We start from the raw sequence: 57671 nt of genomic DNA on the forward strand, positions 1-57671 counted from the left end.
CCGTGGCGACGGTTTATCAATGGGTGTTGTTCTGGGTGATGGCGAATGGTTGGTCGCCTGTCATCACTTGGGACTCTGCGCCGGTCTGGTTTGTAGTCTGGATGTTTTTTATCCCGATGTGGTCCGGGCTGCATTTCTATTGGGTGCACAGGCTGGAACATCAACCGGTGCTATACCGGCATGTTCACGCGGTACACCACCGGAATGTAAATATCGGGCCATGGTCAGGTATCTCCAACCACTGGTTCGAAAACTTGCTCTACTTCACCACCTATTTCGTGCATCTGCTTGTGGCGTCCAACCCTCTGCACTTGCTGTTTCACGTCTATTTTCAACAGATCAGTCCGGTTATGTCTCATGCCGGTTTCGAGAAGATTGTTGCCAATGGCACCGAGGCAGCTCGCTCCGGCGACTTCTTCCATCAACTGCATCACAGGTATTTCGAATGTAACTACGGTACGTCCGAGATCCCGTTCGACAAGTGGTTTGGCACCTATCACGATGGCACGGCCGCAGCCACCGAGCGAACCCGCAAGTTTAAAAAGCAGATGTATACCCGGTAGCAAATCAACGTTTCTTGCAGAAGGCTGTGTCCGTTGAACTTCGGGGAAGACCACTAATTCAAAAGTAACATTCACCAGAAAGCCCAGAGTTTGCAATTGCGCCTCGGGAACCGTTGGACTAGGGAGATCGGGTGATGACGGGACCACTCATTTCTGAAGGACATCAGGCTCTGGCGTGCACGGCCGCGCTAAGCTCGGCAGGATGTTTGCCACACCCGAAATCCCCGGTTGCGACCCGCTCTCGTAAGTCACTTTGCCTGTAATTTCCTGTGATGGACATATCCGTGAAAGCAACTGAAACGCGTGCGCGGCTTCTTGGCAAGCTGAACGACAAAAGCGCCGTTGTCGGCGTGATTGGGCTTGGCTATGTCGGCCTGCCGATTTGTCTGGCTACGGTTCAAAGTGGACTTGCAACAATCGGGTTTGATATCGACCCCGACAAGTGTGCGGCGATTGCAGAGGGTAACAGTTACCTCAAACATATCGGTGATGCCGCGGTTGCCGAGGCGGTAAGAACAGGACGTTTTGGGGCGACCACAGATTTTGACCGCCTCGCGGAACCGGATTTTATCGTGATCTGCGTGCCTACACCGCTGACCCGCCACCGAGAGCCCGACCTGTCCTATCTCGAAGCAACGGCCAGAGAAATTGCCACACGCCTGCGTCCGGGCCAGATGGTCATTCTCGAATCCACGACGTATCCCGGAACCACCCGCGAAGTTCTGGCACTGATCCTCGAGGGCTCCGGGCTGACAATGGGTGAAGACCTATTTCTCGCGTTCTCGCCCGAGCGCGAAGACCCGGGCAACAGGGATTATTCAACCACGACCATTCCTAAGGTCGTGGGTGCAGACAGCGCCGCCGCCCGGGACGTGGCCGAAGCGTTCTACAAAGCAATCGTCGACGAGGTCGTGATGGTCTCGGATACGCGCACCGCCGAGATGGTCAAGCTCACCGAAAACATCTTTCGAAGCGTCAACATCGCGCTGGTCAACGAGTTGAAGCAGATCGCCGAGCCGATGGGCATCGATATCTGGGAGGTTATCGATGCCGCTGCAACCAAGCCTTTTGGATTTATGCCATTCTATCCCGGCCCGGGTCTTGGTGGGCACTGTATCCCGATTGATCCCTTTTACCTGTCATGGAAAGCACGCGAGCATGACATCACCGCGCGCTTCATCGAGTTGGCGGGTGAGATTAACACGGCGATGCCCTACCGTGTGGTGGAGAGCCTGGCTCGCGCATTGGACGAACGGTTGGGCAAACCGTTAGGTGGGTCAAAGATTCTGTTGTCGGGAATTGCCTATAAGAAGAATGTCGACGATATGCGCGAAAGCCCTGCGCTGAAAATAATAGAGATCCTTGAAGCGCGTGGCGCCGAGGTTGCCTTCTTCGACCCGCATGTTCCGTTGATCCCGGCGACAAGGGAACATCAAGCCCTGGCCGGTAGGGAAAGCCTGCACTGGCGGAAGGATCTGGCCGCGGACTTTGACGCAACCCTGATCGTGACTGACCATGATGAGGTCGACTATGCCGGCCTGCTGGAACATGCGCCGCTGGTCGTGGATACCCGCAACGCCTGCCGCAAACACGGAGCTGGCGGGGATAATCTCGTTCTTGCTTGATTTGGCGATCGGAGCTTTCCCGAACGCCTGTGCTGAATTCGTCGATTTGCCCATCGATCAGAGTGGATGCTTTGAGGCATCCAGAACGAGGAGATATAGCCGACCCAAATTATTCGATCGAAGTTGTTTTGCGTTCGATGACAGCTCACCCCATCCGGAGCTTTGAAATTACCTGCTTTCAAATATTCCGAAAGACACCTACCCGTTGGCTGGCAGGCGCGGGGGCGAGGAATCTCGGCTACGAAACAGAAAACCAATTCTCTGCAGGAGGAAAATTTCTGAATGTCTGACTCACGCCTTTCCACTCTTCCTACGCCGTGTCTTCTCGTTGATGAAGCGAAGATGGAGCGCAATATCGACCGCCTTGCCAATCATGCTGCCGAACTTGGCGTTTCTCTGCGACCTCACCTCAAAACGACGAAATCGGTTGACGCTGCACGGTATGTCCTGAACCCCCGAAATCCCGCCGCCACTGTGTCTACACTGGCCGAAGCCGAGGTATTTGCCCGCAATGGCATCAAGGACATCGTTTATGGCGTCGGTATCGGATTGAACAAGCTTGAGCGCGTGCTTGATTTGCATCGCGCCGGATGCCGGTTGACGGTTCTTCTGGATTCCGAGGCGCAGGCCGAAGCGGTCGCGAAAGCGTCGCGTGAGGCGGGCATCGCTATTCCGGCAATGATCGAAATCGATAGCGATGGTCATCGCAGCGGGTTGACCCCGCAAGACCCTATCCTGATATCAGTCGGCCGTATTCTGCATGAAGGTGGTGCAGAACTGGCCGGGGTTTTGTGCCATGCCGGTGAAAGTTACTTTGCCGTCGGACGTGAAGCGCAACGCAAGTTTGCCGAGACCGAACGCGACGCCGTGGTCGACGCCGCAGCAGCGCTGCGGCAGGCAGGGCTGCCGTGCCCGACGGTCAGTGTCGGTTCAACACCAACAGCCCATGCAGCCGCAGATTTGACCGGCGTGTCAGAGATGCGGGCGGGCGTATACGTCTTCTTTGATTTGGTAATGTCGGGGATCGAGGTCTGTTCGGTTGATGATATCGCTTTATCCGTCCTCACAACTGTGATCGGGCATCAAGAAAAACAGGGCTGGTTGATCTGCGACGCTGGCTGGATGGCAATGTCGCGCGACCGTGGCACCGCCAACCAGCAGGTCGATCAGGGGTACGGTCTCGTTTGTGACGAAAACGGTGTGTTGATCCCCGATCTTATGGTGGCGCAAGCCAATCAGGAACATGGCGTGATCGCGGTACGTAGTGGCTCTGACGCGACAATGCCGGAACTGCCGTTGGGAACCCGACTTCGCATTCTCCCCAACCACGCCTGCGCCACGGCCGCACAACACCAGCGGTATCACGTGATCCCCAAGGAACCGGGTGCGGAACTGGTGACTTGGGAACGTTTTGGGGGATGGTAGGCCTCTAAGCGCGACGGCCAACTAGGTTTTCATCAAGATTGACTTGGTTGGCTTTCGCAGGATCACCGGAATGGAAACTGGGATTGTTCCTGGCGTTTTCCGGACTTGAGCAACGCGCCTGTCTGACTAGGCCCGATGCCCCCAACCGTTTCGGTTGTTGGCATCGGGGATCGAGGGCGCTGGTTGGTGTCTTGCCCAAGCAGCGCCCCAAGCCGTCGGTGAACCAATCCTGCGTTCTCCGCCACGCCTCATCCTAGTCCGGAAAGTCTCCCCAAAACCGCGGCGGAAAGCAGGCCGTTGCCTGAGAGGTAGCCGCTGTCAGCACTGCCGGACACGCCACAGGCAGCCCCGCCACCCGCCAAAAGATTTGCGATCGGAGTGGCATTTCGGGTCACAACACGGGCCTTTTCGTCGACACACAAGCCACCCTGGGTGTGAAACAACGCTCCGGTCACGCGGACACCAATATATGGTGGCGCAAGCGGGGGCGTTTCGAATAGGCGGCCAAAGCGGTCTGCCCCTCGCTGCGGAATGCATTCCAACTCCCGGCGAAGGTTCTCGGCCGGCAGGTCAAATTTTCTGGCCAATTTTTCCAGTGTACTGGCTGATTTGACCGCGCCTTGTGCTTCGGCTTGTTTGAAGTCTTCGAACTGTCGCGCTATTCCGGCAATTCGCTCGTCAAACACCGCAATCGCTTCGCCACCTGGTTGGGACAGAACGGCTCGGGCCGCCTCGGAGTATCCCTGTGCTTCGTTCCAGAAGCGTTCTCCCGAGCGGTTCACTTGAACGCCGCCTTCGGTGATCGTGGCCCATGTGATCAGGATGCCGTGCGGGTGCGCGACGTTGCCATGCCCCTGATAGGCGCCCAAGTGATCCAATCGGGCGTTGATTGCATCTGCCCAAAGCACCGCTTCGCCTCGGTTTCCGTCATGGCCGAACCAAACAGCTGATTTGATTTCGGGCATGTGTTCGGCGACCAGGGTACGATTGCCACCAAACCCGTTGCACGCAAGGATCAGACGCTCGCATCCGATCAACTCTGCTCTGCCGCCGGGCAGGCGCGCGGCAATGCCATGCACTTTGTTTTCGGCAAAATACAATGTCTCGGCGCGGCGTTCGCAGATGATATCGATTCCCGCCTGTTCCGCGGTGCTGCGCAGTGCGTCAATCAGCTCGGCGCCCGACCGGGTGGGCAATCCGTGCATGCGACGTCGGGAATGGCCGGGGTAATCAAAATCGTTGATGACCGAAAACGGCAGGCCGTGGTTTTCACATAGCCAGTCAATGACTGGGCCTGCATTCTGCGCCATCAACTTCACCAAAGCTGGGTCGTTTTGACCATGCGCCTTTGCTTGGATGTCGGCCGCAAACAGATCCGGGCTGTCTTTGATCCCGGCGGCTTTCTGTAGTTGCGTGTCCGCCGCAGGAATGAGCCCCGCTGAAAGGGCAGTTGATCCCGATGGCACGGCATCGGCTTCGATGACGAGCACCTCTTGCCCGGCTTCCTTGGCCGATAGTGCGGCGATCAGGCCGCACGCACCTGCTCCAATAATAAGCGCTTCGACCTCAAGATCGAAACGTTCCGGAGGAGCCTTAACGGTCGGAGCCATCGTAGCGCGCGCCTCTCTCTAGCATCTCGCCGGTTCCGATCACCTCGTTGAGCCCGTCGAAATCGAACATGCGGTCGGAAAAAGGGGCGTTCGAGCCATACTTGGAAAGACTGTCGTAATAGTCCCTTGCCGTCCGGGCCAGTGCGCGGACAATCCCGCCGGGGAAGATCACTATGGAAAAACCCTGTGTCTCGAGATCGTCTGCCCCTGTGATCGGCGTCGCACCACCTTCAACCATGTTGGCCAAAAGCGGCACGCGTGCAGAAAACTGCTTTGCGATTCCTTCAAGCTGCGTTCGGCTTTGCGGGGCTTCGATGAACAGGACGTCTGCGCCGGCATCCAGATAGGCCTCGGCACGGTCTGTCGCGGCGGCAAAACCCTCAACTGCGATGGCGTCCGTTCGAGCGATGATCAGCGTGTCCTGACTGGCACGGGCATCTGCCATGGCGGCAATTTTGCCAGTCATTTCCGAGGCAGAAATCAACGATTTGTCCGCAAGGTGACCGCACCGCTTGGGATAGGTCTGATCCTCAACCTGCAGGGCGGACGCACCGGCGCGTTCATAAAGCCGCATCGTGCGTTGGGCATTCAGCGCGTTACCAAATCCCGTGTCGGCATCGATAATCACAGGCAGGGAGGTGCGATCTGCGATAAGCGTCATCGTATCGGCCATCTCTGAGGCGGTGGTCAGCCCGATATCAGGTCGGCCCAATCGCGTGTAGGCGACAGCCGCTCCGCTGAGGTAAAGCGCTTCAAAACCGGCTGCTTCGGCAAGTGAGGCTGTCAGCCCATCAAACACACCCGGCGCAACGACGATCTCTTGCCTTTTCAATCGGGATTTCAAGGTCATGTTGCATTCCCAATCCAGTTAAGAACTTCGGCGCAGCTCATCTGTTGGGTTACAGTTCCCAACGACATCAGCGTTGCCTCATGCACGTCGTCACTGAACGCGGCGCATCCATCTGTCAGCATGATCGTGTCGATATTTCGCAGATGAGCGTCACGCAAAGTCGAGGCCACTCCGCCGTTGGTCACGATGCCGCCAACGATAAGACGATCAATGCCAACTGCGTGCATAAGATATTCCAGTCGGGTCTGGTAAAAGGCGGAATAGGCTACTTTTTCAATGACAAAATCAGCCGGTTGCAACGCGTCGACCAGCGTATGACCAAAGCTTCCGGGAGCAAAGTCGCCTTTACCAAGAAACGGGCGCAACTGCTTCAGATGCGGTGCGATCAGCGGTTCTCCGTTCTTGTCCGGAACAAGGGTGAACTGCGCAGAGAAATAACAGCCGCCTTTGGCCTGAACTGCGCGTGCCAGCGGCGCAATGCGATCGGGCAATGCGGAGATCTGCGCAGAGCTTTGGCCGGCGCGGCCGTAGGCTCCGTTAGGATGGATGAAGTCATTTTGGAGATCTATCGTCAGGAGGCCGGTGCGCGACAAATCCCATTTGGTCAGATCGCTCATTTAGTTTCCTCCAACGGTTCGATGATCGTGTTTCCAAACCGGTCAACGCGTCCTTGCAGGTTGGGTTCAATCAGCACGGTTGTGTCAGGCTGTGTCAGGATAGCAGGTCCCTTGATTACTGTTCCGACCGGCAGCGTCAGGCGATCATAAATGGATGTATCTTGCCATCGGTCGCCGAAGTGCACTTTGCGCTGTGCGACCGGCTCGGAGTTCCCACCATCTGACGGGGCCAAGGCGCTCAGATCAAATTTCGGCCGCTTGCCTGTCACCGCGCTGCGCAAGTTCAGAATTCGCCTTACACCGCCATCAAGCAATCTGCCGAATGTTGCGCCGTAGGCGGAGTCAAATGCGTCCTCGATCTCAGTCTGCGTCGGGGCTGTGACCTTGCCGTTTTCGGCCTTGATCTTGAGCGGCACGGAAACTGTGTGAGTTTGTCCAACATAGGCCATGTCGAGTTCGTAGCTGAGTTCGCGGGCTTCGAATTTTGTCCGGGCTGCGTCGAGCAAGGCCATGCCACGATCAGCGTGATCCTGCATAAAGGCACCTAATATTTCCGCGTCCAGCGTATCAACCAGCGAGTTGATCGTTTGCACGAAGTCTTGCCGCATGTCTGCGATGACGCATCCCATTGCCGAAGTTACCCCGGGATACCTCGGGACCACCGCTCGGGCGATACCCACCTCGGCCAACATCGCACCGGCATGCAATGCGCCGCCTCCTCCGAAAGGCATGAAGGCAAAGCGCTTGGGATCAAAACCGCGTTCAATGCTAACCAGGCGGATGGCACCTGCCATGCGACTGTTGGCCACGCGCAGGATCGCCTCGGCGGCCTCGACCGTAGACAGGCCCAGTGGTGAACCAACATGGTTATCGATTGCTCTCGAGGCAGCCTCAATGTCCAACCGTTCCAGCTTGCCGCCGATCGGGTTGTCGGGGTCAATACGACCAAGCACCACATTGGCATCTGTCACCGTAGGGCGGGTATTGCCCAGCCCATAGGCAACCGGGCCGGGGTTGCTGCCTGCGCTCTCGGGGCCAATGTTCAATAGGCCACCCTTATCGACCCAGGCGATCGAGCCGCCGCCCGCTCCGATAGTCGTTATTTCGATCATCGGATTGCGCACGACCATCCCGAAATCAATCGAGGTCTGTGGCGAAAGCATCGATTGCCCCTCGGCGATGAGAGAGACATCAAAGCTGGTTCCGCCCATGTCGCCGGTGATTATGTTCTCGAAACCCGCAGACTGGGCAATGTAACCCGCAGCAATCACGCCAGCCGCGGGGCCTGACAGTGCCGTGCGGACAGGAAGCCGGCAGGCGGTTTCGACAGCCATAACTCCGCCATTCGATTGAACGATCATGAACTCGCCGTCAAAGCCACCGTCCTTGAGTGCGTTCTCGAGGCGGCCAAGATAGCCAGAAACTTCTGGCTGCAGATAGGCGTTTAGGGCCGTTGTTGAAAAGCGTTCGAATTCGCGGATTTCCGGCAGGATCTCAGACGAGGCCGATACATGTTCATTGTGCCAGACTTCGCGCAGCGCAGCGACTGCGGCGTCTTCGTTGGTCGTGTTTGCATATGAATTTGCAAACAGGACGGCGACACCATCGCAACCCTGCGCTTGCAGCTGCCGTGCTGCCGCCCGGACTGCGTCCAGATCAACGGCGGTGCGAACCGTTCCGTCTGCGAGCGTGCGTTCCGGAACTTCAAGGCGGTCGCGGCGATCCACGACTGGTTCAAAATCACCGCGCAGGCCCCATGTCCGGGGTCGATCGCGGCGACGCATCTCAAGCACGTCGCGCAGGCCTTGGGTGCAGATTACTCCTGTTTTGGCCCCTTTGCGCTCCAAGAGTGCGTTTGTCCCCGCCGTTGTGCCATGTACGACAACCGAGATTTCGGACAGATCCTGAACCTCTCTACCGATACCGTCGAGAAACCCCGCCGACTGGTCCGGCCGCGTGGTGGGCACCTTTGCAACCGCGGCGGTTCCGTCTGTCTCATCCAAAACAAAAACATCCGTAAATGTTCCGCCAACGTCGACACCAATCATCCGACCGCTCATGGGTTTACCTCCCGCCATGCCGGTCCGTAGGTGCGGTCGGCTTCGGTTTCGCTGACAAGTCCCCGCGCCACATCTCTGGCGATTGCGTCCGTATCACGATTTTCGGATGCGCCGTAGCCACCGCCGCCGGGTGTCTCGAGCCGGACGGCCTGACCTTCACGCAACCTGATCCCGCGCATTTTCGAAGCAAGAGGCGGAGTATGCCAGCTATCATCTTGTTCATACGTGAACTTGTTGAGAGCGGCTTCGTCACCGCCCGCGATCCCCTTTGGTGCAAAACGACCACGCTCGCCGAAGAGAAACGCTTCGGCGCCATTTTCCTCCAGAACTTCGATCTCATAAACTGCCCCGAACCCACCGCGATGGGCGCCGGGTCCGGCGCTGTCCGGGCGCAAGGCCCACTTGCGGAACATGACTGGGTAAGCCGCCTCCAGAATCTCCATCGGTGGGATCGTGGCCGTCGAAATAGGTGCATTGCCGTGGTTTAATCCATCGGTATCGGACGACCCGCCATGTCCCCCGCCGTAAAAGCTGAACATGACCCATGGTTGCCCGTTCTTGCGCTTGCCAGCGATCGAAAGCGCATTGATGGTGCCATAAGCGTTCGCGACCACACGTTCCGGCGCGGCTTGCGCAAAGGCAGAAAATACGACGTCGATCATCCGAAGAATTGTCTCTGTATAGCCACCGGTTGGGGCAGGAAACTGGGCCGACAGCAGGCTGCCCTCGGGCACGATCACATCGATCGGGCGCATTACACCAGCATTGGCAGGCAGCAGCGGAAAGACATGTTTGATGGCCACATAGGCAGTTGCCACGGTGGTCGGCAACGCGATGTTCACGGGGCCGGCGCATTGTGGCGACGAGTCGGTAAAGTCCAACGTCATCCGGTCGCCCTGAATCTCCAGCGCGATTTTGATTTTCAGAGGTTCGTCGGTGATCCCGTCATTATCCAGAAAGTCTTCGGCTTCCCAACACCCATCCGGAAGGTCGGTCAGTTCGGAACGCATCAAGGCTTCGGCACGGTGTCCCAACGATTCAAGCGCCGCTGCAATTGTATCGGAACCATACTCGTCCAGCAGCTCATCCATTCGTTTTACACCGAGATCCAAGGCGCCGAGTTGCCCGTTCAGATCGCCCTGGGCAGATTGAGGTAAGCGGGTGTTTCGCAGAAGAATGTCGATGATGTCCTGATTGATGTTGCCTTTGCGGGCCAGTTTTACCGGTGGCAGGTTGAAGGCTTCCTGAAAAACATCCGTCGCCGCGGGGTTGTAGTTGCCGGGAACAGCGCCCCCCACGTCATGCCAGTGCCCGACTGAGGCAAGATAGCAAAACAGTTTTCCGTTGCGAAAATAGGGGCGGACCAGCCGCATATCGGATAGGTGAGTGCCGCCGATATGGGCATCGTTGAAGATGTAGATGTCGCCGTCTGCCAGATCGCCATCCCTTGCCGCTTTTTCGATAACGGCTTTGACTGCGAACGACATGACCCCAACGAAAATGGGCAAACCAGATTTACCCTGCACCAGAGTATCTCCCGAGGCAGCATGATAGAGCCCGTGGCTGGCGTCGTGCGCCTCGGCGATGATCGGGTTGAAGGCGGCGCGAAAGAGCGTGGCGTCCATCTCGTCGGCGATCTGCTCCATTCTGCCGGCAAGGACCGAGAGGGTAATAGGGTCAATCTTGCTCATGGTTTTGTCCTGACTTCTGCCATGTCGTTCCAGACGTCTTGCCTTGCGATTTTGTCGTCGATGATTTCAAAGCGGTCGACAAAGCGAATTCCCTCAAACGGGCTGTCGTCGAGGTATCTGCCCTGAAGTGTGCCGCGGCAGTAAACGATTGCCGCGTCGTCTTGCCCCTGCATGGCGTCAAACCCTGCATAGGTTTTGGTGACGAATTTGTATCGCGGTTTGGACCATTCGATCAGCTCTTCCAGATGGTGCATTGGCGCCGTTCCGGGAAAAGTCATCACGAATTCATCCGACAGGAATGAACGTGCTGTTTCGATTTCGCGGGCCTCCATCGCGGCAAGGTAGTCCTGCACGATTCCGACCGGATCGGCACGCGCAGGTGCCGGGGTGCGTTTGAGTCCACCGCGGTAGTAGTTTTCCGCCGGGATTTCGTGAATTGTCATAGTTACAAGGTCGGGAGAGGCAGGAACCACGAATCGCACTGCATTGGTCAATTCTCGACCAAGTCTTTGTTTTTCCTCAGGACTATAGCCCTCAAGGATATGGAGATCAACAATCGGCATTCGCGCTCCTCCTCAAAATCTGTATTATTGGTAATACATATATTGTATCATGCCACATAAAAAAATTAGCATAAATTCGATACTATTTCTTGCTTTTGAATGTGACACACCTAACCTGCACTGCACAACGATGAGGGAATCAGGCTTGCGGACCGAGGCCGTTCAGAAATTACCAGAAGGCGCCAAGGCTCGGCGTGTCTATCTGTCTCTGCATGATCAGATTGCGGGCGGTGAGCTCAGCGATGGCGAGACCTTGCCGGGAGAGCAAAAGCTTGCACAGACCTTCGGCGTCTCGAGGGTTACCGTTCGACGTGCATTGGATGCTCTCACGCAGAATGGACTGATCGAACGACGTGCCGGAAGCGGAACTAAGGTTCGATCGCGGCCTGATGGCGGCCAACGGGCGGCCATGGATTTCAACACGTTGATGCCTCAGCTTGTCGAAATGGGGCGGCAGACGACGGCCCGCCTTTTGTCTTTTTCTTACGGCGAAGCCCCGGATTTTGTTGCAGCCGCAATGAAACTTGAGAGTGCGCGAAAGGTCCAGATCGCTACCCGGGTGCGATTGGCCGACGACGTCCCGTTTTCACATCTGACAACATATGTGCCGGCGGAAATTGCCCAGAACTATTCAGAGAACGACCTTGCAACCACACCGTTGTTCAAGCTTCTTGAGCGCAGCGGTGTTCAGATCAAAGAGGCGCATCAATCGGTTAGCGCCACTCTGGCAGGTCCAGACGTCGCCGAAGCACTTGATGTTGATGTCGGGTCGGCCCTGCTGTCGCTGCGGCGGGTTGTTCGGGACGTCGATGGGAACGGTGTCGAATACCTGTCGGGGCTCTATCGTCCGGATATGTTCAGGCTCGAAATGCCACTTACCCGCGTGAGCCAAGGCAGCACTCGTCATTGGGAGCCGGCTATCGGGCAGGGCGAGAAGGGCAACTGATGAGTGCTGCGCTGACATTGCTTGATAAGCTTTGGTCTGCGCATGAGATTTTGCGGCGTGACGACGGTGTGTCGCTCCTGTGGGTAGACCGACACCTGGTTCACGAGGGATCGCACCATGCCTTTGCCAAGATAAAGGAACGGGGCCTCGCGGTTGCGGAACCTGATCTGACTTTTGCAGTTGTCGACCATTATGCGCCGACCCGGGGGCGATCAAAGATCGCTGATCCGCAGGTCGCTCGGATGATCGAAACGTTGCGAACCAATGCCTGGTCACACGACCTTAAGCTTTTTGATCTCGATGACCCCAGCCAGGGGATCGTTCACGTCATTGGGCCCGAGCAGGGTCTCACATTACCCGGCTTGCTGATCAATTGCGGGGACAGCCATACCTCGACACATGGGGCGTTCGGCGCGTTGGCCTTTGGGATAGGCGCGACCGAAGTCGCCCATGTTCTGGCAACGCAAACCGTTTGGCAGCGTAAACCAAGAGCCATGCGCATAACGGTTGACGGTACCTTGGGGGCGGGGGTGAGTGCCAAGGATGTTGCCTTGGCCTGGATCGCCAGATTGGGCACAGATGGCGCCCAAGGTCATGCTGTCGAATACGCGGGCAGCACGATCCGGAGCCTGTCGATGGAAGGCCGGATGACACTATGCAACCTTTCGATCGAAGGCGGCGCCCGCTTTGGCATGATCGCTCCGGATCAGGCAACTTTTGAATATCTCGAGAACCGGCCTTTCGCCCCGTCGGGCGAAGCATGGCGCAAGGCGTGTGCCGACTGGGCTGCACTGACTAGCGACGCGGACGCGTTTTTTGATCGAGAAGTCTCGTTGGATGCTGCCGAGATCGCACCGACCGTGACATGGGGCACAAGCCCAGAGCAGGCCTTGCCAATCAGCGCCTCCGTTCCTGACCCGGACAAAGTGCCCCACGCCAAGGCGGATGCCGCGCGAGAGGCTCTGAAATACATGGGATTAAAGCCTGGGCAAAGTCTGGAAGGAACGCCTGTTGACCAAGTATTTATCGGTTCCTGCACCAACGGGCGGATTGAAGACCTGCGAGAGGCTGCCGCCGTGCTTCGCGGGCGCAAGGCAAAGGTTCCCGGGCTGATTTCACCAGGCTCGGCGTTGGTCAAGGCCCAGGCAGAAGCCGAGGGTCTTGATCGTGTCTTTACCAAAGCCGGGCTGGAATGGGTGGCTGCGGGCTGTTCAATGTGCGTCGGTATGAATGGCGACCTTGTGGACAATGGGAAACGCTGCGCTTCGTCAACAAACCGGAACTTCAAAGGCCGTCAGGGCCGTGGCGCGCGGACCCATCTGATGAGCCCGGCAATGGTGGCAGCGGCAGCGGTGACTGGCACGTTGACAGATGTGCGTCATCTGATGAGCTCGAGGGCAGCGTAATGACGGGGTGGCAGATACATGAAGGCCTGGCATTGAGTTTGCCACAGGCAAACATCGACACGGATCAGCTTATTCCAGCGCGTTTCATGTCCGTCCCACGCGCTGATGGATATGGCCCGTATCTTTTGCATGATATGCGCCGCGACGCCGCCGGAAGTCTTCGACCAGAATTCCCGTTGAACCGCCACCCAGACGCCAGCGTTCTTGTCACACGGCGGGGATTTGGAAGCGGGTCATCGCGTGAGGCAGCGGTCTATGCACTTGCGGATGCGGGCATTCGCGCAGTCATCTCTCCGGGCTTTGGGGATATTTTCGCCGCCAACGCCGTCAATAATGGGCTTCTGCCTGCTCAGGTGAACGAAAAAACCTGCGCTGAACTCGAGACCATACTGGTTGATGGCCCGCAAACCATTCGGATCGACATCTCGTCCCGGAGGGTCACCCTTGGCACTTTTTCGGCCGGGTTTGAGCTGGACGACAGCTGGGCGGAAAAACTTGTGAACGGATGGGATGACATTGATCTGACAATGAACCGGGCGGCAGACATAACCGCCTTTAAACAAACACGCAGTCAAACCGCACCTTGGGCATGGCCCGTCGCGGCGGATTGAAACGCGTCGCGTTGCGCGGCGCCCCATGGTCCGCAATCGGGCCAGACGAATAGGGAATACGACCCCTAGAACAGTGGAGGACGACAAATGAAGATGAAACTACTGAGTAGCCTTTTTGCAGGGGCAACAATGGTTGCGGGAACGCTTCAGGCGGAAGAGACAATTTCCGCAGTGCATGCATTTCCCGAAACACTGATTTACACCAAGAGCTTCCTGAGCTTCGTGGACAAGGTCAACGAAGCCGGCAAGGGTGTGGTTCAGATCGATGTGCGTGGCGGCCCCGAAGCGATCGGAATGTTCCAGCAGCCTGATGCGGTTCGCGACGGTATCGTAGACATGGTCTATACCCCCGGATCCTTCTATGGCGGCGCCTTGCCGGAAAAAGACGCGATGGTGGCCTCGAACCTGACCGCTGTTGAAACGCGTGCAAATGGCGGCATCGCGCTCATCGACCAGATCCATCAGGAAAAGATGGGTCTGAAGTACCTTGGCTGGTTCGACAGCGGCGTATGCTACAACTTGTGGACCCGTAACGAGCCTACATTTGATGCCGACGGGAATCTTGAGGTAGAAGGTCTGAAGCTGCGCGGCAACAATGTCTATAATGCGTTTTTCACCAACTACCTTGGCGCTCAGGTGATCGACTTGCCGACAGGCGAAGTTTATTCGGCTCTGCAACGTGGTGTGGTTGACGCTACCGGCTGGACTCAGATTGGCCTGATCGACCTGAAATGGAACGAGTTTCTCAATTTCCGGATCGAGCCCTGTTTCTTCTCGACCGACCTTGGCGTGATCGTGAACAACGACAAGTGGAACTCGCTTTCGCCAGAAGCTCAGAAGATTCTTCAGGACGTAGCAATCCAGCATGAAAAGGACAGCGTTGAAGCGTTGCGGGCCAAGCGTGACGAAGACTTTGCTGCATTGGACGCAGCTGGGATGAAAGTCGTCTCGCTCGAAGGTGAAGCGAAGGCAAAGTACCTCGCTGCTGCTCGCGAAAAAACTTGGGAGCGCATGAGCGAAGTGATGGCAGAACAGCCCGGTGGAACCGGCAACTACGACCGATTGATCGAGCTGTTCTACGATCTCGACGCGGCCAAGTAAGCTCTGACGCCGGCCCGTCCGCTTTGTGGGGCGGGTCAGCGTTACATCTGTCGGAGGTCCGGGATGCTGACCAAACTGTATCAGACACTGTTATACGGAATGGCTGTGATTTCGGGCCTCACGCTTGTGTGGATCATGATCTCTGTCGTGGTCTCGGTCTTGATGCGCAACTTGGGGCTTCAACCCTTTGCGTGGCTTTTCACATCGGCTGAATACGGCCTCTTGTACATGACCATGCTGGGCGCACCCTGGTTGGTTCGCGAAAAGGGGCATGTGCATATCGAGTTACTTACGGCTGCGTTGCCTCAGCAGCCGCGCGAGGTATTGAGCCGCTTGGTCGCGGCCACCTGTGTGTTGGTGTGCGCAATCCTGACGTGGAAGGGTGTCGATCTGGTCATGACCAACTTTGAGCGCGGCGACTACGACACGCGCGCCTATTATTATCCGCGCTGGCTTCTGACTATCGCCTTTCCCTTGTCGTTCGGTCTGATGGCCATCGAATTCTCTCGTTTTGTCTTTGGCGAAGAGCTGATGCATAGCGGCGAAGCAGGGATACACGAATAATGGAGTGGTTCGAGGCGCTTGCCCTGCTTCTTGGTACAATCGTTTTCCTCATGGCGATCGGGATGCCGATTGCTCTGGCCTTTCTGGCAGCCAACATCATTGGCGCCTGGGTTTTCATGGGGGGCGACCGCGGGGTGATGCAGCTATTGAATAACGGGCTTGGGTCGCTGACAAAATACGCGCTGATGCCGATCCCGTTGTTCCTGCTGATGGGAGAGATCTTTTTCCACACCGGGCTTGGCGGACGTATGTTCAACGCGATCGACAAGCTATTGGGGCGGCTACCCGGCCGGCTGAGTTATGTCACCGTTCTGGGTGGCACAGGATTTTCAACCCTCTCGGGGTCTTCGATGGGTTCAACCGCGCTCTTAGGGTCACTTATGGTCCCGGAGATGAGCCGAAGGGGCTACAAATCTCATATGAGCATCGGCCCTATTCTGGGGACGGGCGGCCTTGCGATCATTATCCCGCCATCGGCCCTCGCTGTTCTTCTGGCCACGCTCGCGCAGATCGATGTGGCGGGTCTTTTGATTGCCGGGGTGATTCCCGGCCTGATACTTGCTTGTTTCTACATCGGCACGATTTGGTTGCAAACGCGGATCGATCCCGACGCGGCCCCTGCCTATGATGTAGAACCCATGTCGCTTGCGTCGAAACTCAAGCTTGTGCTGACCGAGGTGGTCCCGATGGTTGGTGTCATGGTGGTTATCATTGCACTGATGATCCGGGGATTTGTAACCCCGTCCGAGGCTGCCGCCTTTGGTGCTCTTGGGGTCATAATCCTTGCGGCACTCTTTCGGTGTCTCAGTTGGGAGGCCTTGAAAAAGTCGGTGACTGGCGCATTGCGGGTCACGCTGATGGCCTATCTGATCGTTTTTGGATCTGCCACGTTTAGCCAGCTTTTGGCCTTTTCCGGTGCGTCGCGCGGCCTTGTAAATTGGGCGACGGGTTTTGAACTTGCGCCGCTGGCGATGCTGCTGGTGATGTTTGGGGTGCTGCTTCTATTGGGCATGTTCATGGAGCAGATTTCGATCATGCTTTTGACAGTGCCGATCTTCTTTCCGCTGGCACAAACGCTCGGCTTTGACCCTATATGGTTTGCGCTCATCATGCTGCTTTCCCTGGAAATCAGCTTTACCACTCCACCGTTCGGACTGCTGTTGTTTGTCATGAAAGGCGTAGCCCCGCCCGGAACGACCATGCGGGAAATCTATACGTCGGCCTTTCCGTTTATTTTCTGCTCCCTCCTGCTGGTTGGATTGCTGATCGCTTTCCCGCAATTGGCCCTTTGGCTGCCGTCAATGTAGGCCAGCGATGGCACCGATGTCCCAGTTTCCAGATTTTGTTCCCGGGCGCTGTTTCTTCTCCGTTTCCCAGATAAAACCGGACCGCCTGACGCTGCTTTGCCAAGAAACATTCTGCGCGGCGTTTCAGCTGTCCATCTGACTGCTCAGATACTCGCCGGTCCGACGGTAGTGTTCGATCAGATGCCGAGTGGCGTTTTCTGCATCGCGGTCCAGCGCGGCATCCAAGATCTGCTGGTGCTCGGCGGCGATGTCGCGTTTTTGGTAGCTTGGTCCGATTGCAGCCAGAAACCGATACCGAATGTTCAGGTCATAGAGCTGGGAGCAATATCGTTGAAGCATTGGCATTTCTGCTTTGGCGAGCAACGCCATGTGAAATGCCTTGTGCGCGGTTTCAAAGGCTGGAGTGCCCTGTTGGCCAGCCTTTTTCATATGGTGATGGCGCAGAACAAGCCTGTCTTCCCATTCGGCGTCCGAGTTGGCGATAGATGTACGTAAGGCAGTTTCTTCGAGCTTGCAGCGCAGCAGCAGGATTTCTTCAAAGTTCTCCTTGCTGACGGGTGCCGACCTGAACCCGCGCTGATCGAGCCTCTCCACCAACATATCTGAGGTCAATAGGCTCAATGCTTCGCGTACCGGGCTTGCGCCCGTGTTGAGCAGGTTCCTCAATTGCTCGATCTTGAGTTTTTCCCCGGCGGGAAGCTCGCCGGTCAGGATCATCTCGCGAAGTTTGCGATAGGCCGCATGCGTGGCTGAGGTTTCCTTGCCCTCGGTGTCAAGCAATGCGTCCATTTTATACCGCTCCCTGTTCGTTGCTGAGCAACGTCTTTGTGTTCCTAGCTCAGAGTATTTGTGCCTGTCGACAGCCCGACCGAAAGGTTCAGGGATCCTTCGTTTATCAGCCAGCGCCGCAGAACATAAGAGCGTGCCCCACTTTGATGCATTGGATCCTTGTCTGCCAAAGCCCGAGCCATTTCGAGACTGTCTGCACGGTATACGATCATGCCAACCCCCTGCATGTGCTCTCCGGTTTCGTCGGACATTGGCCCGGCAAAGGCCAGTTGCCCCGACCGTTCGAGCTGCGCCTGATAGGCAAGGTGATCTGGCAGCGAAGCCTTCACGTCCTTGGGTGCCTTGGCCGGCGTACTGAGCGCCACATAAAGCTCCAATGCCAACGCGCCGCGGTTTTTTGCTTCTGATTTGTAATCTGCCCACGCAACCATCGGGTTCTCCAAAATATCGATATTATTTGACATAGATCAAAATAGTCGGCAAAAATCAAGCAGACTGACAAGGGTTGCTAACATGAAATACTTGGTGGGCGAGACACCGGAAGGCACTGCGGTATTCGTCGTCAATGGAGAAAATGCAGTAAATATAACGGCTTTGGATTCTGCTGTCGGGCCCGATCTCATGGGGCTGATAGAAAATCCGGCACTATCCGACTCGCTGTCCGACAAGATCTCGTCTGCTGACAGCGTGCCAGTATCGACCATCACACCGGCGTTGCCCGTGGCCTCTCCCGGTACGATCATCTGTATGGGTCTGAATTACACCGACCATATCAAAGAAGGCGGGTATGACATCCCCGAGTATCCGGCTCTGTTCATGCGCGGAAAGAACTCGATCATGGCAGCGGGACAGCCAATGGTGCGTCCGGCCTGCTCGGAACAGCTCGATTACGAAGCCGAACTGATGCTGATCGTCGGCAAAAGGGGGCGTCATATTTCTGAGGATGACGCGTTGGACTACGTGTTCGGCTACACGGTGTTCAACGATGGATCGGTGCGGGATTATCAACGCAAGACGATTCAGTGGACGCCGGGAAAGAACTTTGATGACACGGGCGCGATAGGGCCTTTCACGGTAACACCGGGCGACCTGCCAGAAGGCGCATCGGGCCTGAAGATCGAAAGCCGCGTGGGCGACGAGATCCTGCAAAGCTCAAACACGGCGAACATGATCTGGGGCGTGCGCAAGCTGGTGGCGACGATTTCCGAGTATACGACGCTTGAGCCTGGCGATCTGATTGCCCTCGGGACGCCTCCTGGCGTGGGCCATGCCAAAAAGCCGAACCCGCGCTGGCTGAAACCCGGCGAGACCATCGAGATCGAAATCGAAGGCATCGGCATCTGCGCCAGCCCAGTAATCGATGAAAAGGACGCTAAATCGCGGGTGGCTGCAGCATGAGCGCTCCGACAGGCTCAGAACTGGAAGCGCTTCGTGCCAAGGCGCAGCAGGATCATCGCGATCTGAGAAAGCGTATTCCGCGCTTGTCCGACGATGCGATCGCCCTGATCCTGCGGGAGTCGAGATCGCATTATGCATGGACGGACAAGCCGGTGTCGGATGAGTTGCTGCACGAGATCTACGACATCACAATCAACGGTGCGACTAGCATGAACACGCTACCCGCACGGTTTGTTTTTGTGAAAAGCGGCGAGGGAAAGGCCCGACTTGCGAAATCTCTGAAACCCAAGAACGTGTCAAAGATGATGGATGCTCCGGTCACGGCGATCATTGCGCATGACCTGGATTTCTGGAAGGAACTGCCGTTTTTGTTCCCGCACGAAGATCGCCGCCACCTGTTCGAGAACAAGCCTGAATATGTGGAAAATACAGCCTTTCGCAATGGCACGTTGCAAGGCGCATACTTCATGATTGCTGCTCGCGCGGTCGGGCTGGACGTCGGCGCAATGTCAGGGTTCTCGAACCAGATCGTCGACGAAGAGTTCTTTGCGGGTACGACACTGAGATCAAATTTTCTGTGCAACCTCGGATATGCGGATGAGACCGGATTGTTTCAAAAGCTGCCGCGCTTTCCGTTCGACAAAGTGTGTTCCTACGCCTGAGGAGGCAACGCAGTGGCCATCAAGATGAAATCGGTTGTTACCTATCGAACGACCGCGCAATGCCCGACACACTCACGAACGGAAATCCCGGTCCGCGATCTGAATGTCGTCATAGACGAACCGATAGATCGGGGCGGCACTAATCTGGGACCTGCACCTACCGAAGCGGCAATGACCGCACTAATCGCGTGTACCAATGTGATCGGACACAAGAATGCACATCGATTGGGCGTGGATCTCGGCAGTGTCACAATCGACGCTGACTGCAAGTTCGACCGCCGCGGTGTCCTGATGCAAGAAGAGATCGACCTGCCATTTCCTGAAATCACACTCACGGTTCGATGTGACACGCGCGCCAGTCGGGAGGATCTGGCGCGCGTGGGACGGGAAACAGCCAAATACTGCGCCATCGCAAAATTGTTCGAAGCGGCAGGCACGAACCTGACCGTCAACTGGGTCAAGGCAAACTAAACGGACAAAAGACCCGACTTTCTGGGAGGAGAGATCATGAAAAACTGGACCAAAGGCAGCTTGTTGGGCGCCGCGCTGGCAACGGTGATGGCTATGCCTGCGGCGGCCGAAGAGACGATCAATGCTGTCGTGATTGATGGTTATCCGGATCGCGCATTGTGGGTGAAGGAGTTCACGAACTTCTTCATCCCGGAAGTGGACAAGCGCCTCGCCGAAGCAGGAAATTTCAAGATGAGCTGGCAAGAGAACTACGGCGGTTCCATCGTCAAGCCCAAGGGCGTTCTCGAAGGCATCCAGCTTGGCCTCGGTGATATCGGTATTGTCACAACGATCTTCCACTCGTCCAAGCTGCCCAGCCAGGGTATCTCCGGCTCGACTCCATTTGTCTCGGCAGATGCGCGGGCGGTAGCAAAGGCCGTTGACGAGATTGCGCGTGAATTCCCTGCCATGCAGAACGAGTTCGCTGCGCAGAACCAAGTCTATCTGGCAACCGGTGTTGTTCTGGATACTTATCAGGTGTTTTGCTCAAAGCCGGTGGAATCTGTGGCCGATCTGGAAGGCCGCAAGATCGCCGGAGCCGGTCTCAACCTGCGATACCTGGAAGGCATCAAGGACGCCGCAGGAGTTCGCGGTGGCCTCACCGATTTCTACAACATGGTTCAAACCGGGCTGGTTGACTGTGTGATGATCTGGCCGGAAGCATCCAAGACCTTCAAGATCGCCGAAGTTGCACCCTACATGCTCAAAGCCGATCTCGGCGCGGTCAATTCCAAAACAATTACCGTGAATGCTGACTATTGGGCCGGTCTGCCGGCTGAGGTCAAGGATGTGCTCAAAGCGGTCGCCATCGACTATCGCGATCACGTTGCCGGAATTGCAATGGATCGCGCGGACGCGTCGCGTGATGCCTATGTCGAAGCAGGCGGCACTATTGTCGAACTCTCTGACGAGGACCGTGCGGCATGGGCGGCTGCAATGCCCAACGTAGCTCAGGAATGGGCAGCAACACTCAACGAAAAAGGCGAGCAGGGCACCGAGATGCTTGCCGCTTATCTGGGAAAGCTCAACGATGCCGGCTTCACAGGCATGCGTGACTGGACTGCCGAATAACGGACCGGCGATCCGGGGGAGGGGCCTATATGCTGAAGTCCGCTGTTGATGTCCTGTCGCGGGTCGCCAATGCACTCGCAATCGCCGCCAACGCAATGGGCACGCTCGTCGTGCTGGCGTTGGTGGTCATTCTGAACGTTGACGTCATCGCCCGGGGTCTGTTTTCGGCACCGCTGCGAGGCACCTACGAAATGGTGCAGTTTTCCGTTGTGATGATCGTTTTCCTGCAGCTTGCAGACGTGGTTCGGGTAGATCGACTAACCAGATCCGATGGCTTCCTAAACCTGATGTATCACCGCCGACCGGGCATGACGACAAACCTCAGGCGCCTCATCAATGCAATCTCTGCAATCTTTATGGCCCTTATCGCGTATGTGACATTCCCCGAATTCCTGCACATGTGGAAAACGCAGGACTACTTTGGGGTACCCGGTCTCTTCACCTTACCTTGGTGGCCGGTCAAGCTTGTGATCGCGTTTGGCACCGCGCTTGCGAGCGTGATCTTTCTGCTCAAGGTCATCAGAGCACAAGACCGCCCGCAACTGGTCCGCGCCCCTGAACATGATGAGGCCGCCAAATGACGCCAATCGAGATCGGCCTGATCTCGGTCGTCGCCATCGTCATATTGATCTACGCCGGCCTCTATATCCCGGTAGCCCTTGGCGTTGTCTCGTTCGTTTCGATCTGGCTGATGCGAGACAATTTCACCCTCGCGCTGAACCTGCTCAAGGTTGCCGTTGGCGACAGCGCGATGGAATACAGCTTTGCCACGATACCCCTGTTCACATTCATGGGGCTCATTGTCTCAAAGGCCGGGCTTGGGCGAGACATCTACGAAGTCATGACGATGCGATTTCGAAAGGTCAAAGGCGGGATCGGCATGGCGACTGTCGGTGCAAATGCGGTTTTCGCGGCGGTAACAGGATCATCAATCGCCTCCGCATCTGTGTTTACCAAGGTATCAGTGCCCCAGATGATGGCACAGGACTACAACCCGCGGTTTGCGGTTGGCGTTGTGGCTGGCTCTTCTGTTCTGGGAATGATCATCCCACCCTCGGCCATGTTAATAATCTATTCCTTTGTGGCGGAACAGTCTGTGGGCGACATGTTTCTGGCCGGGGTCATTCCCGGCATCATGCTGGCCATCGCCTATGTCGGCGCAATCTGGCTGATGGGCCGTTTCACCCCTGCATTTGTCGGCGGCCGGGTGGTCGCAGAGAGTGAATGGATGTCCGGCCGCGAGGTTGCATCAAAGACGCTTCCCACGGTGTTCATAATTACCGTTGTTCTTGGCGGAATTTATACCGGCTGGCTAACCGCGGTTGAGGCAGGTGCAGCCGGCGCGATGGTTGCTCTTGTTATTGCGATACTTCGAAAATCCATGTCGCCGAAAGCATTCTGGGATGCCCTTCTTGAGACCGGGCACATCACTGCTGCAATTCTGTTTCTGATTACTGCGGCTTCGATTTACAGCCGAATGCTGGGTCTGGCCGGCCTGCCGAACCAGTTGCAGGACATACTCGCGGGCAATTCTGCATCGTTCTGGACGATCATGCTGCTCTACGTTCTGCTGATGCTGTTTCTGGGCACGCTTCTGGATACGGCCTCGATTATTCTGATCGTTGTTCCGCTGTTCTTGCCAATGGCTGAGGCGTTGGATATGTCTTTAATCTGGTTCGGCATTATCACTGTTGTAGGGGCCGAAATCGGACTTTTGACGCCGCCCCTCGGTATTTCCTGTTTTGTCATCAAATCCACGATCAACGACGATCGCATATCTCTAAAGGACGTGTTCATGGGCGCGTTGCCGTTTGCGTTGGTCATGCTGATTGTCCTGTTTATCCTGATCGAATTTCCGATCCTTAGCCTTGCCCTGATCTGAGGAAGTCAAGATGCGCACAGTCACCAAGGACAATATCACCGACGTTTTCATGGGATACCTTTCCACGGATACAGATCCCCGAATGCGCGAGGTCATGGAGTCTCTGGTCAGGCACCTGCACGACTTCGCCCGCGAAACCAATTTGACACATGATGAATGGCGCGCTGGAATCTCGTTTCTCGAAGGTTGCGCCGCTGTCGAAACCGAAGACAGGCACGAGTTTGTTTTGGCATCAGATGTGCTGGGTCTGTCATCACTCGTAGATATGATCCATTCCAGCCCTGAGGCCACGAGCTCTTCGGTTCTCGGGCCCTTTCATGTATCGGGCGCGCCTCCGTTGCCCATCGGCGGAGACATGAAACGGCATTATGGCGGGCCTATTTTACTAGCCGAAGGTGTCATCAAGGACACTGACGGAAACCCCATTGCCGGGGCCGAACTCGACATCTGGCAGACGGCTCCGAACGGGCTCTATGCCAGCCAGGATGAAGAGCAGGACACCTACTCGTTTCACGGATTGATGACAGTCGGAGATGATGGCCGTTATGCCTTCACAACCGTCAAGCCTGTTGAATACACCGTGCCGTCCGATGGGCCAGTTGGTGATATCCTGAGAGCATGTGGCCGTCATCCCTGGCGGCCGTCGCATCTCCACTACATCGTCAAGGCGCCCGGATACCGGACCCTCGTGACCGAGATCTTCCCAGACGATGACCCATACCTTGACGAAGATACCGTGTTTGGCGTTCGGGACGATCTGGTGATGACCTATGTTGAACGGCCGGCGTCCGATTTTCCGGCTGGCATGGAGCTATCGGGCAAGATCAAAGAATCCTACCTGTACGTGAAGTTCGACGTGACACTCGCCAAAGCCTGAAAGCCTGCGATACCGCCCGCGGCGATCCCCGAATGTAAAATGGCTCCGTGACCCGCAATCTGGTGTTGGTTTGGTCGAGCAGCGAGATTGGGCTGTTGTTCCGATAGGTTGAACCTGACGGGTGTCCGATGGAACGCAAGTTGGTAGAGATAATGGTCGTCAACTCTTAGGGTCGACTGCGGTTGTGAATTTCGACGAAGAAACTGCTTTGCACCGGATCTCCAACGGCCTGGATTTGGTGACCGAATGCGTAGACCGGCATCGTAGTCGTGTCTTCGACACAGTCGGCGACGCAAATTTGGCAGAGTTCGCCAGCCTAAAAAAACCCGGACCGTGCCCAGGAACTGGTGGCCGAAGCTATGGCAGACGGTCCGGCTCTGAATACGGACGACGACCAAAATCAGGAAAACACGAGAACTTTGACAGGAAGCAATATTGCCTGTGCCCGTAGAACGATGGCATTCGCGATCCCCATGCCGTCCACGATCCGCGCGATGAAGGCAGAAAATCCTGTGATTTCCCCCGCTTCCAATTCCGCCGCGCGGCTTGTGTATGCGACGCCGACACATGCGCTGCCCGGCGGAATGTTTTCAAGATGTTTGGGAAAAATCGGAGCAAGCAGAGCGGTTAAGGTTCCGGGCCTGGCACGATCCTGTTGATCAAGCAGTGAGTCTCCGGGCCGGAACTGTCCGGCTGCGATTGCGCCTTGCACTTCGTCGATCACCATTGGGATAATTGCCAACGGTTTTGACGCACAGGTAACTTCCACCAACATGCCAGGTTTCAAAACACCGGCTGAGATCTGACCGAACGCGGCAACGAAACGGCCTTGCCCGGTGACCTTGGGGACAAGAATACCCGCCGGGCGAAGGATCGGGTTCACGATATCTCCCGGTTTTAGCAGGAACTGTGTAACTGTCCCGTCCACTGCGGCATAGACGGTGGATTTGGCGATCTCATTTTCTGCTTCTCGAAGCACGGCGCTGGCGCTTTCTCGCTGCGCTGGCAAAACCGTCGATTGTCGCAGCCTTGCTCCGTCAAGCACAGCCAACGCAGCCGCACGCTGGCTCTCTGCGCGGGAAACGGCTGTCTGCAAGCGTTCGAGTTCCTGTTCACTGACAGTGGTAGAGCTGCGTTCGGCAAGCAAAAGGCGGCGTTGCAAATCATCAGCCGCTTGCCTCAGATCCGCATCGGCTGCTTCGAGCTGTGCTTGTGCACCGGCTATTTCCGTTGTGATCAGATCCAGAGATGCTTCGATCTCTTCCAGGCGCCTTTGTGCGGTCTCGGCAGCCGCTTCCTGTCGCGTCGTATCCAGGCGGAAAATCGGATCGCCTGCCGTGAGAACCGCGTTGTTGGAGACATACACCTCGTCAACCCGACCCACGCGATCAGACAGAACCGTAATCGTGCGAAAGGTGGCCGAAACGTTGCGCGTGGAAGGATGAAAGTAGAAAATCACGGTAATCAAGGTCACCGCCAGAATGGCGCAGGCGGTCAAACCCCAGCGAAGCTCGTACCAGACATTGAACAGAGTGATTTCGTGCCCCCATCGCTTGCCCTGTTGATATCTGCGGTAGAGGTAGTCAGGAACGATCGTTATCAGGGCAGAGAAAACAAGCTCAAGCATCGTCATCTCCTGTCGGGCCGAAAACCGGTTTTAATGGAAACAGCTCGTGCAGCGGAACGGCTGCAATCAAAATCGCAGCGATCCAGAACGCGTTGTTCAAAGTAAACAGCGAGATCAGCCCCAAGACGCCAACCAGTTGCATTTGGACTTTGTGCGCACCCGCCGCCATCCGGTCGGGAATGGCCTGAATCGTGAAATACAGCGCGCCAAATCCCAGCAATATCAATACCAGAAGGCATCCGACGAGGATAAGAAAACCGTCTGTTTCACCCGGTGGGGTAACCCAGAATGGAAGCCGTGCCAGCGCCTCGTCGGAAATGGAACTGTTCACGCGGGCCTCCGGTTTCGCAACTGTCTCTGAGACTATAGTCTACTAAAAGCAGCGGGATCAACGCGAGCCGCTGTCAAAGTAACCTCACCGGGTCAGTCAACAATGTGATCTTGAACAACGCATCCAATACTGATCGATGCCAATGTCTCAGTCACCATTCCTTTTTTGCCGAAACGAGGCAGCGGCCAGAAAGGGAGCGAAAGGCAGGAGAAGTAATGAAGGCTGTGGTTCAAGATCGTTACGGCGGGCCGGACCTGCTTCGCGTCGCGGATCTGGAGTTGCCCGAGCCCGGAAACGGCCAAATCAGGGTCAAGGTAACGGCCTGCGGGGTCAATCTGTCCGACTACGAATACCTCGTGGGGTCTCCGTTCTACGCCCGCTTGGTTGGAGGAATATTTCGCCCCAAGGTTCCTGTTCTGGGTTCGGATATTGTCGGCATCGTCGACAAGCTTGGCCCCGGGGTATCCGGTTTCAGGACCGGACAACGGGTCATGGGAGATTTTGTCATGACCCGGGGAGGCTTCGCAGAATACGCCTGCGTCCCGGCTAGTGAAACCGTGCCTGTTCCCGATGGGTTGAGCAACGAAGTGGCGGCGTGCCTGCCGCAGGCTGGCGGTATCGCAGTGTCAGGGACTTCCGAACTTCGGAAGGGCACGAAGTTTCTGATCAACGGGGCTGGGGGTGGGTCGGGAACTCTTGCGCTCCAGCTTGCAAAGGCCGCCGGAGCGCATGTGACTGTCGTCGACAATGGCGAAAAGACAAAGTGGCTTGGAACCTTGGGGGCAGACGCACTCATCGACTATCGGCGTCAGGACTTTGCGAAGAGTGAACAAACCTGGGATCGAATTCTTGACATGGTCGCCACCCGGGGTCCTGGAGCAATTTCTGCCGCTCTGTCCGATGGAGGGGTTTATCAAGCTCTTGGCGGGCGCATTCCGGTACTGTTGTCGCTTGTGATCGGCGGCTGGTTTGGCAGGAACAGCAAATCGATCGGTATGTTGTTGGTTCCCTCGGGACAGGATCTGACAGAGCGTGTAGCACAAATGGCCGTCGAGGGGCGGATCATCCCCCATCTGGACACGGTGCAGCCGCTATCATCTGTTCCTGAGGCTCTTGAGCGCACTGGAAGAGGCGAAGTTCGCGGGAAAATCGTGATCAGCCCTCAGGATCATGGCGAACACTAACAGCGACGATCCCGGTTTTTTGACCCTGTTCGACATAGCGAAACGCGTCAACAATTTCGTCCAGAGCGTAGCTCCGATCAAAAATCCCCTGAAATTGGCCGTCTTCCATGAGCTTAGCCAGATCTCGAACAAAACCTTCGGCATCCACGGGGAATGGAATGCGAACGCGGCGACTGCCCGTCATTGCAAACACCGCCCCGAGAATGATGTTTGACCAAAACGGGCCGAGATCCGTTGCCGCGAAAATCCCGGCTTTCTTTAGCAAGGGTCTGCACCTGAACCACGATGTTTTGCCAACCGCATCCAAAACCAGATCAAATGTTTCACCGATTGCCGTGAAATCCTCGGTTTCAAAATTCAGAACACGGTCGGCACCGAGCCTGTTTGCAAGCTCGACATGGCGGGAACCGACAACAGCCGTGACATGAAGCCCGCGCGACTTAGCGAGTTGAACAGCAGCTATTCCGATGGCGCCGGAGGCTCCGAAAATCAGACAGCATTGACCCGCTTGAAGCAGGTTGATTGTTGAGCTGGCGTACCACGCACCCTCGCACACCACAGACTCGTCAAAACCGAGCCCTTGGGGAATGGGCGCGATTGCCGCGTCGGCCGACAGACACATGAATTCCGCATGTGCCCCGAACTGGTCTGGTGACAGGCCGAATACGCGGTCTCCTACTTGCAGGTTGGTCACGCCCCTGCCAACTGCATCGACAGTTCCAGCAAAATCCATTCCCAGCGTTTTCATCTTCGGCCTGAAAACACCGGTTATCAGGCGTGCAAAAAAGGGGTGACCCCTGAGGGTTGCGGTATCTGTGCGGTTGACGGTTGTCGCATGCACAAGCAACCGAACCTCGCCCACGTCAGGTTCCGGCACAGGTAGATTGGTCAGCGCCAGTCGTTCGGGCGGACCATACCGGTCGAAAGCGACCGCTTTCATTGTCTTTGGGGAGGTCATCCAGTCAAACTTTCTTTGCGAAGGACAATTTGGGTTGGCCCATCTGAGCGAGTACCAGGCCTCGCGAGGGAAGAATGGCTCGCGGGCTGTCTATCTTGTTCCGATCAAGTTGTTCGAAATAGTTCGCCCAAACAACCGTTCAGCGTTTTTGTATGCGATCTTTTCGGCAACTGAACGGGGCAAAAGCGACAACCACTGCCGGTTCGAGGCGATAATGCGCTCATAATTCTCCCACTGGCTGTTGACCCAAGTATCACTTCCAACCATCAGCCTATCCTGAAACTCAAACACGATCTTCTTCCATTCCGGGTCCAGTGAATGGCCCTGGCCCATGATCGAACCTTCGCGCAGCGACGTATCAGCAACAAGGTCCGGATAGTCCGACATCAGCTGATAAACGGCCCGCGCAGGTTCTCCCAGACCGGCATGGGCCCAAATGATCTTTACGTCCGGATCCAGGTCATAGAGCCAGCGGATCGGCTCAGCGTCCGAGTGGACATGCAGATAAAGATCCTGCTGCTTTGCCATGGCTATGATTTCCCGAAACAGATCCTCGTCCCACATGGCCCGGCTCCGGATGTGAAACTCTCCTATTCCTTCATGTGGGTATTGCTCCAGCCTTTGCCGCAGATAGGCCTGCATCTTGGGAAACTCGGTCCAGTTTGATGATCCTGCATCCCCGTGATAGGGGCGCAACTCCGGAACAATCCGGTTTGGCGCATGTTCCCACAAACGGATTGTTCCTTCGTCGGGCGTAGATGAAACCAGCCCCATGGCAACACCGGTCTGGTCCATCAGGCTGATGACCCGTTCAACGGGATACGAGTCCCAAGCCGGTTGCTTGTAGTGAATATGCGCATCAAAAATCGGCAGATCCTTGACGGCTTCTCCGATGAGTTCGGCGGTTTGTTCTGAGGCCGCCATGTTCGGCGAAATCAGGCCGCCGACCAAGAGAACAACGGCAAGTCCATTTGGGAAAGTGGGCATGATTGTCATTGTTCACTCTCACGGTCGTTGGCTTGGTTATTGGATATGATCTTCGAGTCAAACTGGATCGCAACATCCCGAAATCAAACATACCTGAAAATTATCATCTCGGATCCACGGTTTTATTTTTCTGGCAACCCCGCTGTTCGCAGATCTTCAATGAACCGGGCAGCGACTTGTTCATTGCGAAACTTGCCCTTGAGACTGTATTCCTGATCTTCGATTGTATACCCGGGCTGACCCTCCAGCAGTTTATCGATTGAAGCTCTTGCGTCCTGAATCTCGCCTAACCTGACAAACAGTGCAGCTTGGGTTCTGCGGGCGAGGTTTGGTATTTTCGCCATCTGATCGATCGCTTCCAGACCGTCCTGATACTGGCCCGCAAAATACTGCGCCCAGGCGAGGCTCCAAAGATACCAATCCGGGTGATGCGGGTTCAGGCGGATCGCGGTTTTCAGTCTTTCAACCGCCTTGTCTACTTGACCAAGGTAAACCATCGCTTCGACAGACCCTGCCAGAACACCTGCCGAATTCGGGTTCAATTCGATGGCTCGATTATACTCACGCTCTGATTGCTCCAGTTCGTTTGCCTGCATGAACGCGTGAGCCAAAACCCAGTGGGCAAGTGAGCTGTCCGGGTCTAGTGCAACCGCCTTTCGTGCCGCGGCCAAGGCCAGGCCCAAAGCCTCGTCACGCGGTCGGTCATCACACCAACCCCAGCGATCGCAGTTGATATGAACCCAAGCCAGACTAAAATAGGCGACAGAATATTCAGGATCCAGTTTAAGCGCCCTTTCAGCAAGCTGTTTTGCCTTCTCGTTGCCCTCAGGAGTGAATTTGAGCCGTTCCGCGCGGCTCAAATAGACCAATTCATAAGCGCCATAGTTCTCGGTTGGCTGACGCAACAGGCGGTCATACTCGGCCAGATCAATGCTCTGTTCCAATGTGGCCGCAATGGTGCGGGTGATTTCATCCTGCAGTGAAAAGATATCCTTCAACTCACGATCATAGGTTTCAACCCAGATCGAATTTCCGGCAACAGCATCTATCAAGGTTGCTGTAACCCGTAGCTGGTTTCCAGATTTCTGCTGGCTGCCTTCCAGCACATAGCGAACGCCCAGTTCCCGTGCGATATCGCGGACGTCGGCAGATTTCTCCCGATAGAAAAAGCTAGAGTTTCGCGAAATCACGAAGAACTCTGGAAATCGCGAGAGCTTGGTCAAAATTTCTTCGCTGATTGCGTCGCTGAGGTATCCCTTGTCCTCGCCTTGACTAAGATCAGTGAACGCCAAAACGGCAATCGACGGCTTGTCGGGAAGAGGTTGCTCCATATCCGCTACACTGACCGGTGCAAAGTCAGGGCGCCCGTATTGCCACCAGGTCAGCCCTGACAACAGGGCGAGACATGCAATGACCAAGGCAGCAATCTGCCCAACAGAAAGGCGTTGGGGCTTTGGGGGCATGATGACCGGAGAGCAAAGTCTCTTTGCCTGATCGTTCAGCGTGACATTGAAAACCGGTACCGGCTGGCTGATGCTTTTGACTTGGATATCCCCGAGGTCCTCGAACTCCAGATCGAGCTTTCCGATCACCTGATTTCGAACGTTGCGGTGAACGCAAACACCGCCGGGTTGGGCCAGGCCTTCAATCCGTGAGGCGATATTCACCCCATCGCCATGTATGTCGCCGGCTTCGTCGATGACATCACCGACATTGATGCCGATGCGAAACTCGATGCGATTGTCAGCCGGAACACTGACGTTTCTTTCGGACATTGCACATTGCACTTCGACAGCAAATCGAACTGCGTTGACGACGCTGGGAAACTCCATCAAGGCGCCGTCGCCCATCAGTTTGATGGTTTTCCCCGCATATTGTTCGGCCTTTGGATCGATAAGGTCTGCGCGATGGGATTTTAGGCGCGCCAATGTTCCGGTTTCATCCGTTTGCATCAAACGGGAATAGCCAACGGCATCTATGGCCAGAATTGCTGTGAGACGACGATCCACCAAATGCACTCCCTCCGATCAGGTTAAGGTAGCACTCACAGAAAATCCAACTTTGCCGCGTGAAGGTGTGATGGCTCATCTCGTGAATTGCCGAGGTATTTGCCGAAAGACCCATAATGTCGCAGGGTAAGTATGGAAAACTGCATTGGAAATCGGACGAGGGAAAGAGTGATGGCCATTTCTAATACCAAAAAACTTTTTAGAGTCTTCGTCTTGGCGCTGGCAATTCTGTTGCCAGCATTTGTCAGCCCGGTTTTCGCACAGGACCAGGATTCTGAAACAGCGGTGGAGCCGGAACAGATCACGGATCTGGTTGCTCAGGCCCAGTCGGCAGATGTTTCGGCCAACGACCTACCGATCCTGCTTGTCCCATTGACACATACGGAAATGGCTCAGGTCGTCGAAGCTTGGCAGGGGCATGTTCGATCGCAACTGGAAAAAACAGCGCGTTTGAACATTGAAATAGGTTCGGCAGAAGGAGCAACGAAAGACGATTTGAGAGATAGTCTGACGGGCGAGCAGCTTGTTGCAAAAGCCTATCTCGACAACTTCAAAACCGCCGTTTCGGAATGGTCTGCCAAAGGTGCGACACCCGAAGAGCTCAAACCGTATCAGGACTATGCACTATCGGTGACGTCCGGTGCCCTTAGAACAACCGACCTGCGCACCCTGGCCAGCGCGGGCATCGACTGGATGCTCGACGTCAACGGCGGGCTTGGCATTCTACTGGGGGCATTTTTGGTTCTGATATCGGTTTGGATATTGATGTTCGTCGCCAAATTCGTCAGCCGAACCACCCGTAGAGGGCTCGAGCGATTCCCGACCATATCGCGAATGCTCAAGTCGTTTGTTGCAACCGCCGTCTACTGGGCAGTGATGGTTCTGGGCACCCTGATTGTGCTGGGGCTGTTCGGCGTAAACGTCACACCGCTATTTGCCGTGTTCGGCGGGCTGTCGTTTATTCTGGGATTTGCACTTCAGGAAACACTTGGAAACCTTGCGAGCGGGTTGATGATCATGGTCCTCAAACCATTCGATACCGGCGATTACATTCAGATCGGAAGTTCTTCGGGCTTCGTGGATGAAATGTCGGTCGTCTCCACCAAGATCCGAACCTTTGACAATCAGATCATCGTGGTGCCAAACAGCAAGATCTGGGGAGATGTTATAACCAATGTCAGTGCTTCTGAAGAACGCCGTGTCGATTTGGTGTTCGGCATCGCCTATTCCGACAACGCCGCCGAGGCAATCGAAGTCCTGAATGGACTGGTCGGCAAACACAGCCTTTGCCTAAAAGAGCCCGCACCAGAGATCTTCGTCGGGGAACTCGGAGACAACTCGGTTAACATCTTCTGCCGACCGTGGTGCAAGAACGACGAATACTGGACTGTCTACTGGGATCTGACCGGGCAGGCCAAGGAAGCCTTTGACGCCGCCGGTATTTCTATTCCCTTCCCGCAACGCGATGTGCATCTCATTCCAGTCGAAGGATCGGCATCATGAAAACGTTCCTGAGTTTTTGTCTTGTCGCAATCTTCGGGGCCACCGTCGCACTGGCACAGAACGATGCTGTTGTGGCGCGCACAGAGCTTGGCAGCGATCCCGCTTTCTTGGCCCCGGTCGTCATCGATGGTCAGGATCTCTTTGTCGTTCGAGGCTCCAGCGCGCTACCGGCGATTGAAAGGGCCAAACGGATTCAAAAGCGCATCATCGATGTGGCGACAAATCTTGATGATCCGAATTTCGAGATTTCCATACAAAACGGAGAATTTGGAAAAGAGATACAGATCGACAACCGAATGATCACAGTCGCAACTGTCGCAGACGCCGAATATGAACAGATGGAAATCGACGTTCTGGCTGGTCTTCAGGCCGATGCAATCAGCGCGGCAATCAAACAATATCGTCAAAGCCGATCTTCCGAGGCGAGGATAGACAGCGCCTATTCGGCAATTGCTTGGTCCGTCGGTTTTCTTTTGGTTACGTTTGTCTTTTTTACGCGCCGCAGACGGCTGACGGAGTTTGTGACGAAGCAAGCCGAAAAACGGTTTGCGCAGGTGGAAGCCGCGACCAAGTCGATCCTGCAACGCCGGGCTTTGACAAGCCTCATAAACTTCCTGCTTCAGATCCTGCTCTGGGCGATTTACCTGATACTGTTCTATTACTACCTGTCATTCGTTCTGCTGTCTTTTGCCGAGACACGGCCGATTGCAGAGATCCTGCTGAAATACGTAAGCGAACCGCTGATCGCCGCGTTCCAGGCGATCGTCGGATACCTTCCCAATCTGGTGATGCTTGGGATCATCGCCGTCATTGCGCGGTATCTCATTCAAGGCGTCCGGATCTTTTTTGACAATCTCGAACAGGGTGTGTTCGAGCTGGGTGACTTCGAAAAGCACTGGATTGGACCGACGTTTTTTCTGACCCGCATCCTGATTATCCTGATCGCTATCGTCTTTGCCTACCCCTACATACCCGGCTCCGAGTCTCGGGCGTTTCAGGGTCTGACCATTCTGGCCGGTGTCATGGTTTCACTTGGATCGAACACGGTTGTGTCAAACATGATGGCCGGTCTTTTTGTGATCTATCGGCGCAGCACAAATGTGGGCGATCGGATCAAGGTCGGTGACAAGGTCGGAGATGTTGTCGAGATCAAGCTGATGGAAACCGTGATAAAGTCCGTGAAGAACGAGATGATCAGCATCCCCAATGCTCAACTGCTCAACTCCGAGGTCGTGAACTATTCGCGAAAGGTCGATGGCCGTGGCCTTTTGGTGCACACAACGGTTGGCATCGGCTATGAAGAGCCGCCCAAAAAGATCAAGGCCATGCTGATTGAGGCGGCACGGCGGACATCTGGCCTCAAGAAGAGCCCTGAGCCGTTTGTCCTTTGGACCCAGTTGGCAGACTACGCGATCAACTATGAAATCAACGCGTTCACCTCACGCGGTGGCAGTTTGCCCAAGATACTATCCGATCTTCACGAGAACATCGTTGATGTTTTCAATGAAAACGAAACGCAGATCATGACACCGTCCTATATCGCTGACCCGGATATTCCCAAGATCGCGAACACCGGCTGGGACGGTCAACTTGCCCAAAGTGACGAGAGCAGCAAGAAATAGGGGCAGGCGTTTGCGCCGATCGGGTTTCCGACGATGGATTGGTCCAAACCCGGATGTGAGACGTATCTACAGTAAAGGAGGGTTAGATATGTTTCGAATACTGTTGTTGATGACCTTGATGCTGGTTGCTTATCGCGTTGACGCGCTGGAACTGGACGCCCCTTTTGAATCGATTGATGGCGGAACGCTTTCGTTGTCCGCATGGAACGGTCAACCGGTTCTCGTTGTCAACACCGCCTCTAGATGCAGCTTCACCAAGCAATACGATGGGCTTCAAACATTGTATGATAGCTATCGCGACCGAGGACTTGTGGTTCTTGCCGTTCCTTCCGATGACTTCCGGCAAGAACTCTCGAGCAATGAACAGGTCAAGGAGTTCTGCGAAATGCAATTTGGCCTCGACCTGCCGATGACTGTCATCACCAGCGTCAGAGGTGAACAGGCACATCCGTTTTTCAGATCCCTGAAGGCGGAAGAAGGTTTTGAGCCGAGTTGGAATTTCAACAAGGTTCTGATCGGCCCGGATGGAGCGCTTGTGGCCACCTACGGGTCCGGTACCAAGCCGAACTCCGCGCGCGTAAGAGGAGACCTTGAAAAGCTGCTGAATTGAAACCCGCGCAGACGAAATTTCAGCATGCCATCAAAACAAGAGGCCCAAGCCGGCAATGATCAGGCAGGCACCGGTTATGCGCGAAAACAGCCGTGGATTGGGTGCAAACTTTTCCGCAAGAACATAGAGGGCAAGGCCCACGATCCAGAAAAGGTTCATCACTCCGCCAACAAACAGAAGAACCATCAGAGCCCAGCAGCATCCAACACAGAAGACGCCGTGACGCGCACCAGTCTGAAAGGCGCCCCAAAGGCCCGGCTTTTGATGTTCCGACAGGAACTGTGCAGGGGATCGGCATAACGTCAAACACGACTCCTTCAGACTGGTGAACTGGTATATGCCTGCACCGATCAACAAAGCTGCCGCAAAGCCGCGGGATTTGATCGTCATCATAGGCCCGTCGGAAATCCCCAACGTTTCCACGCTCCATTGTAGGCCTATGGCTGCAATGCTGAAGACGCCCCAAACCGTGAGATAGCCACTCAGGAACACAATGCTGAAGGCAACCACCCGGTCATCTTCCGGCCCCATCCGTTTGATCGCAGAGTAAAGAAGGAGCATCGGCGCGGCGCTTGGGGTCATCATGGCGATCATCATGATCCACCACATAAAAAACATCACAACCGCGTAACCGACCGTCCAGACAGGTTGTGGGCCCATCGACATTGGCTTGCCGATCGGGCCGGCCATCCGGGTCATTTCCGCCGCGCTCATCCCCATGCCGACACCGGCATAGGTGTAAATGCCAGCAAGCAATACGATCACTGTTGCGGCGGTTGCGACGATCCATTGATCGTGGCGGACAAGCCGTTCGACTGGTCCGCTCTGTTCTGGTCGCGTCATGGAATGATCAGGCGGCCACGCGGCCCTGGCCTGTCAGATGCAGCGTTGCGATGTGGGCGTGGGTCCCGGTGTTCTTGAGCAGATCCAATGCGGCGCCGTCGTGGGTCAGGGATTTGCCCTTGGCCATTTCCGCCATGCCAAATTCAAACCCGTTGGGCAGTTGAATACTCACCCGGTGCGGTTCACCCGTCACGATATTCGGAATGGGCATCAGTTCGGTTTCGACAACACCGTCCACGCTGCCTTTTGCCACCCTGTTTTCCGCGTCGATCTCAACCGAGATATCGGCGTAAATCGTGTCATGCTGTGTTGGGGACATGGCCGCAAAGATGAACCACATCGTTGCCATTTCTGCGGTATCCTTGCCCGACATGATCGCTCCGAGCGCTGCGCGTTGGTCTTCTGTCGCGGCCTTGTCGATGATCAACTGAAACTCGCCATTACCTTCGTGAATTGCACCCGGCCATTTGTAGACCACGGCGGTCCTCAACCCATTCAGAGACACTTCGCCGTAATGACCTTTATCGATCCGAAAGAAGACAACCGCTTCGCAGGTGCCGTCTGTTGGCAAAACGCCAAACTGGCACGGGCAACCAAAGTTACAGTTACAATTGGCCATTTCTTCGCCTTGAATGCTCCAATCAATCATCGGAATTCCTTTCGAAATCTGGTCAGTTTCTTGAGGCGCCTTGCGCCTACAACGACCGCTCGAACTCAATTGGGCGACGTGATTTCAAACACATTCTGTCATTAATATGCACGCGAAACATATCATATCGGTGATCTCAAGAGAACCGTCTTTCCCGGGGGCAACCCTCCTGTCACTCCACCCGCCAATCGTGGATTGGCATTGGCGACGGCTGACAGGTCCATCTCAGACGACAACCGGCGGCGCCCCGGTATCAACCGTCATGTCCTGATCCACCGCAATGACTGCAAGCACCGCCGAGGCACCATCCACCGCCTGATAGACGTCGAGCGTTCTGCCGTCTCCACCGGTTATGGTTTCCGATCCTCTTCGTTCGAACGTGGTGGTTGAGCCGGGCGAGTTGTCCACCAAACTCAGGTTTTCACCGGCATCGCCCAAAACCATGATCCCATTTGATGTTTCTCCCGCATAGGCTTGCAACAGCGGGTCCAGACTCGATGAAAAATCAAAAATGTTCTGTAGTGACAGTGTCGTATCCGCGTTGGAAACTGCGTTTTCAACGCTCAGTTCCTCGATACTCGAATAATTGTCTGAAACGATGATCGCAGAAAAGTCAAAGCTGCCGGATGTCGTCAACAACACTGTGTCTCGGCCCGCACCACCATCCGTCGAACCCTGCGACAGGCCTGCGCGCTGGATTTGATCGTTGCCTGAACCTGCCAGAACGTCGGACCCATTCGAAAGCGCAATGAGCGTGTCATTTCCCTCTCGGCCATCCAATTGCCCGCCCGATGCCGACGCCGTCATGGTATCGCCAAAGGGTGTCCCGTGCGCGATCTCGATGTTGCTCAATGAATGGGTGAACGACAGCCCGTCCCATGTGCCTTCTGCCGTTCCGGTGGTCAGGTTCACATTAACCGGACCATCAACACCATTTCGGTTATAGCGAACGGCATCATCTTCACCACCTGCACCATCGGCGCTGTCGGTTCCAGCCCCGAGGATAAACCGGTCGGCTCCGGATGTTCCAACAACCGTGTCGTTTCCATTGTCTGTTCGCAGTTCCAGACGCGTTTGACCAAAGCTGCCTGAATAACTGAGATCCATGACGCGGGATCCGTCTACATCGATCTGCCCGGCGCCGAGATTTGCGCTCACGTTTCCGTTGTAGAAACCCAACTGAACATTCCCAACGCCACCGTTTATCGTGACCGTTTCCTGCCCACCGGATTCGAATATGCCAATCCAACTCCATTGGGACGAATTGAGGCTAACACTGATGGTGTCATTGCCAAGCGATCCGGTGATCCCGAAGCCCTGAGCTTGCGTTGCGGCCGGGACGCCGAGCAGCGTATCGGTTCCCACGGTGCCGGCTGCGCCTTTGACAACCGTGCTGCTACCGCCATTGGCATCTATGGTGGCAGTGATACCTGCCGAGCCGATGTTCCTGTAATCCAGATTGTAATACGAACCGCCCGTCGCACCGGTGAAATCGATCGTATCGTTTCCGGCCGACCCGCGCACCCTGTCTTCGCCCGAATTGCCCATCGGGTTGATCGAGTCGTTTCCCGGCGTGCCGCCGAGATCATCATTTCCGGCTGTTCCAAGGATGGTATCTCCGCCGCCGGCTCCGACGATTTGCACCGCGTCCGCCAATGTCATGGACCGGAAATTTATCCCAAAGGAATTGCCGTCAAAATAGATCCGGGCCCGTGTGTCCCCTTCGGATGTGTATTCCGCGATTTGAAGGGTTCCGATCTGGGCCTGAGCCATGCCCCCGAATTCCAAAACGTCCTGCCCAACCACGAAATCGTCGACAAAGTCGTTTCCGCCGGTGAAAACAACGGTGTCGTTTCCTGCGCCAAGTTCAAAGAAGTCGTCTCCACTTCCAGACGTGAGACTGTCGTCACCGGCATTGCCACGCACCGAACTGTTGCCGGGCGCGGCCTCGATTGTATCGCCAAAGGACGACCCGCGTATCTGTTCAATATTCTGGAAGGTATGCGTGAAGCTCGCACCGTCCCACATTCCAACTGCGGTTCCAATGGCCCCTGCGAATGTGACCTGAACACCCTGGGACACTCTACTGCGATCATATCGTATTCGGTCGATATCACCCTGGCCATCGGCGCTGTCGGTCCCGGGACCGAGAATGAAGCTGTCACGAAACGGGCTTCCGGTTATCGCATCGTCGCCGCCACGCGAGCGGATCTCCAGCCTGAGCCGCGACGTGTCCCCGGACAGAACACTGACCGCCACGGACTCATTGTCGGTTGATGTCAGGACGCCGCCGAGGATTCCGGACACATTCCCGTTCCATCCCATGGTGATCCGTACGATGCCGTCGCCTGGCGTTACATTCACAGTGTCCTGACCACCGGCCCCAGACGGGGAAAAGTCGAAGAAAGAAAACGCGCTGGAGTTCTGAGTAATGTTGACCTGATCGTTCCCGGCTGAGCCGATGATCCCGAACCCCCACCGAGCCGCCTGCTGGACATCAACCAGCGTATCGAACCCCAATGTGCCTTTCTGAATTGCATTGGCGTTAAGGGCTAGGTTGAAGTCGATATTGGCAACGATCCCGACCGATCCGATAGGGCGATAGTCGACAAGGTGAGCGCCGTTTGATGAGTTGTTGGTATAGATGAACCGGTCGTCGCCCGGCGAAGCGAGGATCCGGTCGCTATCGGAATTTCCCATCAAGTCGATTGTGTCATTGCCGATCGTCCCGCTGACCGTTTCACTGCCAGCAGTGCCGGTGATTACCTGACCGGGTGCCGAGCTGACATCGATGATCTGCAAGGCTTCAGCGAGCGTGACACCGACAAGGCCCACCGAATGCGAACCGGCACCAAAGGAAAACAAAACGCCGGACTGCCCCCCAAAACTCTGCTGGGCGACGGTGGCCGTGCCCAACTGGGACAAGACCGGATCCGAAAGTTCCAGCACATCCGATGAAACGTCAAAATCCTGAATCAGGTCATTGCCTTCGGAAAAAACAACAGTGTCATCACCCTGCCCGGTGGTGACGGTGTCATTGCCCATCCCTCCCGCAATGCGATCATTCCCGGCAGCACCCAGCAACACGTCATCGCCACCACCGCCCGACAAGGTGCTGTCGCCGGTCGAGGCTGGATTGACGCCGTATTGATCCGCCTCGATGGAACCGGTGAAATCAGCGCGATACTGGGCAAAGAACGCAGCAAAAGCCGCAGTATCCACCGAGCCTCCGACAAGGCTCCTGCCGATGACATCCTTGATCGTGGCAACAGTCGTCTGAATGCCTGAAACAGAATAAAAGCCCGGATTTGTGGGCGTTCCGATCTGAACCCCAGTGACGTTACCTGTTCCGGCGACATAGTCGATGCCCGATCCGACAAAGGCAAAGCTGCGCCCATCGGACGCTGAAAATCGGATTTCAGTTGCGGAGGCGGTTGGTGTTCGCAACTCAGAGCCACTGCCGCTTGGCCCGAACAAGGCCGCGAAAGGCATGTCCGAGATGTCCAGTTCGAATGGTGCCGAAGGCGAACTGAGATTGTTGACGGAACCGGCTGTCGAGATTGCCGCAATATTGTCGGCAATATTGACGGTAACGGCACCGGTGGTCGTGCTACCTTCGGTATCCGAAACGGTGTAGGTAAAACTGTCTGTTCCGGCAGACGTCCCGCTGGGCGTGTATCTCAATGACCCATCCGGTTCGATCGTCACCGAGCCACGTCCCGGCGCGCCGACTGAACTGACCGTGAGGGCTGTGCCCTCCGGATCGCTGTCATTCGCAAGCACTACAATTATGGTCTCTGCACCGACCACAGTTCCGACAGTGTCGTCACCAACAATCGGCGGATCGTTCACCGGCGTCACCGTCACCGAGATCGTCGCCGTGTCGGTGGCCTGACCATCCGTCACCGAGATCACGAAACTGTCCGGACCCGCGTAATTGCCACCCGGCGTGTAGGTGTAGCTTCCGTCCGCGTTCACCACGGCGGTGCCGTTGGCGGCCTGCGTGGACAGGGCATAGCTCAGCGCATCGCCATCGGGATCGGTGGCCAGGACGGTATCGGAGAGCACGCCGCCTTCGGCAACGGTCTGCGAGCGGTCGTCCAGAACCGGCGGATCGTTCACGCCGCCCACATCAATGGAAATTCTGGTCGTTACCTGCGCCTGACCATCATCAACTTCGATTGCAAAGCTGTCGTTGCCCGAAAAATTGTCGTTTGGCGTATAAGTATATGTGCCAGATGCTGATACAGAGGCCACGCCATTCTGAGGGGCCTCGGTGATACGAAAGATCAGATCGGCAGCAGCCGTATCCGGGTCGTTGACCACAAGGGGAACTGTGAGTGACCCTCCCTCCACCACATTCACTGAGATGTTTGGCGCCACGGCAGGGGCATCATTCACGGCATCAACCGTGATTGACACTTCAACCGTTGCAGTTTCTCCAGCGGGGTCGCGCACCTCAACTGTGAAGGTGTCATCTCCGAAAAAGTTGTCAGCGGGTGTATAGGTATAGCTGCCGTCCTGGCGCAGTTCGACGGATCCGTTCGCGGGATCTGCAACCATCGAAAAGGCGATTGCATCATTGTCGGGATCCGAAGCCGTGATGGTGCCGGATATATCAGTATCTTCGTTTCCACTGGATGGTTCAGACCTGGCCTGCGGCGCACTGTTGGTCGCAGCAACCGTAATGGTAATCATTGCAGGCTCGGATAGTGCCTGATTTGAATCCAGAACAACGAAAGCAAAACTGTCCTGACCCGTGAACCCTTCGTTTGGAGTGTATTCGTATGTGCCGGCGGCAGCGTCGGTTACAACAACCTTCCCATTGGGGGTGGAGACCACTTGCCCCTCTTGCGCAAGAACAGTTTCACCACTGGACTGCGAAAGGACCAAAGCGAACCCCAGCACGGCACCATCCAAGTCGGTGCCCTGAAGCGCCCCAGTGGCTGTGTTCCCATCGGAGGAAACCGTCAGCCCACCTTCCCCGGCGACCGGGACAAAGTTGACCGGAATCTCCGGTTGCCGATCTGGCTCGCCCCCGCCACTGTCGCCGCCATCCGGTCCGCTTCCACCATCGCCACCAGAAGACCCGCCCGGATCGTTCCCGGGGATACTGTCGGATCCGCTTCCTCCGTCATTTTGTGGTGTTCCCGACGACGGGTTTCGCGGACCGGTCAACGGATCACTGGGATTTGCCGGATCCGTGCCGCTATCGCCTCCGGATTCCGGCCCTGATTCGCCATTATCGCCACTGTCGTTGTTGGCTGGCTGGCCCGAAGGGGCGACGCCATCGGTGGCCTGCCCATTACCGCCATCTACTGCGGATCCCGAGTCTGTGTTTGGATTTTCCGACGGCGCAATTGGGGTATCTGTCGGAACCGGATCAGTTGTGGTGTCCGTGCCCGGATTTGCATTCGCCTCGTCGCCAGAGACGTATGGCTCGCCGCCAGCTACGCGATTAAGTGCCTGTTCGACGGCTTCGACGAATCTTTCCTCCAGCGCCTGATCATTCAGAATCCCGACAAACTCTCTTTGAACCTCTTGAATGGTGCTTGGTGTGATCAAAAGAATTGTCTCGGGATTGGTAATTATGGCAACCCGGTTGCCCTCGAGATCCTCGACATCAATCTCCCCGATCTCATCAGTGCCGGGGTCTGGCAGCAAGCCGACAACAACCGTTATGTTGCCATCTTCTGCAATGATCCTGACCTGAACGGTTGTGCCCCGAATGGCCAGAGTCGACGCCGGTGTTTCAACATCCATACCGCCTGTTTTGGCGACTTGACCGGCAATAAAGACAAAACTTCCCTGAATGAGATTGAACGTGGCGGTATTGTCCGAACCATCAGGATCAAAAATCAATTCATCAAGGATCATTCGGGAACTGGCACTGAGTGAAAAAATCGTGCCGTCAACAAATGTCAGGGATACTGATCCATTAACTGTCGTTTCAACCACGTCATTTTGGTAAACGAAATCTCCCTGAGACAGAGAAACCCGGCTACCGTCCGCGCGAGTTGCCGTGGCGGTTCCTGAAAGGTTTTCAACCTGACCTATGGGGTTTTCCAGGTCGGTGGACGTGTTTGTTGTGTGTGAGGATGCAACGCGGATCGCTTCGCTGCCACCCGATAAACGAACAACATCGGCACCGCGGATAACAGCGCCATCAGGTGATACTATGTCGGCTGGTGTCGTCGATCCAAAGTAATCCGATATACGCACGACTGCTGCGTCTGCATTTGAGACGATCAGATCCTGCCCAGTCTGTTCAAAGTCGCCGCGAAACAGGAGATGAGCGTCAGGAAATGCCACAACTCCGTTCTCAACAGTTAGCGCGACTTCGTTTTGAACGCCAAATGACGTTCCGATGTCACTGTCAAATCTCACCGGTGCCCCCAAGAAGTCTCAGTCCGGCTGAAATCCTTAGGCAAAATAGCTGAATTCAATTTTGCACAGTCGGTGGCAGCCGACCGGTTAGTCTTTTCAAGGGTTCACAATAACCCGGATCGCCAAAAATTCCAATTGCAAGATTAGTCTTTTCATTACGATAGATCAGAGTGCTGGAAAGTAGTGTATTCATAATATGTGAAATTCTCTGCAACGGTACCCAAGCCCGAATATTCAACACGCCAATTGCAGATAAAAATGTTCGGGTCAATTGTAGCTTCTTTGGGCCCGTATCGAACAGGTTTCACCTTTCCCGCAACGCTTCGTGCTGGGCACGCAAGACTGGTTGGATCAAGTACTCAAGAACCGTTTTCTGACCGCTTTGTATGTCAACGCTTGCGATCATTCCTGGAGATATCTGAAACGCATTGTCATCACTGCCCAAGGCAGATTGTTCCGTGCGCAGCATTACCTGAAAATAGGGTGTGCCTTCACCGTCCTGAAGGGCGTCCGCGCCTATGCGTTCAACGACCGCAGGCAGATCACCGTAGCGCAGGTAGTCAAAAGCGGTGATTTTCACCGAAGCCTCCGCGCCCACCCGCACAAATGCCACGTCACGCGGCCTGACTTGCGCTTCGATAAGAAGAGAGTCGTCCAGTGGCACAATCTCGGCAAGAACCATACCCGGTTGAACGACACTTCCGACATTCGTGAGATTGACCCGGTTGACCGTTCCGAGCGCGGGCGAGCGTAGCTCCATTCGGGACACTCTATCTCGCGCGGCTGTCAGACTTTCTTCGACGACAGAAAGCTCCGCGAGGGCCTTCGAAATACCTTCTCTGGCAGTCAATCCGTATGAAGAACGGGCGGAAACGATTTGCGCGTCGATTTCCTCTATTCCGGCACGCAATCTGTCTTTGGTTGCATGGGCAATCGCTAGATCCCCTTCGGTTTCAGCCAGCTTGGATTGAAGCCGCAGTACCGCAATTTCCGGAGAAGTCCCTTGCTGGAACAGTTCCTTCATGATCTCGAGCTCGCGCCTGAGGGGCTCGGCCACCGCTTCCATCCGATTTTGTTTGGCGGAAAGCTCTGCCAACTCGGCCTGTTTCTGCATCTGTCTCTGGTTCAGGACTTCCAGTTCCAACTCCAGTTGTTTTTTGCGGGTCTGGAAAACGGCGGTTTCGGCCTCAATCAGACGCGGTTGAATCTCACTATTGTGAGGAAACACAATCTCTTCTGCGCCTGCTGCCTCTGCCCGCAGCCGGGTCAGTTGAGCACCCAGCGAATGTTGCCGCTGCTCAAGCTCTCCCAACCGGGATTGCGCACCGGTATCATCAATCTCGAACAGAACCTGCCCGGCATCGACAACGTCCCCTTCATGCACTTCGATCGCAGCGATGATACCGCCTTCGGCCGATTGAACTGATTGCAACTGGGAACTTGGAACTACGCGGCCGCTTGCCCGAGTGACCTCCTCGATTTCATAAATGGCGGCCCAGAACCCGACACCAAAAAACAACATGAGGATTACCAGAAGTAGCGCCCATAATCCGGCTCCGGCATCCTTGCCGCCCGGGCGATTGACATACTCTTCGTCTCCTCCGCGCATCAGAAACATCAGTTAATTGCCCCTGCTTGTGACGACCCGTTCTTGTTGAGTTGCGACAAAACGGTTTCGCGTGGCCCGTCCATTACCTTTCGGCCTTTCTCCAGAACGACAAAACGGTCGGCGATGGCTGCAAGCGACATTCGGTGAGTGGACAGGATCATACCCACACCGCTTTGTTGCAATTGGCGTAACCTTTCTATGACGAGGGCTTCGGTTTGGTGGTCCATGGAGTTTGTCGGCTCGTCCAGAAACAGAACTTTTGGCTTTCTGAGAAGCAACCGAGCCAACGCGATACATTGACGCTGACCGCCGGAAAGCCGCTCGCCCTTTTCACCGACAAAGAAGTTCACGCCTTCTGGAAGCGAGGCAACAAAGCCATCGATACCTGCCAGAAAAAGAGCCCGCCCGATATCAGTGTCCGATGCATCAGCAACACCAATGGTGACGTTCTCTCGAATCGTTCCGGTGAACAGAACCGGATCTTGTGGAAGATAACCGACGCCGGCGCGTAGTTCGGCCGGCTCATATTGGGCTATTTCATAGCTGTCGATCAGGATCTTCCCATTGTCCGCTCGATAGGTTGCGTTGATGAGTTTTCCAAGCGTTGATTTCCCTGATCCGATACGCCCCAAAAGTGCAATCGTAGACCCCGGCGGGCAATCCACTGTCACGTTATCCACCGCAGGAGCCATTGCTCCGGGATAGGAAAAACTGACACCATCCAGCTCCACATGTCCTGCTCGAACCGTCAGATCGCTGCGCAGGACTTCGCGGTGTTCGACTTCGGTTTCGACGAATTCGTCTATGGATTTCTTGGCGGTGAATGCCAAGTTCGCCCGAAACACCGTCTGGGCGATACCGGCCAAGGGCGAGAGAATTCGCCCGGCTAGAATATTGGCCGCGATCAGAGCACCCAGACTAATTGCCCCATCCGAAACGAGGAAAACGCCCCAACAGATGATTACGACACTGACAGCTTGTTGCACGATGGCGGTCGCCGAGGCCGTAAAAGTAGCCCAGTTCCGGGTTTGGGCCGTCACTCTGGAAGAAGCGGCAACGGCATTCTCCCATTCACGGAGAAGAACGGGTTCTGCTCCGACACTTTTGACGGTTTCCAATCCAGACAAGGCTTCTATCAGAACGACATTGCGTTTGATGTTCATCTGTTGGGCTTGCCGCGCAGAACGCGCAATTGGCATCTGGGCCAAAAAGGCAAGGATCAGGATAATTGGGATCGCGACGATTGGAGCCCAAGTCAAAGGCCCGACGATTAGAAAGAGAACAGTCAGGAAAATTCCGACAAAGAGCAGGTCAATAAAGGACACCAGCGTAGACGACGCAAAAAAGTCGCGAACGACTTCGAAGTCACGTAAATTGGTAATCGCACCAGCAGCGCCTCCTCGTCGGCTAAGCATCATTTGACTGAGCGCCAGATGAAACAGACGCGATGCCAGTGCCAGATCCGTTCGTCGCGACACGCGCTGGATTACCACATTACGCAGTAATCGCAGTGCCAGATCAAGCATGAGCGCGAGCGCGACACCGATTGCCAGAGTGACAAGTGTGACAAAGGCAAGGTTCGGGATCACCCTATCAAACACGTTCATAACGAAAATCGGCAAGGCCAATCCGGCCAGATTCACCCCTAATGCGGCCAGAAAAACCTGCGCCCACGAGGCCTTGTGTCGACCTAGCTCAGACCAGAGCCAATCCCCGGTTCCCCGGTCAAGCTTGCGAGCATCAGGGCTCAGCCGAGAAGACGTCGCCGCAATTTTGGGTGCTACCAGAAGTATCTCACCGCAAAGTCTTGGCGCGAGTTGGTTTATCAGAAACTCACCCGATTCCCCTGACGTCGGGTCCAGAACGACCGCATTATTTGCGTCGAAATCAACCAGTATCATCAAAGAACCATCGGTTCCCATCAGTAGAACCGGAAGGCTGCCGGGATCAATATGACCGATCTTTCGTTTCGACACGCGCGCCTTTAGGCCCGCAGCGTCAAAGGCGCGGACATAGGTGCCGGACCCATCCTCAGAAAAGCCCTGAGGCAGGCGGCGCGTCAGTGCTGTAGCCGCAAAAGGAAGTGAGTAATAGCGAGTAAACCACGCGATTGCGGCTATGACAGTCTTCTCGGTTGGTGCTGAAATCTTGCGCGCGCCGTCCATTCGCATCAAGGCCCGGATCGTGCTGACGAATTGCCCGAAACAGTGCCGATCAATTCTAATAGCTCTGCCCGCAATTCCTTGTAACGGGAGCAACAAATTCTTTCGCAATACTCATCGATCAACGAGACCTACTCCTCTTATGGAGCCACGAAGTCAATTCTCCAAAATCACATCAACAATAACCGAAATTGAGAATTTTTCAATTTTTGCAAGAATTGGTGGTCAGACTTTGCCTCCAATTTCAAAGAGCAGCTTAAATCCAACTGCTACTTTGATCTTTGCTGCCGCCGTCTGGATCGCTGGACATCGATGACCGAATATTGATGGGTTCGGTCGTTCGCTCCAACGTCAAGGGCCATGCTTTACTTGCCTCGGGGCGCCAAGCGTGGTCAGTCTTGACCGACCCAACCCGGCACCCCCAACAAGGACTTTTTCCTAGTGGATATTCGGTACAGAGTTCTTTTCGGCGCGTGCCTGACCCAGTTCACGGTCATTGGGCTGTTGTTCTCTTACGGCCTTTTGTTCAACCCATTGCAGGAAGAGTTTGGGTGGTCGCGAACGTTTCTGTCCAGCGCATCCTCTCTGTCGTTTTTCATGATGGGGATCCTCGCCATTTTGGCTGGCCGAATGAACGACAGGTTCGGGCCCCGTATTGTGATGGGGATATGCGGTGTAGCATATGGAATTGGCTTCATCCTGTTGTCACAGGTCACAGCACAATGGCAGATGTTTGCGATCTTCGGCGTATTCATGGCGTTGGGGCTTGGCGCCCATGATGTCGTCACTCTGTCGACAATTGCCCGCTGGTTTGAAAAGCGGCGTGGGATCATGTCGGGTGTTGTAAAGTCGGGAACCGCGCTGGGGCAGATCGCAGTCCCCCCTCTGGCTGCGTTCCTGCTGCTTGCCTATGGATGGCGTCAGGCGGTTTTTCTTCTCGGCATTGCCGCTGTGGTTCTTTTAATCATCGCGGCCCTGTCAATGGAACGCCCGCCGGTTTCCCTGTCTACGAGTTCAGGCGCCGCCGCGCGCGGGTTCAGTTTCACACAGGCGCGCACCACGCGGGTTTTCTGGTCTCTCTGCGCGATTCAGTTCACGTTTTTTCCTTCGATGATGACGGTGCCGACGCATCTGGCGGTTCACGGAACCGACCTTGGCATGACCACCGCGAAAGCGGCGACCCTATTGTCTGTGTTGGGCACAACAAGCATATTCGGGCGACTGGCAGTTGGCACGCTCTCTGACCGGATCGGCAGCAAGCTTGCGTTTTTGATTTGTTTTTTAGTTCTGCTGGGAAGCCTGCTTTCATTTGTCGGGGTATCGTCACACGGTCTGCTTTTCGTAGTCGTCGCCTTTTATGGTTTCAGTCACGGAGGCATGTTCACTGTCGTATCCCCACTAGTGGCAGAGTATTTCGGAATGCGGTCGCATGGTTCGATCTTTGGAACTATCCTCTTCTTCGGCACGATAGGTGGCGCGATCGGGCCAATTCTGGCCGGGTGGATCTTCGACGTGAATGGCAGTTATCAATATGCGTTTATGTTACTTGCCGCGCTCGCAGCGCTCGGCCTGGCGCTGGTGCTCTCATTGCCTGGCAAATCTAAGGTTACTGAATTTACCGAAAGGGCAGGGACCATCCCTGAATAGACCGGGCCGGGGCGAACGTACGGCCCGGTCAATTTCGCCGGGTTAGGCCCATCCAAGATCCTGCAGCGCATGCTGATCATTCCAGATCTTTGTCATATGGGCGATCCTTCCGCCCGCAAATTCCATCGAATACACATAATCCGACGCAGTAGTTTTGCCCGTTGCCTCTACCGGACCACCGTCGCCGGAATGCGTTCCCTTAAAGACGGCAAAGGCCATCACTGTTCCGCGATCCCTATCTTCGGCAAAGCCCTTTAGTTCATAGCGGCCATCAGGGATCGGCCCGAGCAACCCCTTCATCCAGTCTGCATACCCAGCCAGAGTCCGCGTATCTTCAAGCGCGCCGGCCTGACAGGAAAAACTGGCATCGTCGTGGCAATAAGCCCTGCATTCAGCCCAACCCTTTCCTGTTTCACAGGCTTCAAAAAAGTCCTTTGCGGTATTGATGTCCGACATGTCATTTCTCCTGAAATTGCAAACCGTCCCAATCATTCGACACGGCATACCAAGAGCATGTCTGACCGGGCATCCACTCGATATCCATCAAACGAGGGAGTTGATGCAGGAGGGTCTTGGTGTAGGCTCCTCCTACATTTGCAGGAGACGGGGATGTCTGAAACGACGCTTGGGGTATCGAGCCTGTCAAAGCGGGAGCTTGAGGTCTCCAAAGCTTATGCTGACGGCGGCAGCAACAAAGAGATTGCGCGAGACCTCAGCATTTCACCCACAACGGTTCGTTCTCATCTCAGAACCGTTTACCGCAAGCTAGGCATTTCTTCCAAGATTGAGTTAGCGCGTGTTTTTGCCAATCAAGGGAAGATCGAAGAAACTCCAGACAGTGCCAGAAACGATCTTGCAGCGGACCTTGCCTTGGAGTTGGACGAGGCAATGCGCCGGGAACAGGTAACGGCCCGGGTCTTGAGGATTATCAGTCGGAAGGACAAGGAACTGGGCGCGGTCATCGACGAAGTGATCGACTACGCGTTGGAGCTGTGTGAAGCTGAATTCGGTATTCTGTTCCAGTATCACGGGGATTTCAGGTTCAGCGAGTTGCGATCCCGCAATATCACCACCGAGTTTGATAACTGGCTGAAAGAACAAGGTGTATTCGAAGCCGACGAGGACACCGGTATAGGTCGGGTCGCCAAGCGACTTGAGGCAATCAACATTGCCGATGTCCGTGGCGAGGATGTTTATGAAAGTGGAAATCCCTTGAGGATCGCGACCGCCGATTTGGGCGGCTCTCGCTCTTTGGCAGCCATCCCGATGATGTCCGGCGATCGTTTACTGGGGGTGTTCACTGTTTACCGAACACGGCTTCACCCGTTCAATGACCGCGCGCTGGAACTGGCACAGGCCTTTGCTGATCAGGCAGCTATTGCCATAGACAACGCCCGCCAGATCTCGGATCTCGAAAGCCGGTTGAGCCGAACCGCCGCCACGCGTGAGGTACTCGAGGCCATCAGCGGCTCAAGAGGTGATGAAAAGCCGGTGTTCGACACGATTCTGAGAAACGCCCGGCAGCTGTGCGAGGCCCCATTTGCCGCGCTCGTGCTGGGAACGAAAGATGATGATCATCAGAGATTGGCGGCTCATCATGGCGGGATCCAGAGTACTCAGGATCTCTATCGAGAAGGGAAAGTGCCTATGGATCCGGCCCGGTCCTTTGCTGCACGGGCCATTTACGAACAAAGGCCGGTGCATCTGCATAACATGCAGGACACGCCGGAATACAAATCAGGCGTTCCCAATGTGGTTTCCCTCTGTGATCAGCAGGGCATACGCACCAACCTTTTCGTTCCCCTGATCTCTGGGGACAGGGCAATCGGCTGTTTCATCATCTTCAGACACGAGGTCAGGCCGTATACCGAAGAACAGGTCGCATTGGTAGAAACCTTTGCAGCACAGGCGGTGATCGCCTTGGAAAACGTACGGCAGTTCCGGAAGCTTCAGGCGAGACTTGAGCGTGCGGCCGCGACAAGAGAGATTTTGGAGGCGATCCGGGACTCGCGCGAAGATGAACAGCCCGTAATCGATGTCATCCTGCGCCGCGCGGCGCAACTTTGCAAGGCCGATGCGGCCGCAATGACGCTTGGCAAAAAGGGGGAAAAAACGCAGCGCCTCGCGGCAGCTTTCGGCATGCATCCCAAAACCCGCGCGCTGTATCCTGCCGGAAAGGTCAGCATGAACCCGGAAACATCATTGGTCGCCCGTGCCATCGTCGAAGGCAAGACGCTTCACGTACACGACTATTCGGATACTGATGGTTACAGGAAGGGTGAGGAAGTTTTTACTTCGCTGGTCAATGACACCGGGATGCGCACCAGCATCAATGTCCCGATGCTCTCGGGCGGTCAGGGAATAGGGGCTCTGGTTCTGTTTCGAAAATCGGTGAAACCCTATCAGCCTGATGAGATTGTACTGGTCGAAACCTTCAGCGCACAGGCCGTTATAGCGCTGGAAAATGTGTCTCAGTTCAAGGCTTTGGCGGCGCGAACCTCCGAAGTGCAGGCCCTCAACTCTGCGCTTCAGACGAAGGTTGACGAACAGGTACAAGAGATCGAACGTGTTGGGCAATTGCGCCAGTTTCTGTCTCCTGCCGTTGCAGACGCATTCGTTTCGTCTGGTGACGATAGTGCCTTAAAAAGCCATCGCGCTTTGATCGCGACCCTGTTTTGCGACATCCGCGGGTTCACAGCGTTCTGCGAAACGGCTGAGCCGGAGGAAACGATCGAGGTCTTGCAGACCTATCACGAAGAAATGGGCAATCTGATCTCGGAACACGGCGGCGGTGTGGACAAGAGAATGGGTGACGGGATTATGGTGATCTTCAACGACCCGATTCAGCGTGACGATCCAGCCGGCGACGCGGTTCGCCTCGCGATCGCGATGCGCTCACGAATGCAGGATCTTTGCGCCAAATGGAAACGCGTTGGCCATAGACTTGGATTTGGGGTCGGGATCTCTCTTGGCTACGCGACGGTGGGAATAGTCGGGTCCAAGGGCCGGTTTGACTACACTGCTTCCGGAACCGTTGTGAACACAGCTGCGCGGCTTTGTGATGTGGCCGAAGATGGCGAAATTCTTCTTGCTCCACGAGCTTGGGCGGCAGTTGACGGAGCTTTCACGTCGGCAAGCAGGGGCGAGATCGACATCAAGGGCATCCGTGAACCAATTGAAGTCTTTGCGCTCGGTGATCAAACTGCCGACTAAACAACATCGCCTGAAGGGCCCAATCAAATTTGGCCACGATTTGATTTGGCGGCCACAATATGTTGCGCTAGGTTTCCGAACAACGGCCAAGTGTTGGTTTTCGGGAGCAATAACCGTGCATATACAACTCAGACTTTTTTCGTTCGGTTTTGCTATCCTGTTTCTTTTGATACTGCCAGTTCAGACCATCGCGGCTCCTGTTTCCGAGCAGATAAAAACCCTTCTTGACGCAAATGGCGCAGCAACCTCGGCAAAGGTTCAGAATACCAGCCTTGATGCCAAGATTCTTGTCCCGCGTTTTTATGAACAACGCGGATTTGCACCTGCCTGGGAAGACGCTCAAGCCGTGGAGGAGTTGCTGGGTGAGCTGAAATTCGGTGTCGAACAAGGTTTTGAGCCCGAAGATTTCCATTTTCTCAAACTTCAGGAACTGGCCGCAGCCGCCCAGGGTGGCGGCACCGAAGCGCAGGCGATGTTTGATATTGTCGCCACCGACGCCGCCGTAAAGCTGATCCATCATCTTGTCTTTGGCAAAGTGGATCCGGCCGCGCTGCACGACGAATGGAATTTTTCCAAGACCGTCATCGAACAGGACCCAGCCGTTATTCTAAACGAGTACATCAATGGCGAAGGGTTCCCCGCTTTGATAAACCGGATCGCTGTCGACAATCCTCAGTACCGAATGCTGGTGGGTGCGCTGGCAAGATACCGGACAATCGCAGAGCAGGGGGGTTGGCCGCACGTTCCTGACCAAACCGTTCTGAAACCCGGCATGACCGATCCGGCGGTTGCCGTTCTGCGGCAGAGGTTCGCCGCCGAAGGTGTCCTGCGCGCAATGGCTACGGACGCGACCTCAGAGAACAACATCGATCCGCACTGGGTTTATGACGATAAATTGGCCGAAGATGTGAAAGCTTTTCAGACGCGTCACGGGCTGGAAGCGGACGGCGTAATCGGACCAAGAACCTTTTTGTCGCTCAATCAACCGGTCGAAGATCGCATCAACAAGATTCGACTGAGCCTTGAACGCGGCCGCTGGCTCATGCGCGAAACCGGGGATGAATTTGTTCTGGTCAACATCGCCGGCGCGCGAACCTATCTGGTCAAGTCAGACGGCACGCTTTGGACGACACGGTCGATCACCGGTTCGGCATATCGGAAGACACCCGTGTTCCGCGATGAAATCAAATACATGGAGTTCAACCCGACCTGGACCGTGCCAGCCTCCATTTTCCGAAAGGATAAGCTGTCGCGCATACGCAAGGATCCGGGCTATCTGAGCCGCAATAATTACATCGTTCGCAACAGCAACGGACAGGTCATTCCGACCAATGCAGTCAACTGGAGTGCAAACAATCCCGGCGTCACGCTGGTACAGAAACCCGGACCGGAGAATGCACTGGGCCTAGTTAAATTCATGTTTCCGAACAAATACTCGGTCTATCTGCACGACACGAATGACAAGGGTTTGTTCGATCGAAATGAACGCAACCTGAGCTCGGGCTGCGTTCGTCTGGAGTATCCATTTGAGTTTGCCAATCTCCTGATGGAGGGCGATCCGGAATGGAGTCAGGAAAAGATGCAAGCGATCCTTGACAGCGGAAAGACCACACGCGTTGACCTGCCCAACCCAATTCCGGTGCTGTTGACCTATTGGACCGCATGGGTCGAAGGAGATCAGGTCCATTTTCGAGAAGATCCATACCAGCGGGACGGACCAATTCTTGAGGCGCTCAAGAGGTGACCACACGGCTCAATCAGCAGTGTGGTCAGAATTCTCAGAAGAACGTATGGATCCTAATGCATCACCATACTTGCCACGAATGCTGCAAGGGTGAAGCCAAATGCAATGAACGCCAGACCCCTGATCGTAGCCGCTGCACCTTGAACTTTTGTCGTTTCATAAGCGCTCTGTTCGGACAGTTCAGGAAGCAGGTTTGCCTTGCTTGATTTGAACAGCCCTTCGTCTTCAATGATGTTCATAATGTCCCCCCCGGAAATTTGTTTCTTAATCTGATGAATAAGAACCAGCTTAGGCCAGAAGGTCGTGTTCAACGAAGCAAGAAGTGATTTTGCGCGAGTGTTCGACCCGTTTCTCTGTTGGCGCAGAAACAAAGCCGTTCATGCCGGGTTGCCAGTTTCGAATGTAGCAACAAACAACGTCATTGGACAAAACCTACGGCATCCAAAAGCTGAATACCGAAGGGCGATTCTCTCTCGTCCGTTGTCCTTATTGATCGGATTGCTCAGGCTCTGTTGTCGCTGGCTGGTCAGTAGATGCTGGCGGAACGTTTTCCGGTCGGAACCCCAAAAGCTCGGCCGTTTGCACATCGACAACTCCGGTTGGGTCCATTTCGTTGTCATATTGGAACCACTGAAGCGCATTGTCCGTCCCTGACCCGAACACGCCATCAACCCCACCGACATCATATCCGGCACCGACCAGTCGGTTTTGCAGGTCGCGGACAACTTCGCCCCGGGTCAGGGGATCGGTGAGGGAAAGCCCTACGACGCTTGTTGGCTCAGAGGCAGCTTCCCCCTCAGGATCGGATACGATCTCATAGACCTGCTGATCGTCGTGATAGGTCGACCGGTAGAGCACCCCATTGCATTCATACAGTGTTTCGCCTTCGTATTGGACCTTCTGACATTCCTGATCGTCCGGCAGGTCGGTTACAAAGGCCAAGGTTGAACCCACAAGAGCGGCGGTAAAGAACCAGCCCCATGTCGAGTTCCAATAGTAATCGCCCCAATGATAATGTGGTGGGCGGTAGTATGGCGGTCTCACATGTGGCGGATGCCATCCCGGAGGACGGGTATGCGGAGGCCTCCATCCCGGTGGCCGTGCACTTGGTGGGCGCGATCCGGGCGGTCGCCCGGCAATGGGTCGGTCGCCCGGCGGGCGTGGCCGGCTGTTCGGAGGTCTTTGGCCGGGAAGATCGGCACCGGGTCGCGGTTTTGCTGGCAACGTGGATGGTCGGTCTGCACCACCTCCGGGCCGCGCGACCTCTCGCTTCGGCTGAGCCGGGCGCTGCACGGCTGGTGCGGGCTGGGTGCTCGGGCGGGTCGGTCTCGCCGCCGGTTGCCTTTGTGGCTGTCTTGACGGCTGCGGGCGTGTTCTGGCACCGCTTGGACGGGCTCTGCTGGGAGAAGAGAAACCGCCGCCGCGACCGCCACGTGGCCCTGCCTCTGCTTCCTCGACAGCAGGGGACAGGCGTATAATGCTTTCCGGCGAAGTCCCGACTGCCAATAAAAACGCCAGCCATCCAAGAAACCAAAATCTCATGGTTGTGCCCCCGACACTCATCGTTCGACCACCGGCGTGGACCATGTCATCTGTTCAAAGCTGTCGTCGGGTTGGAAATGAAACGTCCCTTCCCCAATCTCGGGCGAAAAATCCCAAGATGTGAAATAGGCGCGGTATTGCGGCCAGCCTTGAGTATAGGGGTCTGTTCCAACCAGCATGACAAGTTCCGGATTAACCGCGTCGGCCAGAACCCAGACTTGCCAGTCATTGTCGTAGTTTGAGAATGCGAGGTGATGAACCGCCCGACCCGCCAGCCTCGTCTCTCCAAGATAGGCCGCGGCAGTCGCATCGTTGATCAACTCGGATCTGCTTCCATTCGTAAGAACCTGCCACATTGGCAGAGTCACCCCAAACTTCTCTTGAGTGGCGTCAGCCAGTTCGTCGATCCCGCCAGCAAAACGCGCCTCGGCAAAAACGAGATTGTCGCGATCCACAACCTGAAATGTCGAACCGTCAAAGAAATACTCGCGCGTTTCCGATCCATTCTCGGAATAGGAATACAACCCCTTACCGCGCGCCATAACGTTCCTGCCACTGCGAACTCGGGTGAGTTTCTCCCGTCCGTCGACGACCTGATCGTAAGAAACAAACCAGTCAACACTGAGTGCCTCCTGACCGGAAAGATATTCTATCGCCAGAGAAAGCACCTCGACTGCTCTGGGATCGATTGCAGGAGCTTCCTTGCCTTCTTCTTCAGCCGAAACACCAGAAGACGGCAAGACTCCCGCCAACGTCAAACAAGCCGACAGGCCGAATGAGCGGGCGTATAACGGCAGAAACTTTAAGCGCAGCATGCAGTTGAGCTTGCGACATCGACGATGCCCAAGCAAGCACTTTGAAACTTTTCAGAAATTTCTACTTGTCGAAGCAACCCGGAGAGAGAGAGGGATTTCTTACTGAGATCGCCTGATTGCGGCAGGCTCCGGAGTCGAGCGATTTTTAGGCTTGTAGGGCCGGCCTGACTACCGAACATCAAACAACCGAAACGATCCGCTGGCAGACAGATGTCGGTTTGCGCCCCAAGTCATCCTCATTCTTGCCACATTTGGACACCGAATTGGCTTTTTAGCATCGGAGATCGGAATTTTTTCGCCCATTTCATAGCATCTTACCGTTTGGTCGGCGGTGACTTGCCGATGCAGGAAACTTCCTTGCCGCCGGGCCGCTAAAGCCCCAAAAATCACCCAATTCGCACGTATCCAAAACAACAGGCACACCAATGGAACCGCGAAATGGCTAACAAGCAGAACCCACTTTCTATCGACCCCACATTCAGCAGTTTGAACACCCGGACCTACACAGGTTCTGAAGGTGATTACATGGATGTTGGTCATCATGCGTCATTGTCGCTTGGTTCTGGGACGATATCACTGAGCTTTTCGGCATCCAGCCTTCCGGGTGACCAGGCGATCCTGTCGAAGGACGGATCGGGGCGCGAGAATGGTGGCCACCTGACGGTCTGGCTCAAGGATGGCACCCTGATCATCACGCAGGAGAACGCCACCTCGACCGAATGGCTGAAGGTTCCCGAGCTGGTTCTGAACGCGAACCAGACCTATCATCTGGGCCTGAGTTTCGGCGAACAGGGCCTGCAGGTCTGGCTTGACGGTGCGCTGGTCGCGGCCGAGCCCGAGTTCAAGCAGGGCATCGACATGAACGACCGATCGCTGGTGATCGGCGGCAGCCGGGCCTGGCGCGACAATGATGGTCAGAGTGCCCATTCGCTGTTCCAGGGCGAGATCGGCGACGTCATGGTCTTTGACCGCCAGCTTGGTGGCAATGACATGCGCTCGCTGGCGTCGGCGGTCGACCCGGCGCTTGATGATGCGGCCAAGATGGACGCGCTGATGGAGGATCTTCTGCCTCTGCTGGGCGATATTCACCACGGATCCGACACGCTCAAGCAGATCATGCAGGAGTATGGCGTATCCGAGCACGGGCATTTCGCAAACATGCTGCCAATGCGGCACGGATCCAGCACCGCCGACACGGTGACCGGCACGGATAGCGCCGAAGCGATCAACGGCTGGAGCAGTGACGACCTGGTTGATGGCCGGGGTGGCAATGACGTGCTGCAGGGCAGTTATGGCAATGACACGCTGATGGGCGGCACCGGCAACGACATTCTCGATGGCGGCCATGGCGAAGACAGCCTGCTGGGCGGCGATGGCAATGACCTGCTGATCAGCCGGGCAGATGGCCGCGAAGGCGAGATCTTCTATGATCCGAACCGGAGCGAGGGCGACCCGCTGGGTGAGTTGACCAACGGCAAGCTATACCCCGATCAGCCGATCCCGGCCGATGACGTCCTGATTGGTGGCGCTGGCGCGGACATCTTTTATTTCCAGACACTTATCAATGCCAAGCAGCGGTATATCGAAAAGCATACCCGTGATGATGGCAGCATCAACTGGCACGGTGTGGCCGGCGAGAACGACAAACTGCACGACCACTGGGTCGACATTATGGGCAAGGATGTGGTCAAGGACTTCAGTCGCGCCGAAGGTGACCGGCTGGTGATCGAGGGCCATACGACCAAGATCCTCTCGGTCAGCTACGGAGATATAAATTCCGACGGGATCATGGATCACTCGGTGATCTCGCTCTATTCCGATCAGGGCAACAACGGTGGGGCGCATAATGACGACCGTTTGGGCCAGATCACGGTCTATGGCGATCTGGTGAAACTGTCGGATATCGAACAGACCTCCAAACCCGCATACGGCATCATCCACAGCATCGACGATCTGCGCGAAGCCGTGGCCCCGCAATCCAAAGGCACCGAAGCCGCCCCCATCGCCCCCCCGGCAAGACTGCCCGCAGAAAAAGACCTCAACATCGGAAACCTCAAAAATCCCGTCTTCGCTATGACAGGAACCAACACGTTCAAAGCGG

General features: G+C 55.7%; 47 protein-coding genes (2 of these 47 cut by a window edge). 25 read left to right on the forward strand and 22 right to left on the reverse strand.

Annotated elements, in window-relative coordinates:
* The 3 genes from ACP15U_RS15350 to ACP15U_RS15360 form a co-directional block, all read left to right on the forward strand.
* Nucleotides 1–563: the 3' portion of a sterol desaturase family protein gene (locus ACP15U_RS15350; protein WP_425046124.1), read on the forward strand. Its footprint begins 469 nt before the window's first position; the window shows 563 of its 1032 coding nt (coding positions 470–1032); its start codon lies off the left edge, out of view; the stop codon is at nucleotides 561–563.
* A gap of 284 nt (nucleotides 564–847) precedes the next feature.
* The gene (locus tag ACP15U_RS15355; RefSeq protein WP_425046031.1) at nucleotides 848–2188 is read left to right on the forward strand and encodes a nucleotide sugar dehydrogenase; all 1341 of its coding nucleotides are present in this window, start codon (nucleotides 848–850) and stop codon (nucleotides 2186–2188) included.
* 282 nt (nucleotides 2189–2470) lie between these two features.
* The gene (locus ACP15U_RS15360) at nucleotides 2471–3613 is read left to right on the forward strand and encodes a DSD1 family PLP-dependent enzyme (protein WP_425046032.1); all 1143 of its coding nucleotides are present in this window, start codon (nucleotides 2471–2473) and stop codon (nucleotides 3611–3613) included.
* A gap of 248 nt (nucleotides 3614–3861) precedes the next feature.
* On the opposite strand, the gene ACP15U_RS15365 is transcribed toward ACP15U_RS15360, so the two are convergent.
* The 6 genes from ACP15U_RS15365 to ACP15U_RS15390 are packed head-to-tail and all read right to left on the reverse strand — an operon-like array spanning nucleotide 3862 to nucleotide 11004.
* Complete coding sequence (locus ACP15U_RS15365) at nucleotides 3862–5223, reverse strand: FAD-dependent oxidoreductase (RefSeq protein ID WP_425046033.1); 1362 nt, start codon at nucleotides 5221–5223, stop codon at nucleotides 3862–3864.
* Nucleotides 5207–6073: an isocitrate lyase/PEP mutase family protein gene (locus tag ACP15U_RS15370; RefSeq protein ID WP_425046034.1), complete on the reverse strand. Its 867-nt coding sequence runs from the start codon at nucleotides 6071–6073 to the stop codon at nucleotides 5207–5209. Before ACP15U_RS15370 ends, ACP15U_RS15365 begins: the two co-directional genes overlap by 17 nt.
* Nucleotides 6070–6690, reverse strand: a complete 621-nt coding sequence (locus ACP15U_RS15375; RefSeq protein WP_425046035.1) for a cysteine hydrolase family protein — start codon at nucleotides 6688–6690, stop codon at nucleotides 6070–6072. The genes ACP15U_RS15370 and ACP15U_RS15375 overlap by 4 nt, the downstream gene beginning before the upstream one ends.
* On the reverse strand, nucleotides 6687–8750 hold the full coding sequence (locus ACP15U_RS15380) for a hydantoinase/oxoprolinase family protein (protein ID WP_425046036.1): 2064 nt from the start codon (nucleotides 8748–8750) through the stop codon (nucleotides 6687–6689). Before ACP15U_RS15380 ends, ACP15U_RS15375 begins: the two co-directional genes overlap by 4 nt.
* On the reverse strand, nucleotides 8747–10441 hold the full coding sequence (locus tag ACP15U_RS15385) for a hydantoinase B/oxoprolinase family protein (protein WP_425046037.1): 1695 nt from the start codon (nucleotides 10439–10441) through the stop codon (nucleotides 8747–8749). The genes ACP15U_RS15380 and ACP15U_RS15385 overlap by 4 nt, the downstream gene beginning before the upstream one ends.
* Nucleotides 10438–11004, reverse strand: a complete 567-nt coding sequence (locus ACP15U_RS15390; RefSeq protein ID WP_425046038.1) for a nuclear transport factor 2 family protein — start codon at nucleotides 11002–11004, stop codon at nucleotides 10438–10440. Before ACP15U_RS15390 ends, ACP15U_RS15385 begins: the two co-directional genes overlap by 4 nt.
* 145 nt (nucleotides 11005–11149) lie before the next feature.
* On the opposite strand from ACP15U_RS15390, the gene ACP15U_RS15395 reads away from it, so the two are divergent.
* The 6 genes from ACP15U_RS15395 (at nucleotide 11150) to ACP15U_RS15420 (ending at nucleotide 16939) form a co-directional block, all read left to right on the forward strand.
* Nucleotides 11150–11950: a GntR family transcriptional regulator gene (locus ACP15U_RS15395; protein ID WP_425046039.1), complete on the forward strand. Its 801-nt coding sequence runs from the start codon at nucleotides 11150–11152 to the stop codon at nucleotides 11948–11950.
* Entirely contained in the window at nucleotides 11950–13356 is a 1407-nt protein-coding gene (gene leuC / locus ACP15U_RS15400; RefSeq protein ID WP_425046040.1) for a 3-isopropylmalate dehydratase large subunit, read from the forward strand. The genes ACP15U_RS15395 and leuC overlap by 1 nt, the downstream gene beginning before the upstream one ends.
* Nucleotides 13356–13967 carry a 3-isopropylmalate dehydratase small subunit gene (leuD, locus tag ACP15U_RS15405; RefSeq protein ID WP_425046041.1) on the forward strand — a complete coding sequence of 204 codons (612 nt, stop codon included), beginning with the start codon at nucleotides 13356–13358 and terminating at the stop codon, nucleotides 13965–13967. The genes leuC and leuD overlap by 1 nt, the downstream gene beginning before the upstream one ends.
* Nucleotides 13968–14060: 93 nt before the next feature.
* Nucleotides 14061–15068, forward strand: a complete 1008-nt coding sequence (dctP, locus tag ACP15U_RS15410; protein ID WP_425046125.1) for a TRAP transporter substrate-binding protein DctP — start codon at nucleotides 14061–14063, stop codon at nucleotides 15066–15068.
* A gap of 63 nt (nucleotides 15069–15131) precedes the next feature.
* Entirely contained in the window at nucleotides 15132–15632 is a 501-nt protein-coding gene (locus tag ACP15U_RS15415) for a TRAP transporter small permease (RefSeq protein WP_425046042.1), read from the forward strand.
* Nucleotides 15632–16939: a TRAP transporter large permease gene (locus ACP15U_RS15420; protein WP_425046043.1), complete on the forward strand. Its 1308-nt coding sequence runs from the start codon at nucleotides 15632–15634 to the stop codon at nucleotides 16937–16939. The genes ACP15U_RS15415 and ACP15U_RS15420 overlap by 1 nt, the downstream gene beginning before the upstream one ends.
* Nucleotides 16940–17062: 123 nt before the next feature.
* Here the strand turns inward: ACP15U_RS15420 and ACP15U_RS15425 are convergent, their stop codons facing one another.
* Both ACP15U_RS15425 and ACP15U_RS15430 read right to left on the reverse strand, forming a co-directional pair.
* Nucleotides 17063–17728 (reverse strand): GntR family transcriptional regulator, encoded by a 666-nt coding sequence (locus ACP15U_RS15425; protein ID WP_425046044.1) that lies wholly within the window; start codon nucleotides 17726–17728, stop codon nucleotides 17063–17065.
* 44 nt (nucleotides 17729–17772) lie between these two features.
* Complete coding sequence (locus ACP15U_RS15430; RefSeq protein WP_425046045.1) at nucleotides 17773–18159, reverse strand: YciI family protein; 387 nt, start codon at nucleotides 18157–18159, stop codon at nucleotides 17773–17775.
* Between the two features lie 82 nt (nucleotides 18160–18241).
* Between ACP15U_RS15430 and ACP15U_RS15435 the strand changes: the two genes are divergently transcribed.
* From ACP15U_RS15435 to ACP15U_RS15465, 7 genes are read left to right on the forward strand one after another with little or no spacing between them, the layout of a single operon-like run.
* Nucleotides 18242–19126: a fumarylacetoacetate hydrolase family protein gene (locus tag ACP15U_RS15435; protein WP_425046046.1), complete on the forward strand. Its 885-nt coding sequence runs from the start codon at nucleotides 18242–18244 to the stop codon at nucleotides 19124–19126.
* Nucleotides 19123–19788 carry a malonic semialdehyde reductase gene (locus ACP15U_RS15440; protein WP_425046047.1) on the forward strand — a complete coding sequence of 222 codons (666 nt, stop codon included), beginning with the start codon at nucleotides 19123–19125 and terminating at the stop codon, nucleotides 19786–19788. The genes ACP15U_RS15435 and ACP15U_RS15440 overlap by 4 nt, the downstream gene beginning before the upstream one ends.
* 12 nt (nucleotides 19789–19800) lie before the next feature.
* Complete coding sequence (locus tag ACP15U_RS15445; protein ID WP_425046048.1) at nucleotides 19801–20259, forward strand: OsmC family protein; 459 nt, start codon at nucleotides 19801–19803, stop codon at nucleotides 20257–20259.
* A gap of 36 nt (nucleotides 20260–20295) precedes the next feature.
* A complete protein-coding gene (locus tag ACP15U_RS15450) occupies nucleotides 20296–21369 on the forward strand; it encodes a C4-dicarboxylate TRAP transporter substrate-binding protein (protein ID WP_425046049.1) in 1074 nt (357 codons plus the stop codon).
* A 29-nt stretch (nucleotides 21370–21398) separates the two neighbouring features.
* The gene (locus tag ACP15U_RS15455; RefSeq protein ID WP_425046050.1) at nucleotides 21399–21950 is read left to right on the forward strand and encodes a TRAP transporter small permease subunit; all 552 of its coding nucleotides are present in this window, start codon (nucleotides 21399–21401) and stop codon (nucleotides 21948–21950) included.
* Nucleotides 21947–23251, forward strand: coding sequence for a TRAP transporter large permease (locus tag ACP15U_RS15460; protein ID WP_425046051.1), 1305 nt, complete (start codon nucleotides 21947–21949; stop codon nucleotides 23249–23251). The genes ACP15U_RS15455 and ACP15U_RS15460 overlap by 4 nt, the downstream gene beginning before the upstream one ends.
* 10 nt (nucleotides 23252–23261) lie before the next feature.
* A complete protein-coding gene (locus tag ACP15U_RS15465) occupies nucleotides 23262–24128 on the forward strand; it encodes a dioxygenase (RefSeq protein WP_425046052.1) in 867 nt (288 codons plus the stop codon).
* Nucleotides 24129–24528: 400 nt separating this feature from the next.
* On the opposite strand, the gene ACP15U_RS15470 is transcribed toward ACP15U_RS15465, so the two are convergent.
* Nucleotides 24529–25755 (reverse strand): HlyD family secretion protein, encoded by a 1227-nt coding sequence (locus ACP15U_RS15470; RefSeq protein WP_425046053.1) that lies wholly within the window; start codon nucleotides 25753–25755, stop codon nucleotides 24529–24531.
* Complete coding sequence (locus ACP15U_RS15475) at nucleotides 25748–26086, reverse strand: hypothetical protein (protein WP_425046054.1); 339 nt, start codon at nucleotides 26084–26086, stop codon at nucleotides 25748–25750. Before ACP15U_RS15475 ends, ACP15U_RS15470 begins: the two co-directional genes overlap by 8 nt.
* A gap of 215 nt (nucleotides 26087–26301) precedes the next feature.
* Between ACP15U_RS15475 and ACP15U_RS15480 the strand changes: the two genes are divergently transcribed.
* Nucleotides 26302–27270 carry an NAD(P)-dependent alcohol dehydrogenase gene (locus ACP15U_RS15480; RefSeq protein WP_425046055.1) on the forward strand — a complete coding sequence of 323 codons (969 nt, stop codon included), beginning with the start codon at nucleotides 26302–26304 and terminating at the stop codon, nucleotides 27268–27270.
* Here the strand turns inward: ACP15U_RS15480 and ACP15U_RS15485 are convergent.
* From ACP15U_RS15485 to ACP15U_RS15495, 3 genes are all read right to left on the reverse strand, one after another.
* Entirely contained in the window at nucleotides 27242–28228 is a 987-nt protein-coding gene (locus ACP15U_RS15485; RefSeq protein WP_425046056.1) for an NAD(P)-dependent alcohol dehydrogenase, read from the reverse strand. The two genes, ACP15U_RS15480 and ACP15U_RS15485, sit on opposite strands and share 29 nt — an antisense overlap.
* 90 nt (nucleotides 28229–28318) lie before the next feature.
* On the reverse strand, nucleotides 28319–29224 hold the full coding sequence (locus ACP15U_RS15490; RefSeq protein ID WP_425046057.1) for an amidohydrolase family protein: 906 nt from the start codon (nucleotides 29222–29224) through the stop codon (nucleotides 28319–28321).
* 113 nt (nucleotides 29225–29337) lie between these two features.
* Entirely contained in the window at nucleotides 29338–31224 is a 1887-nt protein-coding gene (locus ACP15U_RS15495) for a tetratricopeptide repeat protein (RefSeq protein ID WP_425046058.1), read from the reverse strand.
* A gap of 171 nt (nucleotides 31225–31395) precedes the next feature.
* On the opposite strand from ACP15U_RS15495, the gene ACP15U_RS15500 reads away from it, so the two are divergent.
* From ACP15U_RS15500 to ACP15U_RS15510, 3 genes are all read left to right on the forward strand, one after another.
* Entirely contained in the window at nucleotides 31396–32727 is a 1332-nt protein-coding gene (locus ACP15U_RS15500; protein ID WP_425046059.1) for a mechanosensitive ion channel family protein, read from the forward strand.
* On the forward strand, nucleotides 32724–34349 hold the full coding sequence (locus tag ACP15U_RS15505) for a mechanosensitive ion channel family protein (RefSeq protein ID WP_425046060.1): 1626 nt from the start codon (nucleotides 32724–32726) through the stop codon (nucleotides 34347–34349). The genes ACP15U_RS15500 and ACP15U_RS15505 overlap by 4 nt, the downstream gene beginning before the upstream one ends.
* Before the next feature lie 88 nt (nucleotides 34350–34437).
* Nucleotides 34438–34959, forward strand: a complete 522-nt coding sequence (locus tag ACP15U_RS15510) for a glutathione peroxidase (RefSeq protein WP_425046061.1) — start codon at nucleotides 34438–34440, stop codon at nucleotides 34957–34959.
* A gap of 30 nt (nucleotides 34960–34989) precedes the next feature.
* Here ACP15U_RS15510 and ACP15U_RS15515 read toward each other — a convergent pair whose 3' ends face one another.
* The 5 genes from ACP15U_RS15515 to ACP15U_RS15535 form a co-directional block, all read right to left on the reverse strand.
* Nucleotides 34990–35802 (reverse strand): DUF2182 domain-containing protein, encoded by an 813-nt coding sequence (locus tag ACP15U_RS15515; RefSeq protein WP_425046062.1) that lies wholly within the window; start codon nucleotides 35800–35802, stop codon nucleotides 34990–34992.
* A 7-nt stretch (nucleotides 35803–35809) separates the two neighbouring features.
* Nucleotides 35810–36451 (reverse strand): DUF1326 domain-containing protein, encoded by a 642-nt coding sequence (locus ACP15U_RS15520; protein WP_425046063.1) that lies wholly within the window; start codon nucleotides 36449–36451, stop codon nucleotides 35810–35812.
* Nucleotides 36452–36676: 225 nt separating this feature from the next.
* Nucleotides 36677–42838: a tandem-95 repeat protein gene (locus ACP15U_RS15525; protein WP_425046064.1), complete on the reverse strand. Its 6162-nt coding sequence runs from the start codon at nucleotides 42836–42838 to the stop codon at nucleotides 36677–36679.
* A 304-nt stretch (nucleotides 42839–43142) separates the two neighbouring features.
* Nucleotides 43143–44456, reverse strand: a complete 1314-nt coding sequence (locus tag ACP15U_RS15530; RefSeq protein ID WP_425046065.1) for an HlyD family type I secretion periplasmic adaptor subunit — start codon at nucleotides 44454–44456, stop codon at nucleotides 43143–43145.
* Nucleotides 44456–46618: a type I secretion system permease/ATPase gene (locus ACP15U_RS15535; protein WP_425046066.1), complete on the reverse strand. Its 2163-nt coding sequence runs from the start codon at nucleotides 46616–46618 to the stop codon at nucleotides 44456–44458. The genes ACP15U_RS15530 and ACP15U_RS15535 overlap by 1 nt, the downstream gene beginning before the upstream one ends.
* A 432-nt stretch (nucleotides 46619–47050) precedes the next feature.
* Between ACP15U_RS15535 and ACP15U_RS15540 the strand changes: the two genes are divergently transcribed.
* On the forward strand, nucleotides 47051–48256 hold the full coding sequence (locus ACP15U_RS15540; protein WP_425046067.1) for an MFS transporter: 1206 nt from the start codon (nucleotides 47051–47053) through the stop codon (nucleotides 48254–48256).
* A gap of 42 nt (nucleotides 48257–48298) precedes the next feature.
* Here the strand turns inward: ACP15U_RS15540 and ACP15U_RS15545 are convergent, their stop codons facing one another.
* Nucleotides 48299–48712, reverse strand: a complete 414-nt coding sequence (locus ACP15U_RS15545; protein ID WP_425046068.1) for an ester cyclase — start codon at nucleotides 48710–48712, stop codon at nucleotides 48299–48301.
* A 153-nt stretch (nucleotides 48713–48865) separates the two neighbouring features.
* Here ACP15U_RS15545 and ACP15U_RS15550 point away from each other — a divergent pair, with 153 nt between their 5' ends.
* Together ACP15U_RS15550 and ACP15U_RS15555 are read left to right on the forward strand one after the other, a co-directional pair.
* A complete protein-coding gene (locus ACP15U_RS15550; protein ID WP_425046069.1) occupies nucleotides 48866–51469 on the forward strand; it encodes a GAF domain-containing protein in 2604 nt (867 codons plus the stop codon).
* Nucleotides 51470–51584: 115 nt separating this feature from the next.
* Nucleotides 51585–53213: a L,D-transpeptidase family protein gene (locus tag ACP15U_RS15555; protein ID WP_425046070.1), complete on the forward strand. Its 1629-nt coding sequence runs from the start codon at nucleotides 51585–51587 to the stop codon at nucleotides 53211–53213.
* Nucleotides 53214–53266: 53 nt separating this feature from the next.
* Here ACP15U_RS15555 and ACP15U_RS15560 read toward each other — a convergent pair whose 3' ends face one another.
* Nucleotides 53267–53452 carry a hypothetical protein gene (locus ACP15U_RS15560; protein WP_425046071.1) on the reverse strand — a complete coding sequence of 62 codons (186 nt, stop codon included), beginning with the start codon at nucleotides 53450–53452 and terminating at the stop codon, nucleotides 53267–53269.
* A gap of 247 nt (nucleotides 53453–53699) precedes the next feature.
* Nucleotides 53700–54257 (reverse strand): peptidoglycan-binding domain-containing protein, encoded by a 558-nt coding sequence (locus tag ACP15U_RS15565; RefSeq protein ID WP_425046072.1) that lies wholly within the window; start codon nucleotides 54255–54257, stop codon nucleotides 53700–53702.
* Here ACP15U_RS15565 and ACP15U_RS15570 point away from each other — a divergent pair.
* On the forward strand, nucleotides 54245–54691 hold the full coding sequence (locus tag ACP15U_RS15570) for a hypothetical protein (protein ID WP_425046073.1): 447 nt from the start codon (nucleotides 54245–54247) through the stop codon (nucleotides 54689–54691). The genes ACP15U_RS15565 and ACP15U_RS15570 overlap by 13 nt on opposite strands.
* An 81-nt stretch (nucleotides 54692–54772) precedes the next feature.
* On the opposite strand, the gene ACP15U_RS15575 is transcribed toward ACP15U_RS15570, so the two are convergent.
* Nucleotides 54773–55495, reverse strand: a complete 723-nt coding sequence (locus ACP15U_RS15575) for a DUF2092 domain-containing protein (protein WP_425046074.1) — start codon at nucleotides 55493–55495, stop codon at nucleotides 54773–54775.
* 513 nt (nucleotides 55496–56008) lie between these two features.
* On the opposite strand from ACP15U_RS15575, the gene ACP15U_RS15580 reads away from it, so the two are divergent.
* A protein-coding gene (locus ACP15U_RS15580; RefSeq protein WP_425046075.1) for a LamG-like jellyroll fold domain-containing protein crosses the window boundary here: on the forward strand, nucleotides 56009–57671 show its 5' portion. It continues 1712 nt past the right edge of the window; the window shows 1663 of its 3375 coding nt (coding positions 1–1663); it begins with the start codon at nucleotides 56009–56011; its stop codon lies beyond the right edge, outside the window.

The organism is Primorskyibacter sp. S87 (assembly GCF_049801055.1).
GTDB lineage: Bacteria > Pseudomonadota > Alphaproteobacteria > Rhodobacterales > Rhodobacteraceae > JBNAGF01.

Excerpts from the sequence above, each read along its gene's own strand:
- ACP15U_RS15420 (WP_425046043.1), top strand. The coding sequence starts at position 15,632 with ATGGAGTGGTTCGAGGCGCTTGCCCTGCTTCTTGGTACAATCGTTTTC.
- ACP15U_RS15480 (WP_425046055.1), top strand. The coding sequence starts at position 26,302 with ATGAAGGCTGTGGTTCAAGATCGTTACGGCGGGCCGGACCTGCTTCGC.
- ACP15U_RS15450 (WP_425046049.1), top strand. The coding sequence starts at position 20,296 with ATGAAAAACTGGACCAAAGGCAGCTTGTTGGGCGCCGCGCTGGCAACG.
- dctP (WP_425046125.1), top strand. The coding sequence starts at position 14,061 with ATGAAACTACTGAGTAGCCTTTTTGCAGGGGCAACAATGGTTGCGGGA.
- ACP15U_RS15435 (WP_425046046.1), top strand. The coding sequence starts at position 18,242 with ATGAAATACTTGGTGGGCGAGACACCGGAAGGCACTGCGGTATTCGTC.
- leuC (WP_425046040.1), top strand. The coding sequence starts at position 11,950 with ATGAGTGCTGCGCTGACATTGCTTGATAAGCTTTGGTCTGCGCATGAG.
- ACP15U_RS15370 (WP_425046034.1), bottom strand. The coding sequence starts at position 6,073 with ATGACCTTGAAATCCCGATTGAAAAGGCAAGAGATCGTCGTTGCGCCG.
- ACP15U_RS15360 (WP_425046032.1), top strand. The coding sequence starts at position 2,471 with ATGTCTGACTCACGCCTTTCCACTCTTCCTACGCCGTGTCTTCTCGTT.
- ACP15U_RS15380 (WP_425046036.1), bottom strand. The coding sequence starts at position 8,750 with ATGAGCGGTCGGATGATTGGTGTCGACGTTGGCGGAACATTTACGGAT.
- ACP15U_RS15570 (WP_425046073.1), top strand. The coding sequence starts at position 54,245 with ATGGCGGTCTCACATGTGGCGGATGCCATCCCGGAGGACGGGTATGCG.
- ACP15U_RS15490 (WP_425046057.1), bottom strand. The coding sequence starts at position 29,224 with ATGACAATCATGCCCACTTTCCCAAATGGACTTGCCGTTGTTCTCTTG.
- ACP15U_RS15515 (WP_425046062.1), bottom strand. The coding sequence starts at position 35,802 with ATGACGCGACCAGAACAGAGCGGACCAGTCGAACGGCTTGTCCGCCAC.
- ACP15U_RS15545 (WP_425046068.1), bottom strand. The coding sequence starts at position 48,712 with ATGTCGGACATCAATACCGCAAAGGACTTTTTTGAAGCCTGTGAAACA.
- ACP15U_RS15390 (WP_425046038.1), bottom strand. The coding sequence starts at position 11,004 with ATGCCGATTGTTGATCTCCATATCCTTGAGGGCTATAGTCCTGAGGAA.
- ACP15U_RS15530 (WP_425046065.1), bottom strand. The coding sequence starts at position 44,456 with ATGTTTCTGATGCGCGGAGGAGACGAAGAGTATGTCAATCGCCCGGGC.
- ACP15U_RS15520 (WP_425046063.1), bottom strand. The coding sequence starts at position 36,451 with ATGATTGATTGGAGCATTCAAGGCGAAGAAATGGCCAATTGTAACTGT.
- ACP15U_RS15460 (WP_425046051.1), top strand. The coding sequence starts at position 21,947 with ATGACGCCAATCGAGATCGGCCTGATCTCGGTCGTCGCCATCGTCATA.
- ACP15U_RS15425 (WP_425046044.1), bottom strand. The coding sequence starts at position 17,728 with ATGGACGCATTGCTTGACACCGAGGGCAAGGAAACCTCAGCCACGCAT.
- ACP15U_RS15375 (WP_425046035.1), bottom strand. The coding sequence starts at position 6,690 with ATGAGCGATCTGACCAAATGGGATTTGTCGCGCACCGGCCTCCTGACG.
- ACP15U_RS15505 (WP_425046060.1), top strand. The coding sequence starts at position 32,724 with ATGAAAACGTTCCTGAGTTTTTGTCTTGTCGCAATCTTCGGGGCCACC.
- ACP15U_RS15440 (WP_425046047.1), top strand. The coding sequence starts at position 19,123 with ATGAGCGCTCCGACAGGCTCAGAACTGGAAGCGCTTCGTGCCAAGGCG.
- ACP15U_RS15455 (WP_425046050.1), top strand. The coding sequence starts at position 21,399 with ATGCTGAAGTCCGCTGTTGATGTCCTGTCGCGGGTCGCCAATGCACTC.
- ACP15U_RS15415 (WP_425046042.1), top strand. The coding sequence starts at position 15,132 with ATGCTGACCAAACTGTATCAGACACTGTTATACGGAATGGCTGTGATT.
- ACP15U_RS15365 (WP_425046033.1), bottom strand. The coding sequence starts at position 5,223 with ATGGCTCCGACCGTTAAGGCTCCTCCGGAACGTTTCGATCTTGAGGTC.
- ACP15U_RS15485 (WP_425046056.1), bottom strand. The coding sequence starts at position 28,228 with ATGACCTCCCCAAAGACAATGAAAGCGGTCGCTTTCGACCGGTATGGT.
- ACP15U_RS15535 (WP_425046066.1), bottom strand. The coding sequence starts at position 46,618 with ATGCGAATGGACGGCGCGCGCAAGATTTCAGCACCAACCGAGAAGACT.
- ACP15U_RS15510 (WP_425046061.1), top strand. The coding sequence starts at position 34,438 with ATGTTTCGAATACTGTTGTTGATGACCTTGATGCTGGTTGCTTATCGC.
- ACP15U_RS15430 (WP_425046045.1), bottom strand. The coding sequence starts at position 18,159 with ATGGTTGCGTGGGCAGATTACAAATCAGAAGCAAAAAACCGCGGCGCG.
- ACP15U_RS15560 (WP_425046071.1), bottom strand. The coding sequence starts at position 53,452 with ATGAACATCATTGAAGACGAAGGGCTGTTCAAATCAAGCAAGGCAAAC.
- leuD (WP_425046041.1), top strand. The coding sequence starts at position 13,356 with ATGACGGGGTGGCAGATACATGAAGGCCTGGCATTGAGTTTGCCACAG.
- ACP15U_RS15470 (WP_425046053.1), bottom strand. The coding sequence starts at position 25,755 with ATGCTTGAGCTTGTTTTCTCTGCCCTGATAACGATCGTTCCTGACTAC.
- ACP15U_RS15500 (WP_425046059.1), top strand. The coding sequence starts at position 31,396 with ATGGCCATTTCTAATACCAAAAAACTTTTTAGAGTCTTCGTCTTGGCG.
- ACP15U_RS15385 (WP_425046037.1), bottom strand. The coding sequence starts at position 10,441 with ATGAGCAAGATTGACCCTATTACCCTCTCGGTCCTTGCCGGCAGAATG.
- ACP15U_RS15550 (WP_425046069.1), top strand. The coding sequence starts at position 48,866 with ATGTCTGAAACGACGCTTGGGGTATCGAGCCTGTCAAAGCGGGAGCTT.
- ACP15U_RS15465 (WP_425046052.1), top strand. The coding sequence starts at position 23,262 with ATGCGCACAGTCACCAAGGACAATATCACCGACGTTTTCATGGGATAC.